Here is a 41022-nt window from a genome sequence, read left to right as displayed (position 1 = left end):
CTCGTTCATGGCTCTTTATCCGTCCACCCACCGTTGCTATGCACAACATCTTCTGTGCGTGCGTCTCACACAACATGGCGTTCCTGGTACCGCAAACCTGCAGATGCAAGGGCTCTGCGGCGAACGACGGACGGAGCGTAGCATCGCGCATTTATTGAATAAAAATAGTTTTCCTACCTTATGGATAGTTTTTTAAGATGCAAAAACGCCCCGTTTCTTCCGGCCTATTAGTACCCGGTTCACAGGCTGTTCCGGCGTTCGAGCAACGAAACCGTGAAAGAGATCAGAAATAAATGCAACTCTGAAAATGGATAGGAAAAACAGATGCAATGAAGAGCAAATCTGTTCTTTCCGATCCCTTTTTGTTGGTCGACAGTAAGGTGCTAGAGCAGTAGCTGTCTCGATCATTGATACACGAGATGGGCAGGTAGACCTGCCCATCGCCAGACCGGAGTTATTCCTTGAGTCATTCTTCAGCTGATATCCACACCCATGCGGACTGGCGGCGACTGGCCGCAGAAGTTCTCCCGCGCGCGCAGGCACACATTGACGGCCGATTCACAGACGCGCATGACGGCAAGACCTTCCAGGCGATCAATCCGGCAACCGGGACGGTGATTGCCAACGTTGCATCCTGTGGCGCAGCCGAGGTTAACGACGCCGTTCGTGCGGCCCGCGCCTCGTTCGATGCAGGGCACTGGTCGCGTTGTCCGCCGGCGGAACGCAAGCGTGTCTTGTGCCGGCTAGGTGCATTGATTGGGTCCCACGGCGCGGAGCTCGCCCTGCTCGACTCGCTCAACATGGGCAAACGCGTGGCCGACGCCTTCGAGATCGACGTGCCGGCCGCAAGCAGCCTGTTCTGCTGGTATGGCGAGGCGATAGATAAAGTGAACGGCGAGGTCGCGTCGACCGATCCGGGCAATCTCGCCTTTGTCACACGCGAGCCGCTCGGCGTGGTCGGCGCGGTCGTGCCGTGGAATTTCCCGCTCGATATGGTGGCCTGGAAAATTGCTCCTGCACTTGCAGCAGGCAATAGTGTCGTGCTGAAACCCGCGGAGCAATCGCCGCTGTCCGCCCTGCGTCTTGCTGAACTCGCGCTCGAAGCTGGACTGCCGCCGGGCGTGCTGAACGTCGTACCCGGCTTCGGCGAAACCGCAGGACGGGCGCTCGGATTGCATCCGGACGTTGACGTCCTGGCGTTTACGGGATCGACGGCCATCGGCAAGAAGTTTCTCGAATACGCCGCGCAATCGAATATGAAGCAGGTCTGGCTCGAATGCGGCGGCAAGAGTCCGAATCTGGTTTTCGAAGACGCGGACGATCTCGATCTAGCGGCCCGCAAAGCATGCTTTGGCATCTTCTTCAATCAGGGCGAAGTGTGCTCGGCTAATTCACGACTGCTGGTGCATCGCTCGATTCATGATGAATTTGTCGATCGCCTGATCGCCCATTCACGCGACTTCATGCCCGGCGACCCGCTTGATCCTGCCAGCGGCATGGGCGCAATCGTCGACCGTACGCAGTTCGAGCGGGTAAAAGAATGGATCGCGCGAGGGCGCACCAGTTCGACGCTGGCGACCGGTGGCGGAACACGGCTTGTCGACGGCAAGGGGTATTTCATCGAGCCGACCATCTTTGTCGATGTGAACGCAAGCGATCCGATCGCGCGCGAGGAAATCTTTGGGCCGGTGCTGTCGGTTCTCACATTCGACACCGAAGACGAAGCAATCGCGCTCGCCAACGATTCGATTTATGGACTCGCCGCGTCGGTCTGGACGGGCGGCCTGGCACGTGCGCATCGCGTGGCGTCGCGCTTGCGTGCCGGCACGGTTTCCGTCAACACCGTCGACGCATTGAGCGCGCAAACCCCGTTTGGCGGTTTCCGTCAATCCGGGTTCGGCCGCGATCTGTCGTTGCACGCACTCGACAAATACACGGGGCTAAAAACGACGTGGATCAGCTACTGATCCGGCGATCCAACGCCTGAAATCACTCTGCAATGAGCCTGAGAGTACAGCCTGGGTGCGTGCCACTCGCCGCACCGGGACATGAAAGGCCACATCCGTCCGTTACACAACTGGAACCTTGAACATGAATGCTCCTAACTTCCCGCATCGCGCCACTCGCGATTACCAACAAAGCGATGCAGCCCATCACCTGCATGCCTTCGTCGATCAGAAAGCCCTGAACAACGAAGGGCCGCGCGTGATGGTGCGAGGCGAAGGTGTCTATCTCTGGGATAACGACGGAAACCGTTACATCGACGGCATGTCTGGCCTTTGGTGCACCAACGTCGGTTACGGCCGTCAGGAACTGATCGACGCAGCGTCACGGCAGATGAAGGAACTGTCGTACTACAACATGTTCTTTCACACCACGCATCCCGCCGTGATCGAATTGTCGGAACGACTGTTCTCGCTACTGGGCGATCGTTTTAGTCATGTCGTGTACACGAACTCAGGCTCTGAGGCGAATGAAGTCCTCATTCGCACGGTGCGGCGCTACTGGGACATCATGGGTAAGCCCAACAAGAAGGTATTGATCGGGCGAATCAATGGCTATCACGGGTCGACAGTCGGCAGCGCGTCGCTGGGCGGCATGGCGTTCATGCATGAGATGGGCGATCTGCCGATTCCGAACGTGACGCATGTCGACGAACCCTACTGGTACGCAAACGGTGGCGATCTGAGCCCTGAGGCATTCGGCAAGCAGGCCGCGTTGTCGCTCGAAAAGAAGATTCTCGAACTGGGCGCGGACCGAGTCGGCGCCTTTGTCGCCGAGCCATTCCAGGGGGCGGGCGGCATGATCTTTCCGCCGGACGGCTACTGGCAGGAAATCCAGCGTATTTGCCGTCAGTACGACGTGCTGTTGTGCGCGGACGAAGTGATCGGCGGTTTCGGGCGAACCGGCGAGTGGTTCGCGCACCGGCATTTCGGTTTCGAGCCCGATCTGATCTGTATTGCGAAGGGTTTGACGTCGGGCTACGTGCCGATGGGCGGTCTGATGATGAGCCGGCAGATCGGCGAGGCACTCGTCGAACAAGGCGGTGTCTACGCACACGGACTGACCTACTCAGGTCACCCGGTTGCAGCGGCGGTCGCGCTGGCCAATCTCGATGTCCTCGTGAAAGACCGTCTTGTCGAGCGCACGAAGAACGATACCGGTCCGTATTTGCAGAAGGCATTGCGTGACGCCTTCGCCGATCACCCGTTGATCGGTGAGATCCAGGGCGTGGGTGCGGTGGCCGCGATACAGTTCGCGAAGAATAAGGCCACGCGCGAACGCTTTAGCGACGAAGCCGAGTTGACCTGGCATAGCCGGACTGTCGGCTTCGAGCTGGGCGCCATCGTGCGCTCGACGAACGGCCGGCTGATCGTCGCCCCGCCGCTGGTAATCGACCATGCGCAGATCGACGAACTGGTCGACAAGATGCGGCAGGCCGTCGATGCGACCGCACAGAAGGTACTCGGCAACACCCGTTAATCCTGCTTTAAGAATTGTGCCGCTTCAGCTCGGCGCCGGTGGCGGCGGCTGAACGGCACACGCCTCATATCAAAGCGAACGCACGCTCCCCGCCCACCCGTTTCTCCAGATCACGTTCGAATTGCACACGGCAATATGTATCCGCCGTTACGTTTTGTCACCAGAGCATCGTCAACTGCTGTCTTCCGGCCAACGTTAAACCGGCAGCGCTGAAACATTTCAGCCGCGACACAAGAAACAACCGGTTTAACCAGGAGTTACATCATGAAGACGCTTTTCGCTGCTCTCGCTTCCGCTCTCGTCGTGTCGACCGCATTCGCACAAACCGCAGCGCCGTCGGCCGCGCAACCCGCGCAAACGCAGCCCGCCGGTCAAGCAAATCTGAAGGCGAGCACCGCCGTGCAAACCGGCGCCGATAACGGCGCAGCGACGACGAAAGCGCCGACGAAGGCCGCGGCAAAGGCGCATGTGAAGAAGGCTTCCGCCAGCCACACGGCAAAGATGCATAAAGCCACCAAGAAGACTGCTGTCGACACAAGCGCAAGCAAGACCAAAACGGAAAGCGCGAAAGAGGCCAGCAATGCCCCGGCAAAAGCCGACGGCGCAAAGACCGACACGACGAAGACGCAATAACACGTGATCGGTTTTCGGCACACACCGGCCACGCATGCGTAGTTAATCGAAGCCGAACGCTGCCGTTCAGGGAGGGCGAGTCTCACGACTCGCCTTTTTTTATGGGCGCGTCGCATGAACCGGGTTGAAGTCCACGCAAGGTTAATTTGCCAGCACGGCACCTGATTCAATTCGAGCGACTCGTCGAACTCGCATGTTTTTTTCAGCGGACACCTCAATTTTTGCACTGCGTTTACCCGTAGACGTCTAATCTCGAACTGTCTTGATCAACCATGGCGTCAACGAACGCCGAAACAAATGGCTCTCACGCAATCAATCAACAGCTTCGAAACGCAGCCGCTCTGCGCGCCGCCGGTCCCGCCCCAACGCAACAATGTCATTCCCTTCCCCGCGGCCCGTGCCCGCTTGCAGGTCACCCTGCCCCACCCTGCGCACGATCTTCCTGGCACCCAACTCCGCACACTGCTTCATTCTCCGCTCGGCGTGTATGTCGTCAGCACGGAGGCCGTCCGCGAAGAAGTACGCGTGCAACTCGACATTGCACTCGACGACCTCGACTTCACCTTGCATACGCTGATCTCGACACTCCCCGCAGCACTGATCGGACCACTGAAGCGCCGCCATGCCGTCGCAAAGGCGCGCTAATCATGTTTTCCGGTATCTGGTTGCCCATCGTTACACCGTTTCGTCATGGCGAAGTCGACGTCGACGCATTGCAGCGCCTCGCGGACTATTACCTGCGCACGGAAATCAGCGGTTTTGTCGCCTTGAGCACGACGGGCGAAGCCGCTTTATTACAGGAATCCGAACGCCTCACCGTGTTGCAGGCGCTGACCGACGTGATCGGCTCCCGTCTGCCGATGCTAATCGGCGTCGGCGGCGCCAATACGCGCGACGTCCTGCACGATATTCAGCGCCATGAACGCTGGAACTGCGCGGGTTACCTGGTGTCTGCTCCGTCGTACGTATGTCCGGATCAAGCCGGCGTGCAGTGGCATTTCGAACAGGCCGCACTCGCCACCGAGCGGCCTGTCGTTCTGTATGACGTGCCGCATCGAACCGGCGTAACGATCGAGCCGGACACGGTTGCGCGCCTGGTCGAGTACAGCAACATCGTCGCGATCAAGGAATGCGTGAAGGAGCACTTCACCAAACTGCGCGACCTGCCGATCAACGTACTGTGCGGCACCGATGAAGCCTTGGACGACTGCTTGAACAACGGCGGCACAGGCGGCATTCTGGCAAGCGCACATGTTTGCGCGGACCTTCTGGTTGCCGTACAGGATTTGATCCGGGCTGATCGCGACCCGGACGAGCGCAATCTGTTCGCCAGCTTGCTGCCCGTGTTGCGTCTGCTGTTCGCCGCGCCCAATCCGTCCGCGATCAAAGCGATGCTGGCATTCGATCACTCGATGACCGACGAAACGCGTATGCCGATTACACGCGCTTCGGCACAACTGGTCGAGCGCCTGAGCACCGCGCGCGACAGGTTGCAAGACCTGCGCGCCGAGTTTGCCGGAGCGATGAGCTAACGCGAGAGAAATCGAGCAGGTCTGACGACGAATGCGCCGCGAATCAGTTCATCATTCGCGGCGCAAACTTGCGTCCAGGCGCTGCATCCGCAGCACGACACGCCGTGCGTAGCCGCGGCCACCGCCGCTGTAGCGAAGCAGCGCGGCGTCGAGATCGCCGCCGCTTTCATCGAGGTAGCCGCGCAAGATGGTCGAACCGATCCGCACGTTGATCGCCGGATCGGACAAGTCGGTTGTGCCCGCAATCAATTGCGGATGCGCCGCGGGCAAGATCTGCATGAGCCCTCGCGCGCCCGCGATGCTGACCGCGTAGCGATCGAAGCTCGACTCGACCGACATCACGGCAAGCAGCAATATCGGCGAGATGCCGTGGCGGTCGGCTTCGATCAACACCGCGCGCGCGATCTTCATGGATTCCATCGGTGCAACGCGAAACTGGGCGCGCAGCATGGCGGTGATATCGCTAAGCGCCGGCAAGCCACTGTCAGCCGCTGCGTCGCTTGCGGCCATTGAAGTGGGCGTTGAAGCGGCCAATGCCGACTGCTGAACATCGGCGGCTTGCGATGTCGCAGAAAACGAGAGGACGATCGCTGCAAGCATCGCCTTCAGACCGACTCTCGGACGAAGGTTTCGCTGTGTTTGGACGCCATCCAGAGCGCTATTTCCATGCATATTTTCGCTTCCTGACCGGGTGCCTCGACCTTACCGGTGTCGGTGTAGCGAATCGCCAAAGAAATAGGGGTGCGCCGTAAAATGCTTATAAAGATGCGTCGTCGCGCGCGACCTCTGCGCGATCCAGATCGATCAATCCGCAGCCGGACGCAGATCGGCTAGCGCGCTGAGCTTTTGCACATCGGCGATTTCAATTTCCGCATAGCCCAGCTTCAGCGCACCCTGCGTTTCGAACTGCTTGAGCACCTGGTTGATTGTCTGCCGCGACAAAGCCAGCATCATCGCCAGATCTTCCTGCGGCACTTTGAGTACACGCCGCAACGCGCCGGGCTCGCCGTAACCACCTGCCATCAATAACAGGCGACGCGCCACGCGCTGCGCGGCGGGAAGCAAAGCGGCTTCTTCAATGGCATCGAAAGCGAGGCGCAGCTTTTGCGTCAACAGCAAGCCGAAGACATGCCAATACTCGGGCGTGCGTTCGAGCAGCACGGCAAGCGCGGCGCGCGGCACATGAAACAGCTCGGAATCGCGTTCGGCATACGCATCATGGGTTCGCGGGCGATTGTCGAACAGCGCGATCTCGCCGAACCAGTTGACCGGCTCGATGACCGCGAGCAATGCTTCCTTGCCGGCCGAACTCGCCGCGCCGATTCGCACCAGACCGTCGAGCACACAATAGAGGCCATCGTCGGAATCGCCACGCGTGAAGAGCCGTTCGCCGCCCGCCAGGTGCTCAACGCGCCCGGCTTCGATCAGCTGCACCCGCATGGCAGCAGGCGCAGAGCGAAACCACGCACTGCGTTCGAGCAGGTGGGCCAGCTCATTCGATGAAAAACTTGCATTCATAGGACGGCATCCGTGCCCGATTGTCGGCTACCCGATGGTTTCAAATTCCGCTGACCGCGATTATGCTGACTTTGATCGAGGAGCGGCATACATGAGAACGCTGACGCAGCAACTTACGCAATATGCGGCTTACCACCGCGACCGGCGCAATATCGCCACGCATTTCATCGGCATTCCGATGATCGTGCTGGCGCTGGCTGTGTTGTTGAGCCGGCCGGCTTTTGGCCCGGGTGCGCTGCCATTTGCGTTCCCATTTACCTTGTCGCCCGCGTGGGTGTTGTTCGCGGTGGCGACCGTCTATTACCTCGTGCTCGACGTGCCGCTCGGCGTGATGATGGCCGTGGTATCGGTAGTGTGCGTCGCATGCGGCCAGTGGCTCGCCGCGCAAACTACGTTCACCTGGCTCGCCTCGGGCATCGGCCTCTTCGTTGTCGGCTGGGTGTTCCAGTTTATCGGCCATGTGGCATACGAACATCGCAAGCCGGCATTTGTCGACGATGTGGTCGGTCTGCTGATTGGGCCGCTATTCGTACTCGCTGAAGCGTTGTTCGGTTTCGGCTGGCGGCCCGCGCTGCGTGAAGCGATCGAGGCGCAAGTCGGCGCGACGCGTATCAATGCGGATCGCGCGGCCGTGCATCGCTGAATGAACCGCGGCGCCTGATTCGGCGGTCCACGCTCAACACTGCGCGCCGTCCCGATGCAGCTATCCGCCGCGCTTCAACCAACACGCACCAACCAACACGGTTCAACGCGGCGCAAGCCGAACGAGCCGTACGCTATGCAATGCGGTCAGCGCAACCGCAATCCAGATGGGAACATACGTGGCTAACTGAGCGGCGCTGAGCACCTCGCCGAGCAACGTGATCGAGACCAGCACCAGCAGCACCGGCTCGACATACCCGAGGATGCCGAACAATGCGACCGGCAATAAACGGCTCGCCTTGAGATACGAAGCCAGCGCAATGGTGCTGAGCGCGCCAAGCCCCGGCAACAGCAAACACCACATATCGATACGTCCGCCGATCATTGTCAACGACCCGCCGATGACGATGAACACAGCTGCCGCCGGCAGCAGCAACGCCATTTCCACCGTAAACATTGCCAGCGAATCCTGGTTGATTTTGCGGCGCAACACGAAATACGGCGGATAGCCGAGCGCGACCAGCACGGTCGGCCACGAGAACGCGCCCGTCATCCACAGCTCGTGCCCGACACCCAAAGCAGCGCAGATAACCGCTAGCCATTGCAAGCCGTCGAGGCGCTCGTGATAGTAGAAGCGCCCCACCAGCACCATCACCATCGGCAGCAGAAAATAGCCGAGCGAGACTTCAAGCATGCGCCCATGCAGTGGTGCCCAGAGAAACACCCACAACTGCGCGCCCAGCAAAACCGCGCTGACAACCATCGCCACGCTAAGCCTCGGCTCCGTCACCATGCGGTAAAGAAGTTGCCGGAGAATCGGCAGGCGTTTGCGCAATACGATGAGCAATAACGCCCCAGGTACGGTCCACACGATACGCCACGCGAAAATGTCGAGACCGCTCAACGGCGCAAGCAGCCTGGCGTAAGCGGACAGTAAAGCAAACATCGCCGACGCGCCGACCGACAACGCGATACCGCGCTTTGGGTCATACTGGTTCATTGCTCGACCCGTGGCGCAATCGCTTCGGCATACGGTACAGATGCGCAAGCTGATTCAGATGCAGGTGTGTGCGGCGCAGCATACGGCTGCGCGCGTCGAATTGTTGTCATTAGAAGTAAAGTCTCACAAACAGGCCGTGCGCCAGGCAGTGCGGATCAAGCGCTGCATTTTTATCTTCAATATGCGATGCAAGCGGGCATTCTAGACGGGTTCCCCGCCACCGTGCCCGCGTGTCCCTTGCAACAGGCAGCAATTTTTCCCGTGCGCATCACGCGCCGATGCACTAGAACATAACTTCACGCGCAACAGGCGAATCCGTAGCTTCCGTACCGGCAACTTCTCGCTGAACTGCTCAAGCTCGAATCTTGCTACGAAGTCTGGCGGCACTATTGCAATGTGATCCGAGATACCTTGCACGGCCGTCGCAACCGTCATCTGCAACATCAACGCGCCGGGCCGGCAAGGGCAGTCCAAGTGGACTGAGTCCGCCCTTCTTTCCGCGGCACGCAGCAACTGCGTTTCATTGCGCCTGCCGTCACCCGGCCAGCAATCCTGCTCATCGAATGTGACTACTGGAGCCAGCATGACCCAGCCAGCCCTATCGCACGACGCATCGCCCGATCTATCCCGCGCTACCTTCGCCGCCGAAGTACGCGCCGGACTTACACATACGCCGCAGAAAGAGCTGCCGTCGAAGTATCTGTATGACGAAGTCGGCTCCGCGCTGTTCGAAGTGATCACCGTTCTGCCCGAATACGGCGTGACACGCGCCGAGGAGCGGCTGCTCACGAAGCACGCAGCGGACATCGTCGCGCATCTGCCGCACGACGTGACCGTCGCCGAACTGGGCAGCGGCAGCGGCCGCAAAACGCGGCGTATTCTGGAAGCGCTGTGTAAAAAGCGCCCCACTTCTTACTGCCCGATTGAAATTTCGCGCAGCGCGTTGCAGTTATGCAGGCGCGAACTCGGCGACATCGAGCGAATTTCGATCGTTGGTTATGAACGCGATTACCTGGCCGGACTGGCCGAAGTGAGCAAGAATCGCGCGGCGGACGAACGGCTACTCGTACTGTTTCTTGGCAGTACGATCGGTAATTTCGGCAGACTCGCGGCGACGCGCTTCCTGCGCGACATCCGCAACATGCTCGCGCCCGGCGACGCGCTGCTGCTCGGCACGGATCTGATCAAGCCGACACCCGTGCTGGTAGCCGCCTACGACGATGCGATCGGTGTAACCGCATCGTTCAATCTGAATTTGCTGGCGCGCATCAACCGCGAGCTCGACGGCGATTTTCCGCTCGATGCGTTCGAGCACGTGGCGCGCTTCAATCCGGACGCGCGCAGCATCGAAATGCATCTGCGCGCGAAACGCGATGTCACCGCGCACGTGGGCGCCGCGCAATTGACGGTTTCGCTCAAGGCAGGCGAAACGATCTGGACCGAAAGCAGCCACAAATATCGCGCGGACGAGATGCCCGCGATCGCCGACGATGCGGGCTTCGTGTGCAGCCATCAGTGGATCGAAGATGGATGGGGGTTCGCTGAGAGCTTGCTGGTGGCGCGATAGTCGCGGTAGGTGCTTTAGATGCTTCAGGTGCTAAACCTTATCGGCCCATTTGCCTGACAAACAGGACACGCAAACTGCAAGGCGGCGCGCTATCGATGTGATGGCGCGCCGCCTTTTTTGCTCGAAGTCCACTTGCTCAGTGCTGCTCGAAACGCTCATAACGCTTTTCGGTCGCGCGCTCTTCGCCGGCCACTTCGGTCACGCGTGCCGCCGGCGGGCCGTGACGCAGCCACGACAGCATCCGGTCGACCTGATTGGCTGAGCCCTGCAACATGGCTTCGACGGAACCGTCGTCGAGATTCGCCACCCAACCTTTGATACCAAGCGCGTGCGCCTGCCGCACGGTGGCGTGGCGAAAGCCAACGCCCTGCACGGTGCCGTGCACTCGCACGTAATACGTTTCGATCCGCTGATCCAGATCTGGGGCCATGCCGTCCTCTCCAGTGTCGACCGGAGTTAGCGCTTTAGCTGTCGGCCGGGGTTAGCGCTTTAGCTGTCGGCCGGGGTTAGCGCTTTAGCGCTTACTCCGGTCCCATGCAAAGCTCTTACTCCGGTCCCATGCAAAGCACTTACTCCGGTCCCTTGCAACGCAAATCTTTCAAGCCGAGCATTCTAATCGCGTCGCGGCGAGAATGCTCGGCGGCGCTTGAGTTCGTCCGGGTTCGCCTGCGCGCCTGGACCGCCCGGCGCGACACACGGCGTGCGCGACACGTACAATCCGTCGACCGTCACGCAGGGAATGAAAGAGAATGACCGAACAGAATCGCGATCTCGTGCTCGTGACCGGCGCATCCGGCTTCGTCGGCTCGTCGGTTGCGCGCATCGCGCAGCAGAAGGGTTTCAAGGTGCGCGTGCTGGTGCGCGCCACCAGTCCGCGTAAGAACGTCGAGGCGCTGGATGCGGAAATCGTCATCGGCGATATGCGCGACGAAGCGTCGATGCGCAACGCGCTGCGCGGCGTGCGCTATCTGCTGCACGTGGCGGCCGACTATCGTCTGTGGGCGCCGGACCCGAGCGAAATCGAGCGCTCGAATCTCGAAGGCACCGAGGCAACCATGCGCGCGGCGTTGAAGGAAGGCGTCGAACGTATTGTCTACACAAGCAGCGTGGCGACGTTGAAAGTCACCAGTTCCGGCCAGTCCGCCGATGAAACCTCCCCGCTCAAAGCCGACCAGGCGATCGGCGTGTACAAGCGCAGCAAGGTGCTGGCCGAGCGAGCGGTGGAGCGCATGATCGCCGAGGACGGCCTGCCCGCCGTGATCGTCAATCCGTCGACGCCGATCGGTCCGCGCGACGTCAAGCCGACACCGACCGGACGCATCATCGTCGAAGCGGCGCTCGGCAAGATTCCCGCGTTCGTCGAGACGGGACTGAATCTCGTGCACGTGGACGACGTGGCCGCTGGCCATTTTCTCGCGCTCGAACGCGGCAAGATCGGCGAACGCTACATTCTCGGCGGCGAAAATCTGCCGCTGCAACAAATGCTCGCGGATATCGCGGCGCTCACCGGCCGCCAGGCGCCGACGCTGAGTTTGCCGCGCTGGCCGCTTTATCCGCTCGCCGCGGGCGCCGAAGCGGTCGCCAGGATCACGAAGCGCGAACCGTTCCTCACCGTCGATGGTCTGAAGATGTCGAAGAACAAGATGTACTTCACGTCGGCGAAGGCGGAACGGGAACTCGGTTATCGCGCGCGACCCTATCGTGAGGGCTTGAGCGATGCGATCGACTGGTTCCGGCAAGCCGGGTATTTGAAGTCCTGACGCGGGCAGGATGAGCAGCGCCGTCCCGCGTAGGCCGCATCATCCAGGTCGCACAAGCTACGCCGCGCCAAACAGCGTCGCTGTAGCCTGCACGCACTTTGTTACAACGTCACTGTGTTTGCGACAGGTAAAAGCCTACGCGCAACAGGTAAAATCGTGGGTCTTACCAGAGAAACCTCGCATGAATCTTCACGATCAGCTCGGCGCGCTGGAAATGGGCGTCGATCAGCTCATCCAGGCTGTCGTGGCCCCGCAGGCCGAAAACATCACCGAGACACCCGCAGAGACCCAAGCGCAGGAAGCGCCGGCGGCAAACCACGTCTCGTCCGTATCGAAAGTAGAACGCATCGGCACTGAAGACGCGGTAGCCGCAGCGGAACAGACGCCGGTGGCCACGGAAGAGTCGGCTGCGGAACCCGTCGCACCTGTCCCGCCCACGCTCGAAATCAACCGCCCCGCGCAGAACGAGATCACCATGACGATCGGTGGTCAGACGGTCGCGCTGCGCGCTGAGCAGATTGGGCAACTGATCGAGGAATTGTCGAACGCGCGCGCCTCGATGACGCCGGAACCGCCGCCGGGCATCCCGCCAGGCTGGCGCTTCGTATCGACGAAGAATCCCGTCATGGCCGTGCAGAAACAGTCGAATGGCGACCGTTTGCTGGTCATGCGCCACACCGGCCACGGCTGGGTGCCATTCACGTTTTCGCCCGACATGGTGATCCAGATGTACATGATGCTCACCAAGGGCTGATGGAAAGATCGAGTAACGGTCGAGTAAAGGACGATGTAAAAAAAGCGGCGCCTGAGCGCCGCTTTTCTTTTCGTCCGATGAATCTCTGGGCGTGCGCGTCTCAGCGCTCCTGCACCGGCGCCTGCACGCGCGCCTTCCATTGCCCGCCCTTACCGCGCCAGTAACGCACCGCCGACGCAAACGTCGCGCCGACATAGAACAACGCCACCAGCGGCAGGAACGGCGCCCACAGCGGCGAACGGCGGTAGTAGCTGAGCATCGGCGCATACGCGCAGCACATGAGCGCCCAGGCAAGCCATGCGGGCCAGCCCAGCGGTCCGAGCACCAAGGCGGCTACCGGCGGCATCAGATAGATGATCGTCATGCCCAGCAGCGTGCCCGCCAGCAACAGTGGCGAATAATGCAGCTGCGTAAAGGCCGTTCGCGCGATCATGTTCCAGATCTCACGCCAGCTATCGTAAGGACGCAGCGACACGCTGCGCGCCGCCACATCCAGACGGATCGCATGACGCCCTGTGCCGCGATGCTTGACGCGCGCGGCAAGGCTGCAATCGTCGATCAGCTCGGCGCGAATCGACTCGATGCCGCCGGCCTCTTCGAGCGCGCTGCGCCGGACCAGCATGCAGCCGCCCGCAGCCGCGGCCGTGCGGTTGCGCGGGTTATTGACCCACGAGAACGGATACAGCTTGGCGAAGAAGAACACGAAGGCCGGAATCAGCGCCTTCTCCCAAAACGAATCGCAGCGCAGGCGGACCATCAGCGAGACGAGATCGCGCTTTTCCACATCCGCACGCGCGACGAGTTGCGTGACGGCGTCCGCGGGATGGCCGATGTCGGCGTCGGTCAGCAGCAGAAAATCTGCGGGCAGACCGAGCGTACGCACCGCCTCGATACCTTGCGACTGCGCCCACACCTTGCCGGACCAGCCCGGCGGCAGCGGCTTCGCGCTGAGCACCGTCAGGCGATCGGGGCATTGCAGCTGCAACGCGGCCGCGCGGGCGGCGTCGGCGGTGCCGTCGGTGCTGTGGTCGTCGACGACGATCACGTGAAATTCGCCCGGATAGTCCTGCTCGAGCAGGGTGGTGACCGCCTGCGCGATCACATCGACTTCATTGCGTGCCGGCACCACGGCGGCGACCGCCGGCCAGGTTTCACGGGGTTCGAGCGTGAGCGGCGTGGCGGGACGCGCCCGCCAGAAACCGCCGCGCGCGAACAGCAACACACACCAGATCAGCAGGGAAAGACACGAAAGAAGAAACAGAACCACCACCATTAAGCATTACCCTCGAGTGAACCCGCTTCTACGCCGACGCGCCGCGACAGGCGCATCACCACCGTGCGTACCGCGACGACGCACCAGTCAAAAGTATTGAGCACCGGCCGCTCGCGAAACACGTCGTAGCCGGCCTTCTCGATCCGCTCGAGGATTCGCAAGCCACCGTGGATGGCGCCGCACAGCTCGATCCCCAGGCGCCCGGGGATCCGCAATGCGAGCGGCGCGCCGCGTACCAGCGTGGTCCGAACGAACGAAATCTCGTAGGCCATCAGCTTGACCCAGGCATCGTCGACGACGCCTTGCGCGATCTGCGCCTCGGTCACGTTGAAGCGCTGCAGATCCGCGAGGGGCAGATACACGCGGTCCTTTTTCCAGTCGGCGGCGACGTCCTGCCAGAAGCTGATCAGTTGCGAGGCCGTGCAGATCGCATCGGCGTCGGCGAGATTCTCCGGCGTGGCGGCGCCCACCAGATGCAGCATCAGATGCCCGAGCGGGCTTGCCGAGTGGCGGCAATAGTCGAGCAGCGCGGCCCGGTCCGCGTAACGGTTGGTGTCGATGTCCTGCCCGCACGCGTGGAGCAGATCGTAGAACGGCGCGAGCGGCAGTTTATACTGGGCCACCACGCCCGCGAGCTTGCCGAACAGCAGCGGGTGCACCGGCGCCGCGCGCCGCTGCGCGACCGCGTCAAGGCCGGCGCGGAAGTCGGCGAGGCGGGCATGCCGCTCGGCCGGGCTCCAGTCGCCTTCATCGGCAATGTCGCCGGCGGTGCGGACAACCTGATAGACAATGTCGATAGGCGCGCGCAGCGCCTTTGGCAGCAACACGCTCGCGACCGGAAAATTTTCGTATTGATCGACGTCCATCCAGCGAGCCTCGAAACCATTCTGTAATGCGGCCACAAATGTGCGCCGCAGGACCATGTAGTTTAAGGGTTCCGCCAAACCGGTGCAGCGCGTAATCATTGCCATCCGTGCATTGCCACCCGCGCATTGCCGCATGCGCCATGGATAGGGCTACCGGGCAGCGGGCCCGCGGCGCGGCGGCCGGCGCCAACACCTGAGCAGGCGCGCCAGAGCAGAGCCGGCCTGATAGCGTTAGAATGCGCGTTTGGTTTTGCTGTACCGGCTCGTCGCCGGGGCTCAAGACGTCAACTAAATAGATGGTCGCGGCGATAAAGTCATAGTTACCGACTTCTTCGAAACCCGCGTCAGTCGGAGTTCGCCAATTTATGCGAGTCATCCTTGCTCAACCCCGCGGCTTTTGTGCAGGGGTTGTTCGCGCGATCGAGATCGTCGACCGCGCGTTACAGCAGCACGGCGCGCCCGTGTATGTTCGCCACGAGATTGTTCACAATCGTCACGTGGTGGACAACCTGCGCCAGAAAGGCGCGCGCTTTGTCGAAGAACTCGATGAAGTGCCGCAAGGCGCCGTGGCGATTTTCAGCGCGCATGGTGTCGCGCAGACCGTCGAGCGCGACGCGGAACAGCGTGGCCTCGACGTGCTCGACGCGACCTGCCCGCTCGTGACCAAAGTTCACGTGCAAGGGCGCCAATATGTGGCTGCGGGTCGTACCCTGATCCTGATCGGCCATGCGGGCCATCCGGAGGTGGAAGGCACGATCGGCCAGATTCCCGGCAAGGTGCTGCTGGTGCAGAGCGAGGCCGAGGTCGCCCATCTGGACCTGCCGCTCGATACACCGCTCGCGTACGTCACGCAGACCACACTGTCGGTCGACGACACACGTGGCATCATCGATGCCTTGCTGCGCCGTTTCACGGACATGGTCGGTCCCGACACGCGCGACATCTGCTACGCCACGCAAAACCGTCAGGCGGCGGTGCGCGAACTGAGCAAAGAAGTCGACGTGCTGCTGGTGGTGGGCGCAACCAATAGTTCCAATTCGAACCGGCTGCGCGAAATCGGCAGTGAAAGCGGCGTGGAGAGTTATCTCGTCGCCGACGGTTCGGAGGTGAAGCCGGAGTGGTTTGCGAATGTGCAGACTGTCGGCATCACAGCCGGTGCTTCGGCGCCGGAAGAGATGGTGAAGAACGTAATCGATGCGCTGCGCGCATTGGGGCCCGTCGATGTCACGACGATGGCGGGCCGTGAAGAGAAAGTCGAATTCAAGTTGCCATCGAAACTGATGCAACCACTCGCTGCACGCGAAGTTTAAGGAGGACGTCTTGTCTATTCCGCTGCTACAGAAAGTCCGGGTCGGCGCATACATCATGCGTCAGCACCTTTCGCGCAATAAACGCTACCCGCTCGCGTTGATGCTGGAGCCGCTGTTCCGCTGCAATCTTGCCTGCAATGGCTGCGGCAAGATCGATTATCCGGATCCCATCCTGAATCAGCGTCTGTCGCTCGAAGAATGCCTTGGCGCAGTCGACGAATGCGGCGCACCGGTCGTTTCGATTGCAGGCGGCGAACCGCTGCTGCACAAGGAAATGCCGCAGATCGTGAAGGGCATCATCGCGCGCAAGAAGTTTGTGTACCTGTGCACGAACGCGCTGCTGATGGAAAAGAAGATGGACGACTACGAGCCGAATCCGTACTTCGTCTGGTCGGTTCACCTGGACGGCGACGAGCAGGCGCACGATCACTCGGTGTCGCAGGAAGGTGTGTACGTCAAGGCAGTCGCCGCGATCAAGGAAGCGAAACGCCGTGGTTTCCGCGTGAACATCAACTGCACGTTGTTCAACGACGCAGTGCCGGAACGCGTTGCTGCGTTCTTCGACACGCTCGGCCCGATGGGCGTGGACGGCATCACCGTCTCGCCGGGTTATGCCTATGAGCGCGCGCCGGATCAGCAGCACTTCCTGAACCGCGACAAGACCAAGCATCTGTTCCGCGAAATTTTCAAGCGCGGCAACAATGGCAAGAACTGGTCGTTCAGCCAGTCCGCGATGTTCCTGGACTTCCTGGCCGGCAATCAGACGTACGAGTGCACGCCTTGGGGCAACCCGGCGCGTACGGTGTTCGGCTGGCAGAAGCCGTGCTATCTGGTCGGCGAAGGCTATGTAAAGACCTTCAAGGAACTGATGGACACCACGGAGTGGGACAACTACGGTACGGGTAACTATGAGAAGTGCGCGGATTGCATGGTGCACTGCGGCTTCGAAGCGACTGCCGTGATGGATACGGTGGCGCATCCGTTGAAGGCGTTGAAGGTCAGCCTGCGTGGCCCGAAAACTTCCGGTGCCTTCACCAAGGATATTCCTTTGGATAAGCAGCGCCCCGCTGAGTTCGTGTTCTCGCGGCACGTCGAGATCAAGCTCGAAGAGATCGGGCGTGCAGGAAAGGGCAAGAAGGTGCAGACGGCTGCTTCGGCTTCGGCACACTAAGCTGTCGATATCATTGGGGCGGTTCTGTCCGTCCCATGATGTGCATGTTCTGTAGAAAAAAGCGCGGTGGCATGATTGCCACCGCGCTTTTTTTTGTGCTTTCTCTTTTTGCGTTACGTCAGCCTGCGCTTCGTGCGTTATGCGCCGTCAGGAACTTAATCAGCCCATCAACGCCGCCCTTGGAAAGCTGATCGGCAAACTGCGTCTGATAAACCTGAATCAGCCAGGCACCCATCATGTTGATGTCGTAAATCTTCCAGCCGGATGCGCCTTTGGTCAGGCGGTAATCGATCGCATCGTCCCCGCCGTTGCTGATCACGTGTGACTGCACAACGATGTCCTTGGCGCCGGCCGGCACGTTGACCGGCAGAAACTTGAATTTCACATCCTGATCGCGCAGCTGCGACAACGAGGAGGCGTATGTGCGCACCAGCAGCAGCGTAAACTGCTCATACAGTTGCTTCTGCTGCTCGGGGGTCGCCGTACTCCATGCCTTCCCTACCGCGATCCGCGTGGTCCGCTGAAAATCGGTAGCCGGCACAAATCGCGTCTGAACCAGCTCGGTAATCTTCGCCATATCGCCGCCGCGCGCCTGCGGATCGGCCTTCATCGCGGCAACCGTGCCTTCGACAGCACTCTTCACCAGCGCATCAGGCGCGCTTTGTGCGTATGCCGCAGTGGACACTACGGCCGCAGCCAGAAAAGCAGACAGATAACGTTTCATACGCTCGCCAAAACCCCTGGAAGTAAGCGCCGGCGGGCTCATGAGCCCGTGGCGAAAGCTGGATAGACCAGTATACCGATATTGCGTTCCCGCCCCCGGCCGCGCCGCCCGGGAGCCGTCCTTGCTGCCGAAGTGGAGCCGAGTCGCTCCGGCTCTGTATACTTGTGCACTTTCGTCAAAAACACCGTCTGTGATAAGGCTACCCCCGCCTACATGCTGAAGTCATCTATTGTCCGTCTCGTCGCCTATTCGGTGCGCCATCCGTTACGGATCATCGCCCTGTCTCTTGTGCTCGCCGTTTCGAGCGGCTTCTACGTTGCCGATCACTTCAAGATCAACACCGATATCAGCAAGCTTATCGAGACCGACAAGCAATGGTCGTCGCTCGAAAATGCCATGGACAAGGCCTTCCCGGATCGCGGTCAAACCGTGCTGGTGGTGGTCGAAGCCCGCGCGCCGGAGTTTGCCGACGCGGCCGCCAGTGCCCTGACGGCCGCGCTCAAAGCCGATCCGAAGGAGTTCGTCGCGGTCTCGCAGCCCGCCGGCGGCCCGTTCTTCGAACACGATGGCCTGTTGTTCCCGTCAACCGATGAGGTGATGTCGACCACCTCGCAGCTCGTCCAGTCGCGCCCGCTCGTCAATGCCCTTGCGCACGATCCGAGCCTGACCGGCCTCGCCGGCACGCTCACCACGAGCCTGTTGCTGCCGCTGCAACTGGGTCAGGTGAAGCTGGCCGACATGAGCCATTTACTGTCGCAAAGCGCAACCACGCTCGATCGCGTGCTGGCCGGCCAGCCGGCGGCATTCTCGTGGCGCGCGCTGGTGGACAAGAGCGCCGCCACGGATCCGGCGCGCGCCTTCGTCACGGTGCAGCCGGTCGTGAACTACGACGCGCTGGAACCGGGCGCGACGGCGTCGAAAGCGATCCGCGACACCGCCGCGTCGCTGCACCTCGACACGCGCTATGGCGCCACGGTCCGCCTGACCGGCGAACAGCCTCTCGCAGACGAAGAATTCGCGTCGGTCAAGGACGGCGCCGTGCTCAACGGCATCGGCACCTTCATTGTCGTGCTGGTCATTCTGTGGCTGGCACTGCGTTCGGGCCGCATGATCCTCGCCGTGTTCATTACGCTGTTCGTCGGCCTCGCGATCACCGCGGCGCTCGGCCTGCTGCTGGTCGGCGCGCTGAACATGATTTCGGTCGCTTTCATGGTGCTGTTCGTCGGACTCGGGGTCGATTTCGGCGTGCAGTTCGGCGTCAAATATCGTGAGGAACGTAATCGCGACGACCGTCTTTCCGCCGCCCTCATGCACACCGCACACAGCATCGGCGTGCCGCTGACGCTCGCTGCGGTGGCGGTCGCGCTGAGCTTCTTCTCGTTCCTGCCGACGGCTTACCGCGGCGTGTCGGAATTGGGCGAGATCGCCGGCGTCGGTATGTTCGTCGCGTACTTCACCAACATGACGCTGCTGCCGGCGCTGCTGAAACTCTTCAACCCGCCGGTCGAAGCCGTTTCGCCCGGCTTCAAACAGCTCGCACCCGTCGACGATTTCCTCGATCATCACCGCAAGCCGGTGCTGATCGGAACGCTGATCGTCGTGATCGGCGCCACGCCGCTACTCACGCATTTGCGTTTCGACTTCAATCCGCTGCATCTGAAGGACCCGCATACGGAGTCGATGGCGACGCTGCTGTCGCTGAAGGATTCGCCGGAAGCCGCGGTCAACAATGTGCACGTGCTGGCGCCCACGCTTGCCGACGCGGACCAGAAAGCCGCGCATCTGCGCACGCTGCCGGAAGTGGGCCGCGTCACCACGCTGGACACCTTCGTTCCGACCGAGCAGCAACAAAAGCTGATGCTGGTTGCAAGCGCCGCGCAGCAACTGCTGCCCGCGCTGCAGCAACAGCCCGCGCCTCAAGCTACGGACGCGATACGCGTCGCCGCGTTGAAGCGCGCGTCGAACCAGCTCTCGCTCGCCGCTGACGACCATCCGGGTCCGGGCGCCGCGGAAGCCAAGCATCTGTCCGCAACGCTGCAAAAACTGGCTGCCGCCGACGCCGGCACGCGCGACCGTGCCGAAACCGCGATGTCCGAGCCGCTGCGCATCGCGCTGAAGCAACTGGCGGATCTGCTGCAGCCGACCGAGATTACGCGCGACAACCTGCCCAAGGAGATCTCCACGAGCTGGGTGTCGAAGGACGGCCGCGCACTCGTCGACATCGCGCCGAAGGTCAAGCCCGGCGCCGATCCGAACGACGACGCGACGCTCGCCGCTTTCGCGCACGCGGTGAAGAAAGCCGAACCTGACGCGATCGGCGGGCCGATTTCGATCCTGCATTCCGCGGACACGATCATCAAGGCGTTCCTTCAGGCCGCCGGCTACGCGTTGCTGTCGATTGCGATCCTGCTGTGGATTGCGCTGCGGCGGCTCAGCGACATGCTGCGCACCCTGGTTCCGCTGCTGGTGTCGGCGCTGGTGACGTTGGAGTTGTGCGTAGTGTTCGGCATGCCGCTGAACTTCGCGAACATCATTGCGTTGCCGCTGATGCTGGGCGTCGGCGTAGCATTCAAGATTTACTTCGTGATGGCGTGGCGCCACGGGCAGACTGGCCTTTTGCAGTCGAGCCTCACGCATGCCGTGTTGTTCAGCGCGGCGACCACGGCGACGGCGTTCGGCAGCCTCTGGCTGTCGCACCATCCGGGGACGTCGAGTATGGGACGCTTGCTGGCACTCTCGTTGTTTTGCACGCTGATCGGCGCGGTGGTATTCCAACCCGTACTGATGGGCAAGCCGCGCCAACGTCGCGCGAAGCACAAAGGAATATAAGCATGAAGCTGCAAAACACTGTGCTGGCGCTGATCGCCACCGGGCTGATCTCTGGCTGCGCGACCGGCCCCGACCGCAAACCGGGCGACCCGTTCGAGCCCGCGAACCGCGTGATTTTCAATTTCAATGACGGCCTGGACCGCTTCGTCGCTGTTCCGGTCGCCAAGGGCTACCAGAAGGTGACACCGCAGCCGTTGCGTACGGCGGTGAGCAACTTCTTCTCGAATCTGGGCGACCTGACCAACGCCGCCAACAACCTGTTGCAGTTGAAGATCACCGACGCGACCGAGGACTTCGTGCGTTTCGCGTTCAACTCGACCTTTGGGCTTGGCGGCCTGATCGACTGGGCCACGCCGGCCGGTCTGCCGAAGCACCACCAGGACTTCGGATTGACGCTGGGCCACTGGGGCGTCCCGTCGGGCCCGTACCTAGTCTTGCCGCTGTTTGGTCCAAGCACGGTGCGTGACAGCATGGGCCTCGTGGTGGACGTGAAGTTCAACCCGCTGAACTACATCGAGCCAGCGGTACGCAATCCGCTGTACGTGTTGCAGTTCGTGAGCGTGCGTTCCGACCTGTTGGGCGCCTCCGACCTGTTACAACAGGCCGCGCTGGACAAATATTCGTTCGTTCGCGACGCCTATACGCAGCAGCGTAAAGCGCGCTTGCGCGGCACGGGTGACAACGCCGCGCCGCTCCCGAACTACGACGACCAGGAGGGCGACTCCGGCGCAGCCGCACCTGCCAAGGGCGCTTCAGGCGCGGCCGCAGGGTTGCCGAGCTACGCGGACCCGGGCGACGCGGCGCAAGCCCCTAACGCGGCGTCAGGAAGCGCCACAGCCGCCCCCGCGGGCGTACCGACCTACACGGACCCGGGCGACACGCCAAACGCCCCAGCGGCGGCGCCTGCAGCGGCATCGGGTGCAATGACGCAGGCACCGCAAACCACGCCGACGGACAAGAAACCGCAGGAAGCAGTCCCGGCGACCCAGTAAGGGATGGAGCAGGTGACCCGACGCTACGGAGCGCCGGGTCACCTTAAAAAGCGAACTGGGAAATTAGAGTGGGGAAACGGCGGGAATTAAAACGAACAGGAACGGTGCGCCCGCCAATTGCGATCAGTAATGCCGAGCAAACCAGACGGGAAGCACCCTTCGGCGCGCGCAGCGCCGCCCGAAGAATGACGCCCTTGTCACCAGTCCGAATGTGCGAGAGCACAGATTCCAGATGCACCACTACCGCAACTGCGCGGTGGGCCCGCTTATAAGCTAGCGGTGTGAGCCGGTTTCTTTGCTTATCTTTCTTTGCGGCGGCAAAGAAAGTAAGTGCCTGCCCCGCACAGGGGCGAACGCTAATAGACCAATAAGAAAACAAGGAAAGGCCAACGCCGTAGGCAAACAGACAAAGCACCGCCAAGCGAACAAAAAACCCCAAAAACCCAGATCAAGAAAACCGCAAAACCCCACTTTCCCCCATAGCATGCCGCGCCTGCACGAGTGAAGTCCGCGCCGCCCGCGCATCAACGGCCACCTGAATCAGCGCCCCAATCTGCGCAGGCTGCCGCAGCAACTCCCGCAAAATCGGCCCCAACGCAGTGGTGCCATCATCCCGCAACCCAGCGGTTGCAGCAGAAGGCAGCGTCCGCCAGGCCGGATCCACAATCGCACGACACACCGCAAACGGCAAACCATGCGCGGCCGCCGTCGCACCGGCAATATGCGACTCCATATCAACCGCCAAAGCACCCGTCGAGCGATGCAGCACGCGCTTATCGTCGGCAGTGACTAAAGGCGCGGTCACAGCAGCCACCAGCCCGCGCCGCAGACGCGCCACAAGCGGCCCAGTCGCCAGCGCGGCAGCGAGTCTGTCAGCCCACGACCGATCGGTCTCGAGCCGCCCAAACGGCCCCTCGACGGCTTCCGCGACGATCAGCGTGCCCGGCTCCAGGTCGGACGCCAAACCCCCCGCCGTCCCAAAACTAACGATCCCCGAACAGCCGCGCGCAACCGCCGTACTCAGCGCCCGCTCCAGCAGATCGGCGCGAGCCGCGTAGACCACCTCAACACCTTTGCCGCGCGCGATACGCGCTTCGAACGCCATACCCGTCACCACGATCACCGGCAAGGTGCTGCGGCCGGCCCCGGCTGACGGCGTTGTCGAAAGCGCCATCCGTTACATCCCGACCGCAACGCGCGTCAGCCCATTGCGTGTCAGATGGCGGAAGCGCGCCAACGCCCACAACGGGAAGAACTTGCGATAGCCGTGGTAACGCAGATAGAACACGCGCGGAAAACCGGTCGCCGTGAAGCGCGTTTCGTCCCACAGGCCGTGCTCGCGCTGTTCACGCTGCAAATACGCGACGCCACGCGCCACCGCCTCGTGATTCACCTCGCCCGCTGCCATCAGGCCCATCAGCGCCCACGCGGTTTGCGACGCGGTGCTCGGCGCACGTTCGTAGCCGCGATAGTCGAGCTTGTAGCTTTCGCCGCCCTCACCCCAGCCGCCGTCCTCGTTCTGGATCGACAGGAGCCACTGCGCCGCGCGTTTGATGCGCGGATCGTCGTGCGGCATACCCGCGGCGTTCAGCGAACACAGCGCGGTCCACGTGCCGTAGATGTAGTTCAAGCCCCAACGGCCGTACCAGCTGCCGTCCGATTCCTGTTCCTTCAGCATGTAGTCGAACGCGCGCTGCGCCGGCTCGCTGCCCGGCGGAAATTCACCGAGTTGCGCGAGCATCGACAGGCAGCGGCCCGATACGTCCGCGGTCGGCGGATCGAGCAAGGCGCCGTGATCGGAGAACGGAATGTTGTTCAGGTAGTACTGCGTGTTTTCCGGCTCGAACGCGCCCCAGCCGCCGTCACTGCTTTGCATGCCGACAACCCATTCGCGCGCCCGCGCTATGGCTTCACGGTCGACATCCGATTGCGTCAGCGCCGCCGAGCGCTGCATCGCCATCGCGACCACCGCCGTATCGTCGACGTCCGGATAGTGCGCGTTGTTGTATTGGAACGCCCAGCCGCCAGGACGCACGTTCGGGCGACGTGAGATCCAGTCGCCGCGCACGTCGAGAATCTGCAGCGGACGCAGCCATGCAAGCCCACGTTCAGCCGCCTGCTCGGCATGCGCCTCACCGGTCTCGAGCAGCGCGTGCGCCACGAGCGAGGTATCCCACACTGGCGACAAGCACGGTTGGCAATAGGCTTCGTCATCCTTGATGACGAGCAGCTTTTCGATCGACTGACGGGCGATTGCGCGGTTCGGATGATCGGCCGGATAGCCGAGCACGTCGTACATCATCACCGAGTTGGCCATGGCCGGGAAAATCGCGCCGAGCCCATCTTCGCCATTCAACCGTTCGTCGACGAACTTCACCGCTTCGCGCACCGAACGGTCGCGCGTCACCTTCGGGAACAGCCCGTCGATTGCGCGCAACATGACGTCCACGCCGCGGAAAAAGCGGAACCAGCCGAGGTGCTGATGCGGCGCCCGATCGCGCATGCCGGTGTTGACCGGCGCACCGCGGAACAACTCGTCGATACGTACACGGCGCGGATTGCGCGCCACCGGCCGCTTCGCGTTCAGCACCAGCAACGGTACGATCACGGTACGCGCCCAGTACGACACCTTCGACAGATGGAAGGGGAACCATTGCGGCAACAACATGATTTCCACGGGCATCATCGGCACGGCGCGCCAGGACACCACGCCGAACAGCGCGAGCAGAATCCGCGTGAACACGTTCACCGTTTCCGCGCCGCCGTTCGCCAGGATCGCTTCGCGTGCGCGGACCATGTGCTCGGCATCCGGCGAGTCGCCGATCATCTTCAGTGCGAAGTACGCCTTCACGCTGGCGCTGATGTCGAGCGCGCCGTCGGTGAAGAGCGGCCAGCCGCCGTCCGCCCGCTGGATGCGGCGCAGATAGCGGCCGATCTTCTGCTCCAGTTCCAGGTTCGGCGTTTCGGCGAGATAGTGGACCAGCAATACGTATTCGGCGGGAATCGTCGCGTCGGCTTCAAGTTCGTAGACCCAGTGGCCGTCCGGCTTCTGCGCGGCGAGGATCGCGTCGGTGGCACGCGTGATCGCGGCGTCGAGCGCCGGTGCGGACGCTTGCGACGCAGTGCCGGGCGCAGCGCCCGGCGCCGCATCGGCGAATTCAGGCAGGATGGCGTCCAGCGGCTGAGCTTGAGATAAGTCGTTCATCGGCGTTCCATCGGTTGATTCAGCAGCGTGTCCGCGGCCTTCTGGCCGGAGCGGATCGCGCCTTCAATCGTCGCGGGCAGGCCGGTGGCCGTCCAGTCGCCCGCGAGCATCAAGTTGTTCCAGCGAGTGCGCGTGCCGGGGCGCAGCGTTTCCTGATCCGGCAAGGCGGCAAACGTCGCGCGCTTTTCCACCACGACCTGCCAGGCCGGCATCGGCTCGGCCGGCAAATTGACGGCCTGCGCCACTTCGGCCCAGATAGTTTTCGCGAGCGCTTCATGCGGTGTGTCGAGCAGGCGCTCAGCGGCGTTGACCGTGACCGACACGCGGCCCTCGAAGGCGAACAGCCAATCGGCTGTCGCATTGAGCAGCCCGGTGACCGGCGCCATACCGAATGGCGGCTCGACCGCGAAATGCACGTTGACGGTCGCCGCGAAGCGATTCGGCGAGCGCAAGCCGGGTAAGAGCGTCTGCGCAATTTCCGGCGGCACCGCGAGCACCACGGCCTGGTTGGCTTCGATCGCGATGCTTTCGTCCGCAAAATTCAGTGCCGATATACGGCTGGGGCCTGTGTCGTCAAACACCATGTCCTTCAGGCGCGAGCCGAGCCGGATTGCCGCGCCGCCATGCTGCAGCAGACGCAGCGCCGGGTCGACAAAGGCGCTGCCCAGCCCGTTGCGCGCCACCAGCGGCCGACACGCCAGTCCACCGGCGACCAATGTCTCCCTGACCATCGCACTTGTCAGCTCCGCCGACGCTTCACGCGGCTCGACGTTGAGCATCGCGAGAAACAGCGGTCGCAGCAGCCGGTCCCACAGCGGGCCATTGCAACGCATGGTCTGCGCCACGCTGCGCCCGGGCTTGGCGAACAGCAGCGGCACGAGCGCCAGATAGTCGCCCGGCCCGGTGTTCGGCACGCGTGCGTTCGGGTCGAAGATCCACCAGGGCAGACGGCCCGGCGACATGCGCACGGTCCAGCGCGCCCGCGTCGCCAGATCCACGAATGGATACTCGGGCTGGGCCGGGCCGACCAGCTCGTCGGCGGCGCCGATTGCGCGCAAATAGTTGAGCGTGGCGAAATTGCCGGACAACACCATGTGGTTGCCACTGTCGATCGTCGCGCCCAGCTTGGGGTCGTAATACGAACGGCACCGGCCGCCCGCCTGGGGCGACGCCTCATGCAGCACGACTTGCGCCCCGCGGCGCTGCAATTGCACCGCGGCGGCGAGGCCGGCGAGGCCCGCGCCGATCACATGGATGAGCTTTGGCATCAGCTCAGAAGAGCGCGTAGCGCGCGACGATCCACAGCAAGCGCAGTTTCGGCTTGCTGACCTTCGTACGCGGAATATCGAAACCGCGGTCGAGCGTGCGTTCGAGCAGCACGCGGTAGACGCCCGACATGATGCGCGGCGCACGCACGTGGTTGCGCGGCTCGCGGTCCATGATCGCGTCGGAGGCGGCGAAATGCTGCTTGGCGCGCTCGGCGAGCGTCGCGCAGACGCGCGGCAGCGATGGATCGTCTGCGATCTGCACCGGGTTCGTCACCGCGATGCCTTCCCGCGCCAGCAATTCGTGCGGCAGGTAGCAGCGGTTGATGCCGGCATCTTCGTCGATATCGCGCAGGATGTTGGTGAGTTGCAGTGCGCGGCCCAGATGGTGCGCGAGCAACCGGCCCGGCTCTTCCTGCATCCCGAATATCCTCACCGACAGGCGGCCCGCCGCGCTGGCGACGCGATCGCAGTACAGATCGAGCGTGGCTTCGTCGGGTGCGCAGATATCCTCGGCGGCGTCCATCGCCATGCCGTCGATCATCGCGTGAAAATCTTCGCGTTGCAGGTGAAACGTATGAATGTGCCGCGTCAGCGCGCGCAGGGACGCGCGCGGTGCGCCGGCGTAGCACGCGTCGATGTCGGCGCGCCAGCGCTCGAGCGCGGCGGCGCGTTCGGCGCGCGGCAGGTCGCTGTCGGCGATATCGTCGACAGCGCGGCAGAACGCGTAGACCTGATACATCGCATCGCGCTGCGCGGCCGGCAGGATACGCATCGCGAGATAAAACGAGCTGCCGGACGTGGCGGCAGCGGCGTCAATTTCTGTATCGTCCACGACAAGATTGGAAACAGCCAAGACGATCTCCGCTGGAGGCGCCCGCTGAAAGGCGTTCAAGAAGTTTTAATGCCTACCCGCAGGGCAAGCGGCCCGCGCGCACGGACACGCGCGAAACACCCGGCAGGGATGCCGGAAACGGCGAAAAGTATAACAACCTTTGTGAGATGCCGCAGTTTGCGGGCGAATAAGGGGCCGGAAGGAGACGCTGACTCGCCGCTGAGTGCGTGTCGGGCGCCCCGCACAGCACGCGGTGCGCGCAGCAACGCCGTGCTTGTCCGGAAAATCAGATGAACGCCACCGAGCGGTTGCGTCCTTGCCGCTTCGCGCTATACAGCGCCGCGTCGGCTTCGTTGATGAGCACGTCGTACGCGGGCACGCCCACGCGCGCCGCCGCGCCGCCGACGCTGGCCGTCACCGGCACGCTCGTGCCCTGCACGTCGACCGGCGTGTCGGCAATCGTGCGGCGAATCTTTTCCGCGACCCGCATGGCGTCTTCGAGCGGCGTACACGGCAACAGCAAGGCAAATTCCTCGCCGCCGAAACGCCCGAAGGTGTCCTGAGCCCGCACCACCTCGGCGACCCGCTGCGCCATCACGCGCAGCACCGTATCGCCGACGCCGTGGCCGAACTGGTCGTTGATTTTCTTGAAGTGATCGAGATCGAACAGCAGCACGGACATCTCGCCGCCGTAGCGCTGCCAGCGCGTGTACTCATCGCGCAGGCGCGCTTCGAAGTAACGCCGGTTAGCAATGCCCGTCAACCCGTCGCGGTCCGCGTATTCCTGCAGCTTGGCAACCGCATCTTCACGTTCGCGCTGCACGATACTGACATGCGTGACATCCGAGATGGTCACGCATACGGCCACCACTTCGCGATCGCGCATCAACGGCATGAACGTACAGTCCTGCTGCATGAAATCGACGCCGCCGGTAATCGGCCGGTCGTGATCGAACTTGAAGAGGTACGGGCGCTGCTCCCACGAACTGAACGCGAAACTGCCGAGCTGAAACACGCTTTCGATCTTGCGCGACAGCCACACGCGCGGCAATTCCGGAAAATGAGTGAAGATCGATTTGCCGACCACCTGCTCCGGCGACAAGCCGCTGTGATCCTGCATGAAGCGATTCCACATGAGCACGTGCATGTCACGATCAAGCACGAAGATACCGAAACCGACACGTTCCACAACCAGATCGCTCAACGACTCCACAGGCACATTCATAGGCTGGACAACAGCTCGTCGAGCGCCTCGTTCATGTGCCGAATCGATTCTTCAGCCATCAGCATCACGAGGTGCGCGCGGAAACTCTGGTCCTCGAGCGCGAAATTGACTTCGACCAGAAGCGCGACTTCCCATTGCAACATGCCGGGCTGAAACACTTCGTCGAGCGTCATCGCTTCGCCGAGCAGGCCCGGCGCGGAGAAGACCGGCGTGCGTCCGAGCTGGTCGAGAATGCACGAGACACACGCGCCCGTCAGCACGTTCGCGACGTCGAACACGAGTTCTTTCTGGCTCACCGCCTCGTAGCTCGAGCGCGAATACGGATCGCTCACGAGCGAACACAACTGGTCGATGCTGTCGCTGCGGCAGATCACCAGCGCTTCGCCCTTGATGTCGGAACGAAAGCCCTGGCGCACCGCGCTCACCGTGTCCTCGATTCCGGTCATCTCGCGCAGCGCCTGGGCCGCCTCGCTCACCGCGACCACCTTCACGCGCGGCACCGACAATTCGATGAACGCATCGAGCAGGCGCGCGAGACGCGTCGCGGCCTGGCCCATCGCCAGATTGGCGACCTCTTGCAGCGCGTCGCGCTGGTCTTCGGTGAGGACTGGCTCAGACATACAACCCGTACTCCTTGAGGATGGGTAGTACCGCCTCGGGCGTCACGGGCTTGGCGATGAAGGCGGCGGCGCCGAGCGCGCGCACGCGCGACTGGGCCATCGGCTGAACATCGGCGGAGACGACGATGACGAAGGTGTTCAGGTCCTCATGCTGCAAAGCTTCCAGCACCTGATAGCCGGTCATGTCCGGCATCGTCAGGTCGAGGAACATCACCGACGCTTTGCCTTCACGATACAGGCCGAGCGCTTCGCGCCCGTTCGTGGCGTAGGACACGTCGACATCCCAGTCCGGCGGCAATGCCTTGGTGAGCACCTTGCGGGCAAGCAACGAATCGTCGGCGATCACAATAGGCAAAGGCATGGGCGGGTGGGTAAGCGGAATTAGCTCTTGCGCGTTAACGGCGGGTAGAGTGGGTTTCTTTAGCGCGCTGACTGTCGACCAGCGGTAAAGCGGGCTGAAGCTTGCGAGAATGCAGCTTGCAAACGAGCGGGGAAAGCGCGCAGCGAGGCGCTTTTGACGGAACCCGTGGGCGCGCATCGATGCGTGCGAGCACGGTGGACGACGGCTATGACCGGCATGTTCGAAGCCTACCCCGTAGATGAATCCGCGCGGCTTCACGGATCGGGCTGGTCCCCTTGCCGCGCGCCTGTTTCCGCGAGCGCCCCCGGCCACGCGTTGTGCGCGTTGTCGGGCGGCCCTCGCGGCAGATGCATCCGAACATGGCGGACACATTATTTATGATGGCATCGATTTTCGAAGCAAAACGGCGGAAAGGCAACTCGCCAAATTCGTATTGGCTAAAGAGATTTTCCTATTAAATGCATTTTTTGAAGATATTTCGGTAGATTTTGAAGGCTTTCTTTTACATTTATACTTTTGTGTACGTTTGCGCTTCTCGATTTGTCACTGATTCAAACGGTGGACAAATCGGGGGGCGATCCTTCGTCACAGTAACCAGTACTGCCGCTGCATGTCTATGCTTTACGCATGAAGCTGACTTCCGTCCCGAACGACCTTTGCGTTACCGACCATGACACCAGACCGGTTCGACCCGTCCGAAGCGAGCCGCCCTCCCGCTAGCCGCCAGGACGAGGCGCGGTTCCCAGCCGTGCCGGAACAGAATTTCCACGTCCGGCGCATCACGCTGATCGCGCTGCTGGTCGCGGCCATCGTGCTGCCGTGCGTGTACGTCGCGGCAATGGCGTTCAGCGATCTGCGCGGGCGCATGGCCGACGCGACCGACATGACGCTGCGCACCGTGCGCGTGACGGAAGAACACGCGCTGAAAGTGTTCGATATGAACGAGACGCTGGACGCGCGGATCGTCGATCTGACACAAGGTCTGGACGACAACGGCATTCGCGCTCAGGAAGGCGAGATTCACGAAAAGCTTCGCACCATGGGCGGCGGCTATCCGCAAGTGGCCGCCGTTTCGATTTTCGGCCGGGAGGGCGCTCTGCTCGCCACCAGTCGTTTTTATCCCGCGCCGGTGTTGTCGATTGCCGATCGCGAGGATTTCATCGGCATTCGCGACGGCAAGGGCCTCGAACATGTCTCGAAGGTGATGACGGGGCATGTCGTGGGCGAGCAGGTGTTCAACACGGGCGTGGAGCGGCTCGCTGCCGATGGCTCGTTTGCCGGGGTCGTCTCGGTCGCGCTGCGGCCGAGCTATTTCGATGCGTTCTACCGGGAACTGCTCGGCGGCAGCGATAGTACGCCGATGACCATGAGCCTGCTCCGCACAGACGGCGCGGTCCTCGCGCATTATCCGCGCCGCCTGCGCGAGCCGATGAGCATGGCGCCGACTTCGCCACTGTCCGAAGCCCTCGCGCAAGGACGGCGAGCGGGCGTCGTGCGGATGCATTCCGACATCGACGACGACAATGTGATCCTCGCATTCCGCCGCGTCGGCGCCTATCCGGTGTACGTGTCGTGCGGCTATCGCACCTCGGCGATCTGGGCCGCGTGGTACCGGCACCTGAGCGTGCTGATCCTGTCGATGTTCACGCCATCCATCGTGTTGTGGTGCGTGATCTGGCTATCGCTGCGGCGTCTCGGCGCCGAAGAGGAAGCGTGGGAGCGCTGGCAGGCCGAAGCCTCGATGCGCCGCTCGATCGAATCCGCGTATCGCCAGTCGCGCAAGATGGAGGCGCTCGGCAATCTGGTCGGCAGCGTGGCGCACGATTTCAACAACCTGCTGATGATCGTCTCGGCCAACGTGCAGATCGCACGGCGGCGCGGCACGCCAGGGCTCGATCGCGAGTTGTCGGCGATGGAACGGGCGCTCAAGGGCGGCCAGTCGCTGACCCGGCAATTACTCGGCGTCGCGCGCAAGCAGCCGTTGCGCAACGAAACGCTGGCACTCGAGCGGTGGCTGCCGGCGTGCCGCGAATTGCTGCGCGCGTCGCTCGGCGCGAAGATCTCGCTGGTGATGGATATCGGCGTCGACATCTGGCCGATGCGTGTCGACGTGGCCGAGCTCGAACTGGCGCTGATCAACATTGCGGTGAACGCACGCGACGCCATGCCCAACGGCGGCCGCTTCACCGTGCGAGCCGCCAATATCAACTTCCGCCACGAGGACGGCTTTCCGTTGACCGGCGACTTCGTGCAGCTCTCGCTTGAAGACACAGGCGGCGGCATGCCGCCTGAAGTACTCGCGCGTGCCTTCGAACCGCTTTTCACGACGAAGCCGAAAGGTATGGGCACGGGTCTCGGGCTGCCACAGGTTTTCGCCTTCTGCGAGCGCTCCGGCGGACTGGCCGCGATCGACAGCGCAATCGGTGCAGGCACCTCGGTGCGGCTCTATCTGCCGCGTGCCACGGCCGAGCCTGAGACCGAATCGCCGGCAGAACCGGGCGTCGAAGAAAGCGGCGTGCCGCACGGCTTGCGCATCCTGCTGGTCGAGGACAATGACGAAGTCGCCGCGGGCACCGAGGCGTTATTGCAGATGATGGGCCACCAGGTCACGTGCGTGTTCAATGCCGATACCGCGCTGCGCCTGTTCGACGACGCCCACGCGAGGCAAGCGCGCACTGGCGAGCCGCTGCCGTTCGATCTGGTGCTGTCGGACATCCACATGCCCGGCACGATGAACGGCATCGACCTGGCCGAAGCCGTACAGGCTTTCGACACCAGGCTGCCGGTCATTCTCGTCACCGGCTATGCGGAAGAACTCGACCGTGCGCGGCACGTGGACGTGCGGGTGTTGTCCAAACCTTTCGATATCGCGTTGCTGGAAAAGCTCCTGCAAGCGATCCAGCGCGAACTGGCGCAAACGGGCGCCGATCCGGCCGCGGCGGCGCATCCGGCCGGTTAAAGCCTGCCGTTTCAGCGTCGCCGCCAATTACCGGCAGTTGTAAAAAAGCGCGGCGTAGCATGCCGCGCCCTCCGTGACCGAATCGTCGCAAGTTGGCGATAGCGGGCGTGCAGGCGCATCGTGCCGGCCCCGGCATGATCGTTGCGACGTTTTTAGGGAGGAAGGGCAGCGGGTCGTCACGCCGTCCGTTCCACCTAATACGCCGGGAGACAGCTATGCGACACACCGTGATTGGTTTATTCGACACCTATTCTCAAGCCGAAGTCGCGCGCGATACGCTTGTGCAGACTGGTTTTGCACGTGAAACGATCGAATTACAGGCAAATCCAGAACCCTCTGTCGGCTCCGCAACCGATGAGGTTGCCAGTTCCGGCGTACTCGCCAATATCGAGCGCTTTTTGTCGAGCCTGTTTGCGACGAGTTCTCGCGCGCCGGATACGGCCCGCTATGCGGAAGCCGTGCGCCGCGGCGCCGTGCTGGTGTGCGTAAGCGCGGCGAGCGAATCGCACGCGGAACTTGCGCGCAATACCTTGACGAGGCTGGGCGCGACCGACATCGGCGAACGTTCGCCCGATTTAGACTCGCAGCCGGAATCGAGCCGCGATCATTCGATACTCGACGAACTCGGTATCGGCGCGGTGACGCCCGGCACACCGCATACATCGAGCGTTGCGACGCCCGGCGTTGCAACACCGGGTTCGACCACGCGGCCCGCAACCACGGCCGATCCACTCTATCCGCCGCCGCTCATGGGCACCGACGCCGAGCCGTTCGTCCCACCGCCGCTGGCTGAGCGGCCAATGCGCGACCCGATCAACGAGCCAGTCGCCGATCCGCTGGTCGGCGATGCGGGGCGTACCGCGATCGCCGCCGGCTCGATGCCGGGCTCGGGCGCGATCTTGCAGCCGTCGGAAGTCGTGTCCGAAGCGGGACAGCCGACCGCGGGCTTAGGCGGCCAGATGCCAAACGAGTATCTGGAATACGAAGAGGATTTCCGCACACACTTCGACGAGCAATACGCAGCCGGGAACGCGCGCTATGAAGATTATGTGCCGGCCTACCGCTATGGCGCGGAAATCGCTCGCGACGCGCGTTATCGCGACCAGCCGTGGGACGACGTCGAGCCGGAAGCGCGGCGCCATTGGGAAACCACCTCGCCGGACAGTACGTGGGAGCGCTTCAAGCTCGCCGTGCGTCACGGCTGGGAACGGGTAACGGGGCATCACCACGTTTAGACAGGTGCAATGGCAGTAGCAGCGCCGGCGTGCCGTGAAGTCGTGGCACCGGCGCCGCTTCCCCTGTAAGACGTATCCCCGAAGTCGCCGTCAGGCAGCGGTTTGACGTTTGACCCACGCGACGTAGCGGTCGACGAAAGTCTGCAAAAACTTGCGCGTACCGTCGTTCAGGATCTCGCCCTTCTCATTGATGACCGCCGGATCGTGCTTGATGAACACTTCCGGTTGGCCGAGTGTGGGGACATCGAGATACGCCAGCACATTGCGCAGATGCTGTTGCGCCAGCGCCGTGCCAGTCGCGCCGACGGAAGTGCCGATCACCGCGCCGGGCTTGTTTGCCCACGAATTGGTGCCCCACGGCCGCGAGCCCCAGTCGAGTGCATTCTTCAGAACGCCAGGTATGGAGCGGTTGTACTCAGGCGTGACGAACAGCAGGCCGTCGGCGGCTTCGATGCGCTGCTTCAGGTGTTTGGCGACTTCGGGATAGTCGGCGTCGTAATCCTGGCTATAAAGCGGCAGGGAGCCGATATCGAGGAATTCGAATGTGAAGTCGGCGGGCGCTAGTGAAATGACGGCTTGCGCCAGTTGGCGGTTAAACGACTCGCGGCGCAGACTGCCGACGACAACTGCGATGTGATAGGCCATGTTCGTTTCCTTGAGGTGAGGCGCTTGACGCGCGAAAGGGTACGAACTGTCCATCATAGGCAAAGCTGCGCGGGATAACGACGGCGAGGTGAAAAACGCCCCGCTTCTGGCGGCGCACGACCAGGCCTCGAAAATGCTGCCGGTGGATAACCCGGCGGCACTCAAAGTTATCCACAGATTTACTGAATAACCTTGTGGATAACTGGTAGTTTTGCCTTGTCAATCAAGCATGCTTTCGGTCTAGGACGTTTTGAGGCAAACGGATGTTCTTCGCTGCCCGCGCGGATAAAAATCCAGCCGTGCGGCATAGGTCGAAGCAATCATTCCGGGACGGCGATGTCGCCATCCACGAGCTGCCAGCCGTACGTCTCAGCAAACAGTTGGGCCGCGTCGGCGTTTTCAAAAAACGGCATGTCCGCGTGGCCCTGAAAGGGGTAGATCACGCGCTCGTCGCTCAACCGCATCACTTTCAGTGTCGGCACCGTCCCGCTGGAGGTTCGACGCGACGACACGGCGACCTGATAGTTCGCGCGGCCAGTCAGCGGCGTGGAATTCGCGCCCTGTGCGCGCCTGGAAACGTGACTTGCCATCGGCGCGCGCATCAAAGCCCGGCGATCGACTGGCCAGCAACCATGCCGTCGATCACCCGCTCCGCGTAACTCGCCGATGCAATACGCGCGTCGCCGGCCGCGCCAAACGGAGAACGGCTGGGCACCTGAAAAACGCGGCTGCCGGTCACAGTGTCGTCGGAGCCGCGGCGGCAGATTCGGACTGAGGCGTCGAAACCCGCATCGTAGTGGCGGGCGCCATCGGCAGAGCGCGGCTGGTGCGGATAAACCAGTGGATAAATCTCGAGGCCCCGGTAACTTCTGATCGTATTGCTCATGGTGGTCGTCTCCAGTGAAGGATCTCGCTTGGAACGTGTCGCTGTATGCCCGGCGTGACGCCGGGTGAGTCGCTGCGTTTCAGCGAAAAACAAGGTGTTGATCGACGATGCGCGTAAAGCGCGGTCGCGCCTGTCAGGCCACGCCGACGACACCGTAAAGCGAAGTAGAAGGAAAGGACCCCGTTCGATTCAGGGCGCTGTAATGAGAGGCTGATGCCTGAGGGACTACGCAAGACGCGCAGGAGAACTGCAAGCTGTTGGCTCACTGTAACACGTTAGAAGAGTGAGCATTAGACGCATTTGCGTGCCGGGCGCGAGTGTTGCTTTAGCGTGTCGGGGTGTTGTTACCGCTTTTTGTTTCGTGAGGCTTGCACGGCGATGGAATGGGCCTGCAGCCATGTTCCGCGGATGTCTTCCCCGGCCCCGTCGACCCTGTCGGATCAAATGCAAAAACAGCGCCTCTAAAGGCGCCCTTTTTGATTTCGAAAACCTGTTTCATCGGCAGACGTGTGCCGGACATGCTTCCGGCTGCGTCCACCAGACGATTAGTTGCCGAAGAACACGTTGCAATACGATGCCGGGCCGTTACATTGGGCCGGTGCAGCGGCTTGGGCTGCGCCCGAAGCTGCAGCAAACAGGGCGACGGAAGCGATCAGGGCGGTAAGAATGCGTTTCATGGTGCGGCTCCTCTTCAGCGTTTGGTTTGCGATCTGATGCGATCGATAGACTGAAGAATAGCGATTCAGTGTCCGCGTAAAAACACCGAAGACAGGAAGACTTTTTTTCAAATAGTGAAATAATCACGGCGCGTATTTGGTACGAGTTTGAGACGTACGTGGCTGCACGTCTCGCTCGCGCACTGGCAGGTTACGGTTCACCATCAGAGCCTTGATTTCATTTTGCGCAATAATGTTTTTTGCCGTCATAAAGCCTGCTGTGGCACGACTAAAGTCATCAGGTCATCGCTACTGGCGGGCACATGTTCAATACCGATTCGCTTGCGCAGGAACGTGCGGGAGAATGGCGCACGCGTCCGGAAAGTGCGCGAGGAGACCCACTCACCTATGAACTACAGCGATTCAGGAAAAAAAGGGCGGCAATCGCGAGCCCGGCGACGGAGCATGCCATGGCGCAAGTAAGCGCGCCGGCGCTCGACGATCCCGTCTATCTGACGCAACTGCGGCGCGACCTGTTGCGCTTCGCCCGTTTGCAATTACGCGATGCCGCTGCCGCTGAAGACGCGGTCCAGGAAGCCCTCGCTGCCGCCTGGACGCAGGCCGACCGCTTTGCCGCGCAATCGGAGCACAAGACGTGGGTGTTTGGCATCCTCCGGCACAAGCTCGTCGACACCTTGCGCGCCCGGCAGCGCACGGTGAACCTGTCGGCGCTCGAATCCGAAATCGACGGCGAAGCGCTACTCGATCGCGAACTCTTCAAGGACAACGGTCACTGGTCGCGTGAGACCAAGCCGCAACCCTGGCCGGCGCCGGAAACCGCGCTGCGCCAGCAGCAATTCTGGACCTTGTTCGAGATGTGTCTGGAGCACCTGCCCGAGCACATCGGGCGCGTGTTCATGATGCGCGAATTCCTCGATCTCGAAACTGAAGCGATCTGCGCCGAACTGCAGATGACCGCCAATCACTGCAGCGTGCTGATCTACCGCGCGCGGCTGCGTTTGCGCACTTGCCTGAGCGAAAAGGGCCTATCCAGAGAGGATGCGAATGGGGAAGTGTAAGAACATCACGCGCCTGTTGTCGGACGCGCTCGACCGCCCTTTGACGACCGGCGAATGGGTCGCGATCCGGCTGCATCTGCCGACTTGCAGCGGCTGCCGCAATTACCGCAAGCAGATCCGGCTGCTGCGCGTGGCTGCGCACACGTTGAGCGGGATTGCGGCGCCGGGCACGGGTGGCGGCGACGATTGACGCGTGGCGGCTGGGCTTGAGTGGTGCATTGAACGAGAGCCGAGGGCTGCGACGAACGGCGGCCGCCTCGTGCTGATGGCTTTGTTTAGCGTTCGCCGGGCGGCGTGCTCCGGTAGCGCTCGAAGAAGCTTGCGTGCGATGCTTCATCGATAGCGACGGGATGCGCCTCGGCGCGAGCCGGATGCTTGACCAGTTGTGCACGCGTGCGGATCGGCCGATGCTGGAAATTGCCGCCGCAGTTCGGACACACGTTGCGCAGCGTGCTGAGCGCACACACTTCACAGAAGGTGCATTCGTACGTGCAGATCATCGCATCGGGCGCGTTCGGCGGCAGTGATTTACCGCATCCTTCGCAGGACGGTCTCAGTTCGAGCATGGTGCCTCCGCATTGGCAGGAAAGCGAGGTGCCGGACTGCACCTCGCGTGTCTACACCGAAGCAGTGTAAGCGGACGGGCATACGCGAAATTGACGGTTGAGCGTCAATTCCTGCCATTGCTTGCGATTCCTATGCCGCGCTCAGGTCAGCAAGGTCCACAACGCGAACGTCAATACGAGGCCGACGACGGATACGATCGTCTGCAGCACCGACCAGACCAGAACCGTCTGCTTCAATTGCAGCCCGAAGTACTCGCGCACCATCCAGAAGCCCGCATCATTCACGTGGCAGAAAAACACGGAACCGGCGCCGATCGCGAGTGCCATCAGCGAATTATGAGTCGTGCTGAGGCCCGCCACGACCGGCGCGACGATGCCGGCAGTCGTAGTGGTCGCAACCGTCGCGGAACCGGTGGCCTGACGCAGCGCAACGGCGATCAGCCACGCCAGCAGAATCAGCGGCATGTGCGCGCCAACGGCGATTTTGCCGATCGTCGTGCTGATGCCGGCCACCACCAGCGCCTGCTTGAGACCACCGCCTGCGCCAATGGTCAGCAAGAGCGCGGCGATCGGCGGCAAGCTTTTGCGCAGAATGCCGCCGACCCGGTCGCGCGCCATGCCGCGCGACCAGCCCAGCGCCACCACCGCGAACAACACGGTGAGGCCGAGCGCGACCAGCGGCTCACCTAGAAAGTTGAGTGCGTTGAACAGGAAGGTCTCGGGGTGCAGCAGAAGTTTGGCGACCGTGCGGCCCAGCATCAACACGACCGGCAACAGGATCGTCATGAGCGAGATCGCGAAACTCGGCGGTTCACCAGTATCCTGGTGCGCGGTGAAAAGCTTGCCCATTTCTTCCGGCTCGACCACGTGCATCCGTTTCGACAACCAGATGCCGTAGACCGGGCCCGCGAGGATGACCGCAGGAATCGCGACGATCAGACCGAGACCGAGCGTCAGACCGAGATCGGCATGCAACGCGCTCACGGCGATCAGCGGACCCGGATGCGGCGGCAGCAGCGCATGTAACGTGGTCATGCCCGCGAGCGCGGGAATTGCAATACGCAGAATCGGCTGCTGCGAGCGGCGCGCCATCACGAAGATGATCGGCACCATCATTACCAGGCCGACTTCAAAGAAAAGCGGTAAGCCGACGATGATCGCCACCAGTGCCATCATCCACGGTAGCGTGCGTGGCGTGGAATGTTTAAGGATGGTGGAGACGAGCCGGTCGGCAGCGCCCGATTCCGCCATGAGCGCACCGAGCATCGCGCCGAGCGCAATGATGATGCCGACGTCGCCGAGCAACGCACCGGCGCCTTTGCTGAATGCGCTGGCTACCGCTTCCAGCGGCAGTCCGGCCGAAAAACCCGCCGCGAACGTGCCGACCAGAATCGACAGAAACGGCGCGAGCTTCAGCACGCTGATAAAAACGATGATCAGTGCGAGCCCGAGCACGCACGACAAAATCAGTTGAGTGTCGTGGGATGACCACGGCGAGAGTGTTGTCGTCAGATGCACGATGTCCCTTTTTCGGTTGACGCAGCCGCGACTGCGCGCGGATAACGGATTGTAGCGGGGCACGACGGCTTGACGCTGCCAGGCGCGCAGAAAGGGACCACTGGCGTGTCACGTACCTTCCGGCGTGATTTGCTTATGCGAATTTATCGGTTCGTCCAGGCTTGCAGACGAATTATCGTCGGAGCCAATCGGTCCGTTTTGCGTCCGTCTTTTTATCGAGCACCTTTATGCCCCGTCATCCGCTGCTCAATCGCCGCGCGTTTATCGCCGGCGTGGGCGCCTCGCTGGCCGCCGCGGCCTTGCCCGTTATCTCCACATCAGTCTTCGCCGCAGATACGCACGCGAAAGAATTTCGCATCGGTTATCAGAAAGCGGCCAATACACTCGTGTTGCTGAAGGCGCATGGCACGCTCGAAAAGCGGCTCGCACCGCTTGGCATCACGGTCAAGTGGACGGAGTTTCCCGCCGGGCCGCAGTTGCTCGAAGGATTGAATGTCGGCGCGATCGACTTCGGTTATGTCGGCGAGGCGCCGCCGGTGTTCGCGCAGGCGGCCGGCGCGAACTTCGTCTACACCGCCTATGAGATCCCGACGCCGCACGCCGAAGGCATCCTCGTGCACCAAGACGCGCCGATCAAAACGCTGGCCGATTTGAAGGGCAAAAAAATCGCTTTCAACAAAGGCTCAGATGTTCATTGGTTTCTGGTCGCTGCGTTGCAGAAGAACGGCGTGAAGTACAGCGACATCCAACCCGTTTTTCTGGCACCCGCCGATGCGCGTGCGGCCTTCGAACGCGGTGCGATCGACGCATGGGCGATCTGGGATCCGTTCCTCGAGGCCGCAAAACGCCAGTCAAATGCCCGCTTGCTCGCCGACGCCGAAGGGATCGTGAGTCACCATCAGTTCTTCCTGAGCGCGCGACCGTTTGCGCAGCAGAACGGCGACGTGCTCGCGATCACGATGGACGAGGTGGGTAAGGAGGGCGCATGGGTGCGCGGCCACTATAGCGAAGCAGCCGCACAGCTCGCGCCGATTCAAGGGCTCGACGCAGGCGTGATCGAAGCGGGTTTGCGGCACTACGCGCACATCTACAAACCCGTCGACGCGAACGTACTTGCAGAACAACAACGTATTGCAGACACGTTCAGCGAACTGCGCATCATCCCGACAAGGATCGTGACGAAGGACGCTGCGTTGCCGGCCAAGGCGTAAGTCGCTTAAGCCGTGTTGTTCGACGCCTAATCGAATAGCGCTTCGACATTTTCCGGCGGGCGGCCAATCACGGCGCGCCCGTTTCGCACGACGATTGGTCGTTGCAGGAGGATGAGGTGTTTTGCCAATGCTTCGTATAACTGAGCGTCGCTCAACCTAGTGTCGGAGAGTTCGAGCGCTTTGTATTCGGCCTCGGTGTCGCGGATCATCTCGCGGACCGTGCAGCCTAGCTGCGCGTTGAGTGCTTTTAACTGCGCGACCGTGAGCGGCTGCTTCAGGTATTCGACGATTTCCGTTGGTTCGTGCGCGCTGTTGTAGGTGCTAGCGATTAAGTCGCACGTGGCGCGCGATTTTGAACAGCGGGGGTTGTGGTAGATGGTGATCATGGGTGTTTAGATGGGCGTTGCTTGTGTTGGGTTACAGGAAGTTTTGTGGGGATTTTAGCGGGTGCGGGGTGTCGGCTGAGGTAATAAGCGACGCGGATCGATCGGGTTTTGTTTGGTCGGGAAAGGGGCATGTCTCTCGGTGATGGGTGTCGTTCGGTTTATGCGCATAAAGCGCCGGCTAGAGATTGTCGTTACGTGCTTATGCGCGGCCCGGGGAGGACGCTTCGATTCGTATTGGGTGGGCTTGCCTTTGGATGCGTGAACGCGGTGCGCCTTCGTCCCAGTCCCAGTCCCAGTCCCAGTCCCAGTCCCAGTC

At 62.1% G+C, this 41022-nt stretch carries 41 protein-coding genes; 20 read left to right on the top strand and 21 right to left on the bottom strand.

Annotated features, from left to right (window positions below; translation table 11 throughout):
• The 6 genes from PQQ52_RS33355 to PQQ52_RS33330 all read left to right on the top strand — a co-directional run.
• A partial coding sequence (locus tag PQQ52_RS33355) for a hypothetical protein (RefSeq protein WP_408221091.1) occupies nucleotides 1-196 on the top strand: 196 nt, incomplete at its 5' end.
• 265 nt (nucleotides 197-461) lie between these two features.
• A complete protein-coding gene (locus PQQ52_RS33350) occupies nucleotides 462-1967 on the top strand; it encodes an aldehyde dehydrogenase (RefSeq protein ID WP_408221089.1) in 1506 nt (501 codons plus the stop codon).
• Between the two features lie 124 nt (nucleotides 1968-2091).
• Complete coding sequence (locus tag PQQ52_RS33345) at nucleotides 2092-3483, top strand: aspartate aminotransferase family protein (protein WP_408221088.1); 1392 nt, start codon at nucleotides 2092-2094, stop codon at nucleotides 3481-3483.
• A gap of 264 nt (nucleotides 3484-3747) precedes the next feature.
• On the top strand, nucleotides 3748-4116 hold the full coding sequence (locus PQQ52_RS33340; RefSeq protein WP_408221086.1) for a hypothetical protein: 369 nt from the start codon (nucleotides 3748-3750) through the stop codon (nucleotides 4114-4116).
• A gap of 297 nt (nucleotides 4117-4413) precedes the next feature.
• Entirely contained in the window at nucleotides 4414-4761 is a 348-nt protein-coding gene (locus tag PQQ52_RS33335; protein ID WP_408221084.1) for a hypothetical protein, read from the top strand.
• 2 nt (nucleotides 4762-4763) lie between these two features.
• Nucleotides 4764-5648, top strand: a complete 885-nt coding sequence (locus PQQ52_RS33330; protein WP_408221082.1) for a 4-hydroxy-tetrahydrodipicolinate synthase family protein — start codon at nucleotides 4764-4766, stop codon at nucleotides 5646-5648.
• A gap of 51 nt (nucleotides 5649-5699) precedes the next feature.
• Here PQQ52_RS33330 and PQQ52_RS33325 read toward each other — a convergent pair whose 3' ends face one another.
• Nucleotides 5700-6248 (bottom strand): transglycosylase SLT domain-containing protein, encoded by a 549-nt coding sequence (locus PQQ52_RS33325; protein ID WP_408221080.1) that lies wholly within the window; start codon nucleotides 6246-6248, stop codon nucleotides 5700-5702.
• A 204-nt stretch (nucleotides 6249-6452) separates the two neighbouring features.
• Complete coding sequence (locus tag PQQ52_RS33320) at nucleotides 6453-7166, bottom strand: Crp/Fnr family transcriptional regulator (RefSeq protein WP_408221078.1); 714 nt, start codon at nucleotides 7164-7166, stop codon at nucleotides 6453-6455.
• A 91-nt stretch (nucleotides 7167-7257) separates the two neighbouring features.
• Between PQQ52_RS33320 and PQQ52_RS33315 the strand changes: the two genes are divergently transcribed.
• Nucleotides 7258-7809, top strand: coding sequence for an Mpo1 family 2-hydroxy fatty acid dioxygenase (locus PQQ52_RS33315; RefSeq protein WP_408221076.1), 552 nt, complete (start codon nucleotides 7258-7260; stop codon nucleotides 7807-7809).
• 102 nt (nucleotides 7810-7911) lie between these two features.
• Here PQQ52_RS33315 and rarD read toward each other — a convergent pair whose 3' ends face one another.
• Nucleotides 7912-8808: an EamA family transporter RarD gene (gene rarD / locus PQQ52_RS33310; RefSeq protein ID WP_408221074.1), complete on the bottom strand. Its 897-nt coding sequence runs from the start codon at nucleotides 8806-8808 to the stop codon at nucleotides 7912-7914.
• A gap of 583 nt (nucleotides 8809-9391) precedes the next feature.
• Here rarD and egtD point away from each other — a divergent pair.
• Complete coding sequence (gene egtD / locus PQQ52_RS33305) at nucleotides 9392-10375, top strand: L-histidine N(alpha)-methyltransferase (RefSeq protein ID WP_408221072.1); 984 nt, start codon at nucleotides 9392-9394, stop codon at nucleotides 10373-10375.
• 136 nt (nucleotides 10376-10511) lie between these two features.
• Here the strand turns inward: egtD and PQQ52_RS33300 are convergent, their stop codons facing one another.
• The gene (locus tag PQQ52_RS33300; protein WP_408221070.1) at nucleotides 10512-10805 is read right to left on the bottom strand and encodes an acylphosphatase; all 294 of its coding nucleotides are present in this window, start codon (nucleotides 10803-10805) and stop codon (nucleotides 10512-10514) included.
• Nucleotides 10806-11124: 319 nt separating this feature from the next.
• On the opposite strand from PQQ52_RS33300, the gene hpnA reads away from it, so the two are divergent.
• The gene (gene hpnA, locus PQQ52_RS33295; RefSeq protein WP_408221068.1) at nucleotides 11125-12135 is read left to right on the top strand and encodes a hopanoid-associated sugar epimerase; all 1011 of its coding nucleotides are present in this window, start codon (nucleotides 11125-11127) and stop codon (nucleotides 12133-12135) included.
• A gap of 181 nt (nucleotides 12136-12316) precedes the next feature.
• On the top strand, nucleotides 12317-12889 hold the full coding sequence (locus PQQ52_RS33290) for a hypothetical protein (protein WP_408221066.1): 573 nt from the start codon (nucleotides 12317-12319) through the stop codon (nucleotides 12887-12889).
• 100 nt (nucleotides 12890-12989) lie between these two features.
• Here the strand turns inward: PQQ52_RS33290 and PQQ52_RS33285 are convergent, their stop codons facing one another.
• Complete coding sequence (locus PQQ52_RS33285) at nucleotides 12990-14162, bottom strand: glycosyltransferase (RefSeq protein WP_408221064.1); 1173 nt, start codon at nucleotides 14160-14162, stop codon at nucleotides 12990-12992.
• Nucleotides 14162-15028, bottom strand: coding sequence for a squalene synthase HpnC (hpnC, locus tag PQQ52_RS33280; protein WP_408221062.1), 867 nt, complete (start codon nucleotides 15026-15028; stop codon nucleotides 14162-14164). Before hpnC ends, PQQ52_RS33285 begins: the two co-directional genes overlap by 1 nt.
• 365 nt (nucleotides 15029-15393) lie before the next feature.
• Between hpnC and ispH the strand changes: the two genes are divergently transcribed.
• Together ispH and hpnH are read left to right on the top strand one after the other, a co-directional pair.
• Entirely contained in the window at nucleotides 15394-16338 is a 945-nt protein-coding gene (ispH, locus tag PQQ52_RS33275) for a 4-hydroxy-3-methylbut-2-enyl diphosphate reductase (RefSeq protein ID WP_408221060.1), read from the top strand.
• Nucleotides 16339-16348: 10 nt separating this feature from the next.
• Nucleotides 16349-17509 carry an adenosyl-hopene transferase HpnH gene (gene hpnH, locus PQQ52_RS33270; protein ID WP_408221058.1) on the top strand — a complete coding sequence of 387 codons (1161 nt, stop codon included), beginning with the start codon at nucleotides 16349-16351 and terminating at the stop codon, nucleotides 17507-17509.
• A gap of 118 nt (nucleotides 17510-17627) precedes the next feature.
• On the opposite strand, the gene PQQ52_RS33265 is transcribed toward hpnH, so the two are convergent.
• Nucleotides 17628-18233, bottom strand: a complete 606-nt coding sequence (locus tag PQQ52_RS33265; protein WP_408221056.1) for an MlaC/ttg2D family ABC transporter substrate-binding protein — start codon at nucleotides 18231-18233, stop codon at nucleotides 17628-17630.
• Nucleotides 18234-18446: 213 nt separating this feature from the next.
• Between PQQ52_RS33265 and hpnN the strand changes: the two genes are divergently transcribed.
• Nucleotides 18447-21062 carry a hopanoid transporter HpnN gene (hpnN, locus tag PQQ52_RS33260; RefSeq protein WP_408221054.1) on the top strand — a complete coding sequence of 872 codons (2616 nt, stop codon included), beginning with the start codon at nucleotides 18447-18449 and terminating at the stop codon, nucleotides 21060-21062.
• A 2-nt stretch (nucleotides 21063-21064) separates the two neighbouring features.
• Complete coding sequence (locus PQQ52_RS33255) at nucleotides 21065-22054, top strand: MlaA family lipoprotein (RefSeq protein WP_408221052.1); 990 nt, start codon at nucleotides 21065-21067, stop codon at nucleotides 22052-22054.
• 448 nt (nucleotides 22055-22502) lie between these two features.
• On the opposite strand, the gene PQQ52_RS33250 is transcribed toward PQQ52_RS33255, so the two are convergent.
• From PQQ52_RS33250 to PQQ52_RS33220, 7 genes are all read right to left on the bottom strand, one after another.
• The gene (locus PQQ52_RS33250) at nucleotides 22503-23228 is read right to left on the bottom strand and encodes a phosphorylase (protein ID WP_408221050.1); all 726 of its coding nucleotides are present in this window, start codon (nucleotides 23226-23228) and stop codon (nucleotides 22503-22505) included.
• 3 nt (nucleotides 23229-23231) lie between these two features.
• Nucleotides 23232-25259, bottom strand: a complete 2028-nt coding sequence (gene shc, locus PQQ52_RS33245; RefSeq protein ID WP_408221048.1) for a squalene--hopene cyclase — start codon at nucleotides 25257-25259, stop codon at nucleotides 23232-23234.
• Nucleotides 25256-26527, bottom strand: a complete 1272-nt coding sequence (gene hpnE, locus PQQ52_RS33240) for a hydroxysqualene dehydroxylase HpnE (RefSeq protein ID WP_408221046.1) — start codon at nucleotides 26525-26527, stop codon at nucleotides 25256-25258. Before hpnE ends, shc begins: the two co-directional genes overlap by 4 nt.
• A 4-nt stretch (nucleotides 26528-26531) precedes the next feature.
• Nucleotides 26532-27380, bottom strand: coding sequence for a presqualene diphosphate synthase HpnD (hpnD, locus tag PQQ52_RS33235; RefSeq protein WP_408221044.1), 849 nt, complete (start codon nucleotides 27378-27380; stop codon nucleotides 26532-26534).
• A gap of 265 nt (nucleotides 27381-27645) precedes the next feature.
• Entirely contained in the window at nucleotides 27646-28584 is a 939-nt protein-coding gene (locus PQQ52_RS33230; RefSeq protein WP_408221042.1) for a sensor domain-containing diguanylate cyclase, read from the bottom strand.
• The gene (locus PQQ52_RS33225) at nucleotides 28581-29204 is read right to left on the bottom strand and encodes a chemotaxis protein CheC (protein ID WP_408221040.1); all 624 of its coding nucleotides are present in this window, start codon (nucleotides 29202-29204) and stop codon (nucleotides 28581-28583) included. The genes PQQ52_RS33230 and PQQ52_RS33225 overlap by 4 nt, the downstream gene beginning before the upstream one ends.
• Nucleotides 29197-29565: a response regulator gene (locus PQQ52_RS33220; protein ID WP_028195969.1), complete on the bottom strand. Its 369-nt coding sequence runs from the start codon at nucleotides 29563-29565 to the stop codon at nucleotides 29197-29199. Before PQQ52_RS33220 ends, PQQ52_RS33225 begins: the two co-directional genes overlap by 8 nt.
• Before the next feature lie 238 nt (nucleotides 29566-29803).
• On the opposite strand from PQQ52_RS33220, the gene PQQ52_RS33215 reads away from it, so the two are divergent.
• From PQQ52_RS33215 to PQQ52_RS33205, 3 genes are all read left to right on the top strand, one after another.
• The gene (locus PQQ52_RS33215; protein ID WP_408221038.1) at nucleotides 29804-30115 is read left to right on the top strand and encodes a hypothetical protein; all 312 of its coding nucleotides are present in this window, start codon (nucleotides 29804-29806) and stop codon (nucleotides 30113-30115) included.
• Between the two features lie 120 nt (nucleotides 30116-30235).
• Nucleotides 30236-32524, top strand: a complete 2289-nt coding sequence (locus tag PQQ52_RS33210) for a hybrid sensor histidine kinase/response regulator family protein (protein ID WP_408221036.1) — start codon at nucleotides 30236-30238, stop codon at nucleotides 32522-32524.
• Nucleotides 32525-32739: 215 nt separating this feature from the next.
• Nucleotides 32740-33759, top strand: a complete 1020-nt coding sequence (locus PQQ52_RS33205; RefSeq protein WP_408221034.1) for a hypothetical protein — start codon at nucleotides 32740-32742, stop codon at nucleotides 33757-33759.
• Between the two features lie 90 nt (nucleotides 33760-33849).
• Here the strand turns inward: PQQ52_RS33205 and PQQ52_RS33200 are convergent, their stop codons facing one another.
• The 4 genes from PQQ52_RS33200 to PQQ52_RS33185 form a co-directional block, all read right to left on the bottom strand.
• Nucleotides 33850-34404 (bottom strand): NADPH-dependent FMN reductase, encoded by a 555-nt coding sequence (locus PQQ52_RS33200; protein WP_408221032.1) that lies wholly within the window; start codon nucleotides 34402-34404, stop codon nucleotides 33850-33852.
• 320 nt (nucleotides 34405-34724) lie between these two features.
• Entirely contained in the window at nucleotides 34725-34994 is a 270-nt protein-coding gene (locus PQQ52_RS33195; protein ID WP_408221030.1) for a DUF6723 family protein, read from the bottom strand.
• Nucleotides 34995-35005: 11 nt separating this feature from the next.
• Nucleotides 35006-35290: a hypothetical protein gene (locus PQQ52_RS33190; RefSeq protein ID WP_408221028.1), complete on the bottom strand. Its 285-nt coding sequence runs from the start codon at nucleotides 35288-35290 to the stop codon at nucleotides 35006-35008.
• Between the two features lie 545 nt (nucleotides 35291-35835).
• Nucleotides 35836-35967, bottom strand: coding sequence for a hypothetical protein (locus PQQ52_RS33185; protein ID WP_256737959.1), 132 nt, complete (start codon nucleotides 35965-35967; stop codon nucleotides 35836-35838).
• A gap of 449 nt (nucleotides 35968-36416) precedes the next feature.
• Here PQQ52_RS33185 and PQQ52_RS33180 point away from each other — a divergent pair, with 449 nt between their 5' ends.
• Together PQQ52_RS33180 and PQQ52_RS33175 are read left to right on the top strand one after the other, a co-directional pair.
• Nucleotides 36417-37025 carry an RNA polymerase factor sigma-70 gene (locus tag PQQ52_RS33180; RefSeq protein WP_408221026.1) on the top strand — a complete coding sequence of 203 codons (609 nt, stop codon included), beginning with the start codon at nucleotides 36417-36419 and terminating at the stop codon, nucleotides 37023-37025.
• Nucleotides 37012-37215, top strand: coding sequence for a zf-HC2 domain-containing protein (locus tag PQQ52_RS33175; protein ID WP_408221024.1), 204 nt, complete (start codon nucleotides 37012-37014; stop codon nucleotides 37213-37215). The genes PQQ52_RS33180 and PQQ52_RS33175 overlap by 14 nt, the downstream gene beginning before the upstream one ends.
• 85 nt (nucleotides 37216-37300) lie before the next feature.
• On the opposite strand, the gene PQQ52_RS33170 is transcribed toward PQQ52_RS33175, so the two are convergent.
• Both PQQ52_RS33170 and PQQ52_RS33165 read right to left on the bottom strand, forming a co-directional pair.
• Nucleotides 37301-37591 carry a DUF1272 domain-containing protein gene (locus PQQ52_RS33170; RefSeq protein ID WP_408221022.1) on the bottom strand — a complete coding sequence of 97 codons (291 nt, stop codon included), beginning with the start codon at nucleotides 37589-37591 and terminating at the stop codon, nucleotides 37301-37303.
• A gap of 141 nt (nucleotides 37592-37732) precedes the next feature.
• Entirely contained in the window at nucleotides 37733-39109 is a 1377-nt protein-coding gene (locus PQQ52_RS33165) for a GntT/GntP/DsdX family permease (RefSeq protein ID WP_408221020.1), read from the bottom strand.
• Nucleotides 39110-39336: 227 nt separating this feature from the next.
• On the opposite strand from PQQ52_RS33165, the gene PQQ52_RS33160 reads away from it, so the two are divergent.
• Entirely contained in the window at nucleotides 39337-40320 is a 984-nt protein-coding gene (locus PQQ52_RS33160) for a sulfonate ABC transporter substrate-binding protein (protein ID WP_408221018.1), read from the top strand.
• Nucleotides 40321-40346: 26 nt separating this feature from the next.
• Here the strand turns inward: PQQ52_RS33160 and arsC are convergent, their stop codons facing one another.
• Complete coding sequence (gene arsC, locus PQQ52_RS33155) at nucleotides 40347-40706, bottom strand: arsenate reductase (glutaredoxin) (RefSeq protein WP_408221016.1); 360 nt, start codon at nucleotides 40704-40706, stop codon at nucleotides 40347-40349.
• Nucleotides 40707-41022 lie beyond the last annotated feature (316 nt).

Source organism: Paraburkholderia sediminicola (assembly GCF_046030555.1).
In the GTDB taxonomy this organism is placed as follows: domain Bacteria; phylum Pseudomonadota; class Gammaproteobacteria; order Burkholderiales; family Burkholderiaceae; genus Paraburkholderia; species Paraburkholderia sediminicola_E.
This window is presented reverse-complemented; position numbering and strand designations above follow the sequence as displayed.

Bases quoted from the DNA above. Each gene is read 5' to 3' on its own strand.
- PQQ52_RS33215 (WP_408221038.1), top strand. From the start codon at position 29,804: ATGAATCCGCGCGGCTTCACGGATCGGGCTGGTCCCCTTGCCGCGCGC.
- PQQ52_RS33195 (WP_408221030.1), bottom strand. From the start codon at position 34,994: ATGGCAAGTCACGTTTCCAGGCGCGCACAGGGCGCGAATTCCACGCCG.
- PQQ52_RS33175 (WP_408221024.1), top strand. From the start codon at position 37,012: ATGGGGAAGTGTAAGAACATCACGCGCCTGTTGTCGGACGCGCTCGAC.
- PQQ52_RS33290 (WP_408221066.1), top strand. From the start codon at position 12,317: ATGAATCTTCACGATCAGCTCGGCGCGCTGGAAATGGGCGTCGATCAG.
- PQQ52_RS33200 (WP_408221032.1), bottom strand. From the start codon at position 34,404: ATGGCCTATCACATCGCAGTTGTCGTCGGCAGTCTGCGCCGCGAGTCG.
- PQQ52_RS33315 (WP_408221076.1), top strand. From the start codon at position 7,258: ATGAGAACGCTGACGCAGCAACTTACGCAATATGCGGCTTACCACCGC.
- PQQ52_RS33160 (WP_408221018.1), top strand. From the start codon at position 39,337: ATGCCCCGTCATCCGCTGCTCAATCGCCGCGCGTTTATCGCCGGCGTG.
- rarD (WP_408221074.1), bottom strand. From the start codon at position 8,808: ATGAACCAGTATGACCCAAAGCGCGGTATCGCGTTGTCGGTCGGCGCG.
- PQQ52_RS33340 (WP_408221086.1), top strand. From the start codon at position 3,748: ATGAAGACGCTTTTCGCTGCTCTCGCTTCCGCTCTCGTCGTGTCGACC.
- PQQ52_RS33185 (WP_256737959.1), bottom strand. From the start codon at position 35,967: ATGAAACGCATTCTTACCGCCCTGATCGCTTCCGTCGCCCTGTTTGCT.
- PQQ52_RS33180 (WP_408221026.1), top strand. From the start codon at position 36,417: ATGGCGCAAGTAAGCGCGCCGGCGCTCGACGATCCCGTCTATCTGACG.
- PQQ52_RS33190 (WP_408221028.1), bottom strand. From the start codon at position 35,290: ATGAGCAATACGATCAGAAGTTACCGGGGCCTCGAGATTTATCCACTG.
- arsC (WP_408221016.1), bottom strand. From the start codon at position 40,706: ATGATCACCATCTACCACAACCCCCGCTGTTCAAAATCGCGCGCCACG.
- PQQ52_RS33230 (WP_408221042.1), bottom strand. From the start codon at position 28,584: ATGAATGTGCCTGTGGAGTCGTTGAGCGATCTGGTTGTGGAACGTGTC.
- hpnA (WP_408221068.1), top strand. From the start codon at position 11,125: ATGACCGAACAGAATCGCGATCTCGTGCTCGTGACCGGCGCATCCGGC.
- PQQ52_RS33325 (WP_408221080.1), bottom strand. From the start codon at position 6,248: ATGCTTGCAGCGATCGTCCTCTCGTTTTCTGCGACATCGCAAGCCGCC.
- PQQ52_RS33250 (WP_408221050.1), bottom strand. From the start codon at position 23,228: ATGGCGCTTTCGACAACGCCGTCAGCCGGGGCCGGCCGCAGCACCTTG.
- egtD (WP_408221072.1), top strand. From the start codon at position 9,392: ATGACCCAGCCAGCCCTATCGCACGACGCATCGCCCGATCTATCCCGC.
- PQQ52_RS33210 (WP_408221036.1), top strand. From the start codon at position 30,236: ATGACACCAGACCGGTTCGACCCGTCCGAAGCGAGCCGCCCTCCCGCT.
- PQQ52_RS33335 (WP_408221084.1), top strand. From the start codon at position 4,414: ATGGCTCTCACGCAATCAATCAACAGCTTCGAAACGCAGCCGCTCTGC.
- PQQ52_RS33220 (WP_028195969.1), bottom strand. From the start codon at position 29,565: ATGCCTTTGCCTATTGTGATCGCCGACGATTCGTTGCTTGCCCGCAAG.
- PQQ52_RS33285 (WP_408221064.1), bottom strand. From the start codon at position 14,162: ATGGTGGTGGTTCTGTTTCTTCTTTCGTGTCTTTCCCTGCTGATCTGG.
- PQQ52_RS33320 (WP_408221078.1), bottom strand. From the start codon at position 7,166: ATGAATGCAAGTTTTTCATCGAATGAGCTGGCCCACCTGCTCGAACGC.
- shc (WP_408221048.1), bottom strand. From the start codon at position 25,259: ATGAACGACTTATCTCAAGCTCAGCCGCTGGACGCCATCCTGCCTGAA.
- PQQ52_RS33255 (WP_408221052.1), top strand. From the start codon at position 21,065: ATGAAGCTGCAAAACACTGTGCTGGCGCTGATCGCCACCGGGCTGATC.
- PQQ52_RS33345 (WP_408221088.1), top strand. From the start codon at position 2,092: ATGAATGCTCCTAACTTCCCGCATCGCGCCACTCGCGATTACCAACAA.
- PQQ52_RS33170 (WP_408221022.1), bottom strand. From the start codon at position 37,591: ATGCTCGAACTGAGACCGTCCTGCGAAGGATGCGGTAAATCACTGCCG.
- PQQ52_RS33330 (WP_408221082.1), top strand. From the start codon at position 4,764: ATGTTTTCCGGTATCTGGTTGCCCATCGTTACACCGTTTCGTCATGGC.
- ispH (WP_408221060.1), top strand. From the start codon at position 15,394: ATGCGAGTCATCCTTGCTCAACCCCGCGGCTTTTGTGCAGGGGTTGTT.
- hpnC (WP_408221062.1), bottom strand. From the start codon at position 15,028: ATGGACGTCGATCAATACGAAAATTTTCCGGTCGCGAGCGTGTTGCTG.
- PQQ52_RS33225 (WP_408221040.1), bottom strand. From the start codon at position 29,204: ATGTCTGAGCCAGTCCTCACCGAAGACCAGCGCGACGCGCTGCAAGAG.
- PQQ52_RS33265 (WP_408221056.1), bottom strand. From the start codon at position 18,233: ATGAAACGTTATCTGTCTGCTTTTCTGGCTGCGGCCGTAGTGTCCACT.
- PQQ52_RS33300 (WP_408221070.1), bottom strand. From the start codon at position 10,805: ATGGCCCCAGATCTGGATCAGCGGATCGAAACGTATTACGTGCGAGTG.
- PQQ52_RS33205 (WP_408221034.1), top strand. From the start codon at position 32,740: ATGCGACACACCGTGATTGGTTTATTCGACACCTATTCTCAAGCCGAA.
- hpnN (WP_408221054.1), top strand. From the start codon at position 18,447: ATGCTGAAGTCATCTATTGTCCGTCTCGTCGCCTATTCGGTGCGCCAT.
- hpnE (WP_408221046.1), bottom strand. From the start codon at position 26,527: ATGCCAAAGCTCATCCATGTGATCGGCGCGGGCCTCGCCGGCCTCGCC.